Here is a 57,671-nt window from a genome sequence, read left to right on the forward strand (position 1 = left end):
GCATCCGAGCCCGCGCGGCGGCCGTTCCGGGTCCGGCCGGGCGCGGACGACGCGTCGCCGATCGCGCGCTTCGACGCGCGCGCGGTCTGGCTGACGTACATCCTCGTCTCGACCGCGATCTTGAACGCGCGGGGCTGGACCGCCATCGGCGCGTCCGCGGCGCTGGCGGCGGCGGCCATCTGTTTCGGCCGCATTCCGCTCCGGCGCTGGAAAGGCGCGATCAAGGCGATCGCGACGTTCACGGTCGCCGTGTCGCTGTTCGCCGGCTTCGGCGGCGCCGCCGGAACCGCCGGAGCCGGGACGGTCGCAAGCGCCGGCCCGTGGCAATCCGCCGCGGCGCTCGCGACGTTCCAGTCGCTTGTCCGGCCCTTGATCGTCATGCTGCTCGGCTTCGGCCTGCCGATCGCCGTGACGCCGCTCCGGCTTCGTCGCGCGCTGGAGCAGCTGTTCGCCCGCTTCGGCCGGATGCCGGCATGGGGGACGAAGCTGCTGCTGACGATCACGCTGCTGCTGCGTTTCGTGCCCGTGCTGCTCGCGGAATGGGAGCGGTTCGCGCGGATCGCCGCGGCGCGCGGCAAGCGGACGGGCGGCTTCCTGCGCGGCGGCGTGCGGCGGATCGTCGAGACGGCGCTGCCGTTCATGCTGTCGCTGTTCCGGCTGGGCGACGCCGTGACCGACGCGCTCAAGAGCCGCGGCGTCGGCGCGCAGGCGCATCCGACGCTGCTGGCCGCCGAGGCCTGGCGCCTGCGCGATACGGTTCTCGTGCTCGGCGGCGCGGCCGCTTGCGCGCTGATTTGGCTTTGAAAAATAGGAATTTCGCCCGGAATGGGCTATGATAGGCTAGAAGGTTTCGAAGGGAGGGTTCCGATTCGATGACGCAGCCGCTGCAACCGAATCTCGACCGCACTTATATGTTGGCATTACTTGAAAGGCTGCTGAACACCCCGAGCCCGAGCGGCTTCTGCGACGCGATCATGAAGCTGATCGAAGCGGAAGCGTCCAAGCTCGGTTATGCGATGACCCGCACGCCGAAAGGCAACGGCATCATCGCGATTCCCGGCGCGAATCCCGGCGGGGACGGCGCGGTCGCGCTGACCGCGCACGTCGATACGCTCGGCGCCATGGTCCGGTCGGTCAAACCGTCCGGGATGCTGCGGATGACGCCGGTCGGCGGCTACGCGATGGCGACGGTGGAAGGCGAATACTGCCTCGTGCACACGCGGGACGGCCGCGCTTACGAAGGCACCGTGCTGACGACGAAGCCCTCCGTCCACGTCTACGCCGATGCCCGCGATCTGAAGCGGGACGAAGCGAACATGGAGGTCCGCATCGACGAGCCGGTCAAGAACAAGGAAGACGTGCTGAAGCTCGGCATCGGCGTCGGCGACTTCATCTCGTGGGACCCGCGGGCGCGGCTGCTGCCGAACGGGCTCGTCAAGTCGCGCCATCTCGACGACAAGGCGAGCGTCGCGGCGCTGTTCGCGCTGCTGGAATGGATGAAGCGCGAAGGCCGGACGCCGGAGCGCGACGTGAAGATCATCATATCGACGTACGAGGAAGTCGGCCACGGCAGCTCGCATATCCCGGCGGACATTACGGAGATGATCGCCGTCGACATGGGCGCGCTCGGCGACGACCTGTCCGCGACGGAGTACGACGTGTCCATCTGCGCGAAGGATTCGTCCGGCCCGTACGACTACGCGATGACCTCGGCGCTGATCGCGCTCGCGAAGCGCGAAGGAATTCCGCACGCGGTCGACGTGTATCCGCACTACGGCTCCGACGCCTCCGCGGCGCTCCGGGGCGGCAGCGATATCCGGGCGGCGCTGATCGGCCCGGGCGTGCACGCGTCGCACGGCATGGAGCGGACGCACGCGGACGCCGTCGCGAACACGGCCGCGCTGCTGGCGGCGTATTTGTTCGAGCCCCGCGCCTGAGCGTTCGCCGTAAAATTACAAGTGGACAAGCGCGAAACCGACATTATATGATGAATAGTGGGTGATTCGACATGACGACAGAAAACAACGTATCCAATTCCAACGAAACGCAGGATACGCAGGAACAAGGTAACGTTTCGGAGGCCGAATTCCGGCAGGTCGTTCAAGCCCTGCACGAGAACGGCTTGAAAGCGCTCCGCTTCAAGTTCGAAGACGAACAAGTGGACGGGCAAGTGTTGAACCACGAGGTATACGGACCGATTTTCACCTTCAAAATCGAAACGAAGGACGGCGGCAAATACGCGACGGGCTTCTTCATGCGCGAGCTGCTGCACACCTTCCAAAACAACGAAGATCCGGCGCTGTGGATGTCTTCCTTCTTCTTCGAGCTGATGGACGGCAACGAAGGCAAGGACAAGCTGCTGCCGATGCCGCCGCAATCGGAAGACGAAGCCAAGGCGCTGATCGACAACGTCATCGTGCCGTACTGCGCCAAGACGCTTCGCGAAGAGTTCCCGGACGAGCAGGTCTACGTCGACCTGGATCTGCACGAGGAGCATGGGCCGGTGCTGGAAGCCGGGTTCACGGGCATCACGGACGGCAACAATATCTGCGCGCTTCCGCTGCACGTGCTGATCGCGCACTTCCTGCTGAACCGCGATCCGGCCGAGCCGATGATCCAAGGCTTGTACCGCATCCGCGAAGAGCACGGACTGGAAGCCTAATCGCGCCGCCGACAAGCGGACATAGAAAAAAGCCTGAGCGATCAGGCTTTTTTCGTTCCCGTTTTCGTTTTTTTTCGTCCCTTGTTCGTGCCTTCTATTGTCTCAAAGGGGCGAGTTCGGATTATCGTTCGGCCTACGCTTGCAATGGATCGGCCGGCGCGGCTACCGCGGCGGCTTCCTGCTTCTCCGCGCGCATGTACAGGACGAGGCCGACGATGATCAGCAGGCCGCCGAACAGCTGGAAGCCGGTGACCATTTCGCGGAACAGCAGCATGGCGAGCAGGCTGGCGCCGACGGGCTCGGCGAGCACCGTCATGGAGATGGTCGTCGGTTTTACATATTTGAGCAGCCAATTGAAAATCATATGCCCGAACACGGTCGGCACGACGGCCAGGAGCGCGAACACGAGCCATTCCTTGGCGGGATAGCCGGTCATGGGAATGCCCAGGGCGACGTTGTAGCCCGCGAAGCAGGCCGCGGTAATGCCGAACACGATGAGGCTGTACAGGTACGACGGGAGCCGGCGCATGATTTGTTTCGCGATCAGCATGTTGACGGCGACCGCCAGCGCGCCGAGGAACGAGAGCAGATCGCCGAAAAACGCGCGCTGCGACAGCCCGACGTCCCCGGAGCCGATGCTGATCGCCCCGACGAGCGCCACGAGCATGCCGGCGACGGCGAATTTGGACGGCCGGTCCTTAAACACGAAGAACGCGCCGACCATGACGAAGACCGGCTCCAGGGCGAGCAGAATGGTGGAGCTGGCGATCGACGTATAGGTGAGCGAAGCCATCCACAGCAGAAAATGAAGCGCCAGGAAGAAGCCGGCCGCAATCAGCAGCAGCCAGTCTTTCCGCCCGATCGCGGTCAGCGTCTTCAGCTGCTTGCCGCCGAACGGGAGCATGATCAGGAACGTAAAGAGCATCCGGTACATGCCCTGCACGGAGACGGGAGCGTCCGAGGCGCGGACGAGGATGGGCGCGAAAGAAATGGCGAGCATGCCGACGAGCAGCGGGATGGCCGGCGAGATCGCGGGTTGGGCGGATTGCGTAGATGACTGCACGATGATGGTCCTTTCTGCGGCTTTGCTTTAATAAGAATCGAACGGCGCTCGGCACCCTTCATTATGCACCTCCGGGCTTGTCCAGGCAAGAGAAGAAGCGCGTTTCGGCGGACCGCGCAAGGACGGGCCAAGGATTCGTCATAATGTTGTCATTTGTGCCGCATGGCGAAGTCTGTTATCATTTTTCTGAAAAGACGGACAGCTCCGGCAAGACGGGCTGTCGAAGGGGAGACTAGACAAAATGGGCGTTCCGACAGGGGTGTGGGTGTCCGCGGCCATCATCGCGGTGCTTGTGACGTGGATCACGATCTGGGTGACCAACAAAGCGTATTCCCGGCGATGGGAAGACCATGGCATGGACAAGGAAAAGGATAACGGAGATCGCACCAAGTAACGGCCGGTTCGCTTGTAACCGGGCCGAAGGTGTCCTATACTGAAAAGCGAAACCGAAAGGGTTCGCTTTTTTTCATAGCGGGCTTGGACCGCAAGCACGAACCCATCAGATACGAAAGCATCGGAGGAGGAATCAAGCATGGATACGCCAAACGCGCTTCCGGACGTGCGCGTGACGCAGGTCTTCAACGCGCCGATCGAGAAAGTATGGCGCGCCATATCCACGTCGGAAGGACTGGGCGCCTGGTTCATGCCGAACGATTTCGCGCCCGTCGTCGGCCATGAATTTCATATCGACGCCGGCCCGTTCGGCAGGCAGCGGTGCATCGTCAAGGAGATCGAGCCGCCGTCGCGCATCGCGTTCCAATGGGGAACGGAGTGGACGATCACGATTCTGCTCGAGGACCGGGGCAATGACCGGACCGCCTGCACGCTCGTCCATGCCGGCTGGCGCGAGGACGGCATGACCGAATTCAACCTGCCGCACGCGGCGGTGCGGGAACGCATGGGCCAAGGCTGGGTCGGCATCGTGGCCAAGCTCGGCGCCGTCGTCGAGGCTTGACATGCCGGCGCAGCCGTCCGGCAAGCACGACGTGTTCCAGGCCATCGCCGATCCGACGAGGCGCGAGGTGCTGAAGCTGCTCGTCGACCGGGAGATGCCGATCGCGGCGATCACGGGCCATTTTCCGATGACGCGCACGGCGGTGTCGAAGCATCTGCGCATTCTGTCCGAGGCCGGGCTCGTCAAGGAGCGGAAGGTCGGGCGCGAGACGCGCTACCGGCTGGAGCCGGAGCCGCTGCAGGAGCTCCGCAATTGGCTGCGGTATTACGAGCGGTATTGGGAAAACAAGCTGTCCGCGCTGCAGCGCCTGGTCGAGGCGGACGACGGGGCGGAGCCTCCGACGCCGGACGGACGTTGATCGGCCCGCGAAAACCCGTGGTTTCGGACCACGGGTTTTTCTGGTACCCTTTACATAGGACGAAAAGGAGGAATGTTCCATGTTATCCGCTGCCATTCAATACATCGGACAAGTCGGCGTCATCCTGAGCCGCAACGGCTTCAAGCTGGCCGTCGACCCGTTCCTGACGCCGGATGCGCCCGGCGGGCCGCCGACCGAGTGGGTCCGCGCTTATCCGCCGCCGGTCGATGCCCGCGACCTGACCGACTTGAACCTGGTGCTCGTCACCCACGAGCACGGCGATCATTTGGATGCGGTCACGCTGCGCGCCATCGCGGAGGCGTCGCCCGGCTGCACGTTCGCCGGTCCGGACGTCTGCGCCCGCATCCTGGTCGAGAAGGGCATTCCCGCGGAGCGCGTCGTCAGCCTTCGGCACGGCGAGGCGTTCCCGTGCGGGGGCGGCTTGACCGTGCATCCGATGCCGGCGTGGCACGAGAAGCGCATCGTGGACGCCGAAGGCCGGGACCGCTTCCTGGGGTACCTGTTCGACTGGGACGGCATTACGATCTACCACGCCGGCGACACGCTCGTCGACGAGGCGCTCGTCTCCGCCTTGAAGCCGTTCCGGATCGATATCGGCATGCTGCCGATCAACGGGAGGGACCTGTTCCGCAACCGGCGCAACATCGACGGCAACATGAACGCGCGCGAGGCGGCCGATCTCGCGGCCGACATCGGCATGGATTACGTCGTGCCGCTGCATTTCGACCTGTACATGAACAACAGCGAAGGCATCGTCGGCTTCGTCGGCGAGCTGTTCAACCGGTTTCGCGGGCAAAAATATCATATCTTCCAACCCGGGGAAGTGTGGGTCTACGTCAAGACGAACGAGATTTGAAGGCCGCGCGGTTGCCCGCCGGGACATCGGATACACTAGGAAGACATTGGAGGCGATCGCGAGATGAGCATCCTGTCTTTCACGGCCTTGACCAAGTCGCTCCCCGGCGGCCGCACGCTGTTCGCGGACGTCTCGGCCGACATCGAAGAGCCTCAATCGGTCGCGCTGCTGGCGCCGTCCGGCCAAGGCAAGAGCACGCTGCTTCGCCTGCTCGCGCTGCTGGACGAGCCGAGCGGCGGGGAAGTGCGGCTGGACGGGAAGCCGGCCGCCGTCTGGCATCCCCAGGCATGGCGGCGGCGGGCCGCGTACGTGGCCCAGCAGGCCGTCATGCTGCCCGGCACGATCGCGCATAACGTCGGCGCGTTCAGCCGGCTGCACGGCGCGCCGTTCGATCGGGACCGCGCGGCGAAGCTGATGGACGCGGCGGGCTTGGCGGCGACGGACTGGGAGAAGGACGCGGCCGAGCTGTCGGGCGGCGAGAAGCAGCGCGTCGCGCTCGTCCGGTCCTTGATGGCCCGCCCGGCCGTCCTGCTGCTCGACGAGGCGACGGCTTCGCTCGACGAACACAGCAAGCTGGCCGTGGAAGGGCTGCTCGCGGACGCGCTGGCGGCGGAGCGGACGACGCTGGTCTGGGTGACGCACGATCTGGAGCAGGCGCGCCGCGTCGGTTCGCGGGTCTGGTTCCTGGCCGGCGGCGGGCTGGCCGACTCGGAGGCGGAAGCCTTCTTCCGCGAGCCGCCGTCGGAAGCGGCGGAGCGGTTCCTCAAGCGGGGCGGGACGGAGGCGGTTCCGCCATGAGCCTGACGGCGCTCGCGTTCACGCTGCTCTTCGTCGGCATCACCGTCTTCGTCTCCATGCGGCAGAAGCTGGGCTTGGAGCGCGACATCCTGATCGGGACGGTCCGCGCCGCCGCGCAGCTGCTCGCGGTCGGACTCGTCCTGCAATATTTGTTCCGGACGCGGCAGCCGCTGCTGCTCGTCCTCGTCGTCGCCGTGATGATCGCGGTCGCGGCCTGGCACGCTTCCCGGCGCGGCCGGGGACTGCGCGGCATCCTGATGCGCGTCGCCGTCTCGATCGCGGCCACGGAGGCGATGATCATGCTGCTGCTGCTCGGGCTCGGCATCATCGACGATACGCCGCAGTACATCATCTCCATCAGCGGCATGACGATCGGCAACGCGATGGTCGTCGCGGGCTTGTATTTGAATCAGATGAAGCGCGACGTCGAGGCGTCGCGCGGCGAGATCGAGACGCTGCTCGCGCTCGGCGCCAGCGCGCGGCAGGCGATCCAGCTCAGCCTGCAGCGCGCGGTCAAGGCGAGCATGATTCCGACGATCGACGGCATGAAGACCGTCGGCATCGTCCAGCTGCCCGGCATGATGACGGGCATGATCATCGCCGGCGCCGATCCGCTTCAGGCGGTCCGGTACCAGATCCTGATCGTGTTCGCCTTCACGTCGTCGGCCGCCGTCACGAGCATCCTGCTCAGCCTGCTGAGCTATAAGCTGTGGTTTACGAAGGGCATGCGGCTCAGCCTGCCGGCGCGCGATTAGCGCGGCCGGCGCGGAGCTGCCGCCTCATAGGCGAAATCGCCTGCTTCACGCGAGACAAGCTGCTGCATAATCGAGAGGAGCGATACATGATGAACTATCGGAAATTGGGCCGGACGGAACTCGAGGTGTCCGTCATCGGCGTCGGCACGTGGCAGTTCGGCGGCGAATGGGGACAGCAGTTCGCGCAAGCCGAAGCCGACGCGATCCTGGACCGGGCCGCCGAGCTCGGCATCAACCTGATCGATACGGCGGAATGCTACGGCGACCATCTGTCGGAATCGCTGATCGGCGACTACTTGTCCCGCCGCAAGCGCGAGGACTGGATCGTGGCGACGAAGTTCGGCCATCATTTTCACGAGCGGTTCACGCGGACCGACGATTTCTCGGCCGCGGACGTCGTCCGCCAGCTGGACGCGTCGCTGAAGGCGCTCAAGACGGATTACGTCGACCTGTACCAGTTCCATTCCGGCCCGGACGCGGTCTTCGACAACGACGAGCTGTGGGCGGTGCTGAACGAACAGAAGCAAGCCGGCAAAATCCGTCATCTCGGCACGTCCATCGGCAGCAATGCCAATGTCCATCAGACGGACGCGTCGACGCGGGTCGGTTCCGAGGTCATCCAGGTCGTGTATAACCGGCTGGATCAAGTGCCGGAGGAGGCCGTGTTCCCGTCCTGCATCCGCCAAGACCTCGGCGTGCTGGCGCGCGTTCCGCTCGCGAGCGGGTATTTGAGCGGCAAGTACAAGCCGGACGCCGTCTTCGACAAGACCGACGTCCGCCATCGGCACGACCGCGAGAGCACCGTCAAGAAGCTGGAAGAAGTGCAGCGCATCGCGGCGGAAGAGGTGCCGCAGGGCGTCGGCATGGCGGCTTGGGCGCTCGCCTGGTGTCTGAAGCATCCGGCCGTCACGGCCGTCATTCCGGGCTGCAAGAGCCCGGAGCAGGTCAGCTCCAACGCCAGCGTGGTCGAACTGCTGGAGGACGGCCATCCGCAAGACGTGAATCGCTGATCCTATCGCAGCGCGAAGCGTCGGGCGCACCGTGTAGTTGCGTTGCGCGAATTCGCGCCGCTTGCAGCGCTTGCATCGCAAGGAATCGCCGGCGTTCACCGAGCCGCAACGCACGCTGCCAACGCCGGAAAACCGTTCCCCGAGGGGAACGGTTTTTTTGTTTTCGCGGCAACGGAGGCGGGATGGAGGCCGGATCTAGATCGTGCCGCGTCGCCCGAGCCGGGAACGAAAACCGGAAGCATCGCGCCTTGACCCGGAGCGGCCGGCGATTCGGGCTTGAACGGAGCCGCGGCGAAGCTGCGGAGCCGGCTCCGGCGCGCGGGAGCGGCAGGAAAATCCTTTCATTCGGCGGCCGCAAAATAATGTTTGCTGCCCCCCGTTCGCAGTGGTAGTTTAGTAGTTACCAGGCAATTTACGAGACGCGGGGAGGTTGGATGACGGTACATGAAGGCTCTTGTGTGGAAACGCCGGCTGGCGGCGCTCCTGGTTCTGGCTTCGTTCGGCTGGGCAAGTCCGGTCCGCGCGGAGACGGCGGACGACGCGCGGCCCGAGCTGGCTTCCGAAGCGGCCGTGCTGATCGACGCCAAGACGGGAACCGTCTTGTACGCGCGCAATCCGGACGAGCAAGAATATCCGGCCAGCATCACGAAGATCGTCACGGGCATAATCGCCATCGAGGATGTATCGGATTTGGCGGCGACCGTCACGGTGTCGAAGGAAGCGCGCGGCGAAGACGGAACGCGCGTTTATTTGGCGGAAGGCGAGAAGCTGCCGCTGCTGAATTTGCTGTACGGCATGCTCATGAACTCCGGCAACGACGCGGCGACGGCCATCGCCGAGTACGTCGACGGCTCGAAGGCGAAGTTCGCGGAGCGGATGAACGCGTTCGCGAAGGACAAGGCCGGCGCGGCGAACACGCATTTCGTCAATCCGAGCGGGCTGCCGGACCCGCGGCAGTACACCACGGCGATGGACATGGCGAAGATCGCGCGCTACGCGATGCAAAACGAGCTGTTCCGCACGATCGTCGGCACGAAGCGCATGCCCTGGAACGGTGAAGAATGGAAGTCGGAGCTGATCAACCATAACGAAATGCTCGGCCGGTACGAAGGGACGACGGGCGTCAAGAACGGCTACACGGGCGACGCCGGCTTCACGCTCGTCACGTCGGCGAAGCGAGGCGGCATGGAGCTGATCGGCGTGCTGCTGAAATCGCCGACGAAGTCGCTGTTGTACAAGGACATGACGAAGCTGCTCGATTACGGGTTCGACCGTTTCGCGCTGCAGCAAGTAACGGCGGCGAATCCCGCTTATCCGCTCGCGGCCGGCGCGGAATTCGTCCGGACCGGACCGCTGTACGCGGTGGTGCCGAGGGGCGAGACGCCGGCGGTATCCGTCTTGCCGGACGGCGAAGTGCGCGTGCGGACGTCGCTCGGCGTCGCCGCGGCCGGCCGGCTGCGGCCCGCGGTTCCGTCGCTCGCGGCGATCGCGGCGCGCTACCCCGCGGTCAAGGCGGCGGAGCTGCGCGAGGACGATGGCGGAAAGCGCGCGCGGGAGCCGGGATCGGCCAAAAAAGCGGAAATTTTCGTCGTATGGGTCGGCATGCTCGTCTATCTCGCCCTGATCGCCGCCATCCGCGCGAAACGTCACCGGCTGGAGCGCGAGCGCAGCTTCTAGCAACTGTCGAAAATGTTTCCAAGCAGAGGTAAAACGGGTGCAGACGGCGTATATATAGCATGTAACCGTATCCAAAACGAGGAGATGGTAGCGATGAAACTATCGGTGGAACAGTCGGCCGCACGTTGGTATATCAGGGAAATGGATTTGTCGGACGGCGATCATTTGCGCATTTTCGTCAGGCTTGGCGGCAGCGGCAGCGTTCAACCGGGCTATTCGCTCGGCGTGATGAAGGACATCCCCCGGGACCCGGGAATCAAGGACGTCGTGGAAGGCATCACGTTCTATATGGAGTCGGACAATCTGTGGTTTCTGGAGGAGCGCGAGCTGATCATCCGGTTCATGGAGCAGGAAGACGACATCTCGATGGATATCGAATGAAACGGAACGCGATGAAAGACGGAACTCGAAACTTGGGCTGCGCATCAAATGAACTCGAAAAAGACGGCTAACGCGTTGCCCGAATCGAATACTCGACCGGCGAATACTTAAATCGGCGCTAGAAGCTAAGCAGCCCCAGAAACGGAGCGACGGACGTGAAGCTGTACCATTTCAGCGAAAATCCCGACATTCAGCGTTTCGTCCCGCGGCAGCTGCCCTACCGGCTGCACGAGCCCGCCATGGTATGGGCGATCGACGAGCGCCGCGCGTGCAACTATTACTTCCCGAGGGACTGCCCTCGGGTTTGCTTTTGGACGGAGGCGGAGACGACCGCCGAGGACCGGGAGCGGTTCTTCGGCTTCTCCCGCGCGAGCCATATCGTCGCCGTGGAGGCCGGCTGGCTGGACCGGATCCGGGACGCGAAGCTGTACCGCTACGCGTTCGAGCCCGGTCCGTTCGAATCGTACGACGGGAACGCGGGCTATTACGTCGCGCGCCATGAGGTCGAGCCGGCGTCGGTGGAACGGCTGGACGACTGCCTCGGCCTGCTGGCGGCCGCGGGCGTCGAGGTCCGCGTCACGCCGTCGCTGCATCCGCTGAAGGAGGCGCTGCCGGCGTCGACGGTGAACTTCTCGATGATCCGCATGGCCAACGCGCGGCCCGAACCGTGAACCGGCGAGCGGCCGGCCGACCTTGCTCCGGGGGACGATGCCCTCTATAATGGTTCCATGAAGCCGGCAAGGACGTGAAGCAGCATGGATTTCAAGAAATACAAGACGTTTCAGGTCGTCGCGGACACGCTCAACCTGACGCGCGCCGCCGCCCGGCTCGGCTATTCGCAGCCGACGATCAGCCTCCAGCTGCAGTCGCTCGAGCAGGAACTCGGCGTGACGCTGCTCGGCCGCAGCGGCAAGAAGACGTTTTTGACCCCGGCCGGCAAGCTGGTCAAGCATTACGTGGACCAGACGTTCGCGCTGATGGAGGAGATGGAGGCCGAGCTTCGCAAGCTGGAGCATCCGCACGGACTCCTGACCGTGGCGGCGCCCGAATTTTACTGCACCCACTACTTATCGCTGATTCTGCACTCGTACATTGCCGAGAATCCGGAGGTCAAGCTGCAGCTGTTCTCCTGCGACAGCAACGACGCCATGAAGAAGGTCGCCGCGAACGAGGCGGACCTGGCCATTATCGCCGGGCCGTGCAAGTCGCCGCAGATGGAGACCGTGCCGCTCGGGCGGGAGGATCTCGTCCTCGTGACGACGCGGGAGCTCTTGGAGCGGCACGAGCTGTCCGACTTGCTGGAGACGTACCCCTTCATTACGTACAAGTCCGGCTCCAATATCCAGCGGCTCGTGAACGAATGCCTGAACGACTACGGCTTCGCGCCGGACAAATACATCGAATGCGTCTCGGACGAGACGATCAAGCGCACGGTGCTCTACAACACCGGCACGGCGCTGCTCGGCGCGGCGCTCGTCGAGGAGGAGCTGCGCAAGGGCGCGCTGGCGGAGATTCACCGGTTTCCGCGCAAGATCGAGACGAATATGGTCATTCTCAAGAAAAGGATCGCGGAACAAAACATTCGTTCCTTCGCGGAAATCGTCCAGCGGATATGGAAAGAATGGGACTGACGCGGATTTTTCGCGAGACGCTGCCCCCGTCGGCTTCGGCCGGCGGGGTTTTTCGGCGCCGCGCGGGGGATTTCCGCCATCATTGCGTTTTCTAATCGTAATCATTGGATTATTCAATTTTTTACGCAAAAATCGCTATGCTACAATTAAGGATACCGACAGGTTGGAGAAGGAGTGCTGCATATGAACGCGGTAAAGAAAACGGACATCACGGTAATCGGCGTACCGCTGCATTATGGCGCGGACCGCAAAGGCGTGGATTTGGGGCCGGACGCGATTCGGGGAGCTAACCTTCACGAACGGCTGCACGCGCTCGGCTACGCCGTCGAAGACGCGGGCGACCTGCGGGTCGACCGGACGCTGCAGCCTCCGGCGCCGGGCGAGAAGCTGAAATATTTGGCCGAGATCGCGCGGGTCAACAAGGAGCTGTACGCCGCCGTCGCGGACCACATGGGCAAGGGGCGGTTCCCGCTCGTCCTGGGGGGCGACCACAGCATCGCGATCGGCACGATCAAAGGCGTGCTGTCGCGCGTGAAGCGGCTCGGCGTCATCTGGTTCGACGCGCATACCGACGTGAACACGGAGGCGACGACGGCGTCGGGCAATATCCACGGGATGTCGCTCGCGGCCGTTCTCGGCTACGGCCATCCCGATCTCGTCTCCATCGGCGGAACGGACGCGAAGCTCCGGCCGGAGAACGTCGTCATCATCGGCGCGCGGTCCGTCGACCCCGGCGAACGGGCGTTCCTGAAGGAGAAGGGCGTGAAAGTGTTCACGATGCACGACATCGACAAGCACGGCATGAAGCAGGTCATGGAAGACGCCATGGCCATCGTCGCGGACGGCACGGACGGCGTGCATCTGAGCCTCGATCTCGACAGCATGGATCCGGGGGACGCGCCGGGGGTCGGCACGCCGGTCACCGGCGGCATGTCGTACCGCGAGTGCCATTTCGCGATGGAGCTGCTCTATGAGCGCCAGCTGCTCGTCTCGGCGGAAGTCGTGGAAGTGAATCCGATGCTGGACCACCATAACAAGACGGCCGTGGCGGCGGTGGAGCTGATCGGCTCGGCGTTCGGCGAACGCATCCTGTAAAGCCGGCCGGCGCCGGCCGGACGAAGAAAAAACCGACAGAGCCGGAAGGAGCGTGACGGCATGACGAACGCGACAACCCGCATCATCGATCAAACGGAACGATTCGGCGCGCGCAATTATCACCCGCTGCCGATCGTCATCGCGAAAGCGGAGGGCGTATGGGTCGAGGATCCCGAAGGCAACCGCTACATGGATATGCTGAGCGCCTACTCCGCGCTGAACCACGGCCATCGCCATCCGCGCATCGTCGCGGCGTTGAAGGAGCAGGCCGACAAGGTCACGCTGACGTCGCGCGCGTTCCACAACGAGCGGCTGGGCGAATTTTACGAGAAGCTGAGCCGCCTGACGGGCAAAGACATGATCCTGCCGATGAACACGGGCGCGGAGGCGGTCGAGACGGCGGTCAAGGCGGTTCGCCGCTGGGCGTACGACGTGAAGGGCGTGCCGGCGGGCGAAGCGGAAATCATCGTCTGCGACGGCAATTTCCACGGGCGGACGGTCACCGTGACGTCGTTCTCTTCCTCCGACGAGTATAAACGCGGCTTCGGGCCGTTCACGCCGGGCTTCCGGATCGTGCCCTACGGCGACCTCGAGGCGTTGAAGGCGGCGATCACGCCGAATACGGCGGCGTTCCTCGCGGAGCCGATCCAGGGCGAGGCCGGCATCGTCCTGCCGCCGGCCGGGTATTTGAAGGCGGCGAGCGAGCTGTGCCGCGCGAATCAGGTGCTGCTCGTCGCCGACGAGATCCAGACGGGCTTCGGCCGCACGGGCCGGCTTTTCGCGTGCGATTGGGAGGACGTCGTCCCGGACATGTACGTCCTGGGCAAAGCGCTCGGCGGCGGCGTGTTCCCGATCTCGGCGGTCGCGGCGGACGCGGCGGTGCTCGGCGTGTTCGAGCCGGGCTCGCACGGATCGACGTTCGGCGGCAATCCGCTCGGCTGCGCGGTCGCGATCGCGGCGCTGGACGTGCTGGAGGACGAGGCGCTGGTTAAGCGCTCGGGCGAGTTGGGTACGTATTTCTTAGACTTGCTGCGCGGCATCGCCAGCCCGGCGATCAAGGAGGTCCGCGGACGCGGGCTGTTCATCGGTCTCGAGCTGCATGGCGAGGCCCGGCCGTATTGCGAGCGGCTGAAGGCGCTGGGCCTCTTGTGCAAGGAAACGCACGAGACGACGATCCGGTTCGCGCCGCCGCTCACGATCTCGAAGGAGCAGCTCGACTGGGCGTTCGCGCGGATCGCGCGGCTGTTCGACTGAATGGCGCTGCGGAGGTAGAATAGCGGTAGGCGAGCCGCGAAGATACCGGTCGCGAAGGTACCGGCCACGAAGGTACCGGTCACAAAGATGCCGTTCGCGAAGGAAACGCGAGCGCAAGACGACTAAATTAGCGTGAGAGGTGGCGTAAGCGCAATGGCGGATACCAAGCAGGAGACGGATACGAAGCGCGAGACGGAATCGACGAAGAAGCTGAGCCTGATCCAAGTCCCGTTCGGCTTGGGCGCCGGCAGGCCGGGCAGCGAGGCGGCGCCGGAATCGATGCTGCAGGCCGGGCTGCTCCGGCAGCTGCGCAAGACCGCGTTCGCCGTGACGTCGGAGGCGAATATCGAGGGCGGCAACGACGCGGGCGCGTCCGCGGACGGAACCCGGAGCGGCGCGGCCAAGCACCTGCCCGAGGTGCTGGATACGGGCCGGCGGGTCGCGTCCGAAGTCGCGGGGGCCGCGGGCCGGGGCGAGCTGCCGCTCGTACTCGGCGGCGACCGCAGCGTGACGATCGGCGTGCTGGCGGGACTGGCCGCCGCCGGGAAACGCGCGGGCGTCATCTATTTCGACGCGCATGCCGGGCTGAACACGGAGGCGGCGAGCCCGACGGGCGGCGTCGGCGGCATGGCCTTGGCCTCGGCGCTCGGCCTCGCGAAGCCGGACGCGCGGGACTTCGCGGACGGGCTGGACGGCCCCGCCGCCGACAAGCGGCGCGTCGTGCTCATCGGCGTGCGGGACGTCGAGCCGGAGGAGCGGGCGCTCATCCGCGCCGAAGGCATCGCCGTCTTCACGATGCACGAAGTCGACCGGATGGGCATCGAGGAAGTCGTCCGCCGGGCGGTCGACATCGCCGGGGACGGCACCGACGGCATCCACGTCAGCTTCTCCGCGGATTGCCTCGACCCGCTCGAGGCGCCCGGCGTCGCGCTGCAGGTGCCCGGGGGCCTGACGTACCGGGAAGCGCACTTCGCCTGCGAGCTGCTGGCGGAGACGGGGCGCGTGGCGTCCATCGACGTGGTGGAGGTCAACCCGCTGCTCGACGAGAGCCGGCGCACGTCCCGGCTGGCGGTCGGCCTGATCGCTTCCCTGCTGGGCAAACGAATCCTTTAAACAACGACAGCCGCTGCGCCGTCGCGATCCGAGAATCGCGCGCGCAGCGGCTGTTGTCATGACGGCGGCTATTCGAGGCCGAGCTCCTTGAGCTTGTTGTACAGCGTGCCGCGGGAGATGCCGAGCCGCTTGGCGGCGGCGCTCTTGTTGCCGGCCGTCCGGGCGAGCGCGTCGCGGATGAGCCGCAGCTCCTCCGACGGTCCGGCGCTCGCCTTGAGCGGCTTGAGTTCCGCGTCGGCGATGCCGTCCGCGGCGTCGGCGGCGGCCCCGACGACAGGCGGCGGACCGGGATCCGCGACGGCGGCCGGCTCCGCCTCGAGGCTCGGCTGACGCGCCTGCAGCGCCGGAGGGAGCTGCTCCATCGCGATGAGGTCGCCGTCGCACAGGATGACGCAGCGCTCGACGACGTTGCGCAGCTCCAGAATATTGCCCGGCCAGTCGTAGTTCGCGAAGGCGAGCATGACTTCCGGCGACAGCGCCGGAAGCGGCTTTTGGTACTGCAGCGAGAATTGCTTCAAGTACATCTGCAGCATCGCGGGAATGTCTTCGCGCCGCTCGCGCAGCGGCGGCAGCGCGACGGACACGACGTTCAGCGCGTAATACAGGTCCGCGCGGAAGCCGCCTTCCCGCACCAACGCGTCCAGATCGGCCGTCGACGCGGCGACGATGCGCGCGCGGGCGGCGATCGGCCGGCTGTCGCCGAGGCGCCGGAACGTCTCCCGCGACAGATACCCGTACAGCTTCGCCTGCAGCTCGGGCGGCATCCGGTCGATTTCGTTGATGAACAGCGTGCCTTCCTTGGCCTGCTCCAGCAGGCCCGGCTGGCCGCCTTCGCTGCCGGTGAAGGCGCCGCCCCGGAAGCCGAACAGCTCGGTCTCCAGCAGGCCGGCGGGCACGATGCCGCAGCTCGCGGTGAGGAACGCCTCTTTCGCGCGCGGACTGTAGCCGTGGATGATTTGGGCCAGCTGCTCCTTGCCGGTTCCGCTTTCGCCGAGCAGCAGCACCGGCGTGTCCGCGGCGGCGACTTTCTTCGCCCATTGCATGACGCGGCCGAGCGCGAGTCCCCGTCCTTTCGCGAACGAGAACAAGCCGGGATCGGCGGCCTTATGCTGATGGGAGAAGGTATGCGCGGACGTGAGCTGCTCGTTCAGCTTGACGAGCTGCGTAATGTCCTGCTCGGCCGCGATGCCGCCGATGATCTCGCCTTCCGGGCCGCGGACCGGCGAGGCGCTGATCAGCACGTGCGTGCCTTCCCGCGGGCGGTGGTAGGCATTGCGGATGAGCCGCCCTTCGTCGAGGATTTTGAGCACCATGAGCGTTTCCGTCTCGAAATGCTCGCCGATGCGCCGTCCCACGATGTCCGCGCGGGGCAGGTCGTAGATATCCTCCGCCGCCGGATTCCAGCAGATGACCTCGCCGTTGCGGTCCACGACCGTGACCGCGTCCGTGACCGTATCGGACAGCGTCGCGAAGTAGGCCTGCCATCGCCGTCTCTCGGCCAGCGCGAAGGCGAGCAGCGCGTCCGGCTCGATATAGCCGGCCCAGCTGCCGTCCGGGCGTCGCACGAGCAGCGGCCGGCCGCCGCCGGTCGGTTCGGCCTCCAAGGCCGCGACGGCGTCGGCCGCCGATTGGCCGGGCTCGAGCCGTACGATGCGGGAGAGGTATGGCGAATCGGCCAGCAGCGAGGCCGCCGGCTCCGCCGGCCGTCCGGAGAAGGCCGTCTCCAGGAAAGCCGCGTCGCGCGGCAGCAGGAGGGCGGCGCGCGTCCCGCCGTCCGTCCCGTCCGGGACGACGACGGCTTCCCCGCGTTTCAAAAGCGGGAGCAGCTCGCCGAGCGTCGCGACGGGACCGGCAGCCGTCAAGGATTCCTGCAGGGAAAGTTGTTCAACGTTGAACATATTCGTTCGTCTCCGCATCTATGTAAGGTATGACTGTAATCTACCATGAACGGCGTGCGGATTCAACGAAGCGCGTTTTTCGCAATTGTGTATAATTGTTCACTTCCATGAATAAGTATTTATTTTAGACGGGTATATGTTCAATATCTCTGAACGAGTGTATAATCAGAGTCGGTAATTGAACAACTATGTACAAACCACTGGAGGTTTGCCGCATGGACCTGCTTCTGAGAAACCTGTTCCAAACGCTCGGCAAGAGCCGCTCCGTGAATCGCCTGGCCAAGAAATACGGCCTGCGCTTCGGCGCCGGCCGATTCGTCGCAGGCGAGACGATCCGGCAGGCGATCGACGCCGTGCGCAAGCTGAACGGCGAGGGAAGGATGGCGACGCTCGACCATCTCGGCGAGTTCGTGTACAGCGCGGAGGAAGCGGAGCAGTCCGCGGACATGTGCCTGCGGACGCTCGACGCGATCGCGGATTCCGGCGTCCGGTCGAACCTGTCGCTGAAGATGACGTCGCTCGGCCTCGACATCGACCGCGAGCTTTGCGTCGCCAACATGAAGCGCATCCTGAACCGCGCGCGGATGCACGGCAATTTCGTCCGCATCGACATGGAGGATTACGCGCACTGCCAAGCCACGCTCGATATTTACCGCGAGCTGCGGCGGGAATACGGCAACGTGGGCATCGTGCTTCAAGCGTATTTGTACCGGACGGAGCAGGACGTGCGGGAGTTGAACGCGCTTCGTGCGAACCTGCGGCTCGTGAAAGGGGCGTACAAGGAATCGCCGAGCGTCGCGTTTCCCGAGAAGAAGGACGTCGACGAGAACCTGAAGCGGATCATCCGGCAGCATCTCTTGAACGGCAACTACGCCGCCATAGCGAGCCACGACGAAGCGATCGTTTCCTACGCGAAAGCGTTCGTCGAAGAACGCGGCATCGGCCGGGACGCGTTCGAGTTCCAGATGCTGTACGGGATTCGGGAAGATCTGCAGAAGCGCCTCGCCGACGAAGGCTACCGCGTGCGCGTTTACGTGCCGTACGGCATCGACTGGTTCGGTTATTTCATGCGGCGGCTGGCGGAACGCCCCGCGAACGTCTGGTTCGTCCTGAAGAACATGCTGAAATAACAAGTTTCCCGGGCGGGAGAGGAGAATGGCTATGACGACAACCCCAATCAACGAGATCAAACCGTACGCGAACGAACCGTTCACGGATTTCGGCAAGCCGGAGAACGTCGAGGCGATGAAGGAAGCGATCGCGAAGGTCAAATCCGAGCTGGGGCGCAATTACCCGCTGAAGGTGGGCGGCCAGAAGATCGAGACGGAAGCGAAGATCACGTCGGTCAACCCGGGGAACGTCGACGAAGTCATCGGCTTCGTCAGCAAGGCGGACCGGGAAGTCGCCGAACGCGCGATGCAGGCCGCGCTCGCGACGTTCGAGACGTGGAAAAAGGTGCCGGCGCGCGAACGGGCCGAATACCTCTTCAAGGCGGCGCGTCTGATGCGCGAGCGGAAGCACGAATTCTCGGCGCTGATGCTGCTCGAATCCGGCAAGAACTACGTCGAGGCCGACGTGGACACGGCCGAGGCGATCGATTTCATGGAGTTTTACGCCCGCGAAATGATCCGCCTGAGCACGATCGACGAGACGATGCCGCTCGCCAAGATTCCGGGCGAGGACAACCGGCTGACGTATATTCCGCTCGGCGTCGGGGTCGTGATCCCGCCGTGGAACTTTCCGCTCGCGATCTGCGTCGGCATGACGACGGCCGCGATCGTCTCGGGCAACACCGTCCTGCTGAAGCCGGCCTCGACGACGCCGGTCATCGCCCATAAATTCGTCGAGATGATGGAGGAGGTCGGCCTACCCGCCGGCGTCATCAACTACATTCCGGGCAGCGGCGCCGAGGTCGGCGACTTCCTGACGACGCATCCGAAGACGCGATTCGTCAGCTTCACCGGCTCGAAGGAAGTCGGGCTGCGCATCAACAAGCTGGCGGCGGATACGGCGCCGGGCCAAATCTGGATCAAGCGCGTCGTGGCCGAGATGGGCGGCAAGGACGGCATCGTCGTCGACGAGACGGCCGATCTGGACGCGGCGGCCGCCGCGATCGCGGCGTCGGCGTTCGGCTTCCAGGGCCAGAAGTGCTCCGCCGGCTCCCGGGCCATCATCGTGGAATCCGTCTACGACGAGGTCGCGGAGCGGGTCGTCAAGCTGACGGAGCAGCTGCAGATCGGCCTGCCGGAGCTGAATTTCGCCTCGGGCCCCGTCATCGACAACGTCTCGTACGCCCGCATCCTCGATTACATCGAAATCGGCAAGAGCGAAGGGACGCTGCTGACGGGCGGTGCCAAAGCGCCGGGCAACGGCTATTACATCCAGCCGACCGTGTTCGGCGACGTCTCGCCGAAAGCCCGCATCATGCAGGAGGAGATTTTCGGGCCCGTGCTGGCGCTCGCCAAGGCGAAGGACTGGCGCGAAGCGATCGACATGTACAACGATACGGAATTCGGTCTCACCGGCTCGTATTTCTCCGCCGACGAGGACCGGATCGCCGAAGCGCTGGAGACCGTCCACTGCGGCAATCTGTACGTCAACCGCAAATGCACCGGCGCGCTGGTCGGCGTGCATCCGTTCGGCGGCTTCAACATGTCCGGCACGGATTCCAAAGCCGGCGGCTACGATTACCTGCTGCTCTTCACGCAGGCGAAGCTCACGTCCCGTAAAGCGTAAGGAAGCCGCGCGGCCCTTCGGACGAAGCACGGGGGCCGCTTTTCCGCGCCGGCTATGGAAGCGCTGACAATGTTAGGCGCCGACTAACGGGGCATCGCTTAGATCGAACGCGGACCGACGCGGACGGATCCAGCCAACGAACAAGACGACGATTCAGACAGAGATGACGATACGGACCAAGCACGGGACGAAGATCAAGCCGAATTCGAGTTCGAACCTACAAGGGGGATCACGGATATGTTGGTCAAGGAGAAGTTGGACGTGCTCGGCGGCACGCGGCAGGTCATCGGGGACGCGCTGGCGAGGCTCGGCTACGACGAGTCGTATTACGAGCTGCTGAAGGAGCCGCTGCGCCTGCTCACGGTGCGCATTCCGGTCAAGATGGACGACGGGAAGGTCAAGGTGTTCACCGGCTACCGCGCGCAGCATAACGACGCGGTCGGCCCGACGAAGGGCGGCGTCCGCTTCCATCCGGACGTCACGGCGGACGAAGTGAAGGCGCTGTCGATGTGGATGAGCATCAAGTGCGGCATTACGAACCTGCCGTACGGCGGCGGCAAGGGCGGCATCCGGTGCGATCCGCGCACGATGTCGTTCGGCGAGCTCGAGCGGCTGAGCCGCGGCTACGTGCGGGCGATCAGCCAAGTCGTCGGCCCGACCAAGGACATCCCGGCCCCCGACGTGTTCACCAACTCCCAGATCATGGCGTGGATGATGGACGAGTATTCCCGCATCCGCGAATTCGATTCCCCGGGCTTCATCACGGGCAAGCCGCTCGTCCTCGGCGGCTCGATCGGCCGCGAATCGTCGACCGCGCGCGGGGTCACGATCGTGCTGAAGGAAGCGGCCGGCGTGCTCGGCATTCCGCTCGCGAACGCGCGCATTATTATTCAAGGTTTCGGCAATGCTGGTAGCTATCTGGCTAAATTCCTGCACGACGCCGGCGCGGCGATCGTCGGCATCTCGGACGCGGTCGGCGCCCTGTACGATCCGAACGGGCTCGACGTCGATTCGCTGCTCGACCGGCGCGACTCTTTCGGCACGATCACCAATTTATTCCCGAACCGGATCACCAATCAGGAATTATTGGTGCAGGATTGCGATATCCTAATTCCGGCCGCCATCGAGAATCAAATCACGGAAGAGAACGCCCATCTGATCAAGGCGAAGCTGCTCGTGGAAGCGGCGAACGGACCGACGACCCCGGGCGCGACGGACATCCTGACGCAGCGCGGCGTCATGATCGTCCCGGACGTGCTGGCGAGCGCCGGCGGCGTGGTTGTGTCGTATTTCGAATGGGTACAAAATAATCAGGGCTATTATTGGACCGAAGACGAGGTGAACGACCGGCTGACCAAGATCCTCGTCGACGCGTTCCGCAGCGTGCACGACGCGTCGGTCGCGAAGAAAGCCGACATGCGCCTGTCGGCGTATATGGTCGGACTTAAACGGATGGCCGAGGCCGTCCGGTGGAGAGGCTGGGTGTAGGATGGCGCAAACGAGCATTATTTTCCGGCTGGAGCTGGATCACAGGAAGGTCAGCTTCGGCGACGTGGCGGCGACGATCAGCCGCGCCGGGGGGGACATCACGTCCATCGACGTCATTCGCCCGGGACACGACGCGTCGACCCGCGACATCACCGTGGACCTGCAGGACAACAAGGAGACGGCCGTCGTCGAGGCCCTGCGCAATTTGGACGGAATCAAGGTCGTGAACGTATCCGACCGGACGTTCCTCGTCCATCTCGGCGGCAAGATCACCGTGCAGCCGACGCTCCCGATCAAGAACCGGGACGATCTGTCGAAGGTATACACGCCGGGCGTCGCGAAGGTGTGCCGCGCGATCGCGGAGGACGTCGGCAAGGCGTATTCGCTCACGATCAAGCGCAACACGGTCGCCGTCGTCACGGACGGCACGGCGGTGCTGGGCCTCGGCGACATCGGGCCGCACGCGGCGGCGCCGGTCATGGAGGGCAAGGCGATGCTGTTCAAGCAGCTTGCGGGCGTGGACGCGTTCCCGATCTGCCTGGACACGAAGGACACGGAAGAGATCATCCGGACGATCAAGACGATCAGCCCGATCTTCGGCGGCATCAACCTCGAGGACATCGGCTCGCCGCGCTGCTTCGAGATCGAGACCCGGCTGAACGCGGAGCTGGACATTCCCGTGTTCCACGACGACCAGCACGGCACCGCGGTCGTGACGATCGCCGGGCTGATCAACGCGCTCAAGGTCGTGGGCAAGCGGATGGAGAACATCCGCGTCGTCGTGAACGGCATCGGCGCGGCCGGCGTCTCGATCTGCAAAATGCTGCTCGGGGCCGGCGTTCGCCACCTTGTCCCGATCGACCGGGAAGGCGCGATCGTGCGCGGCGGATCGTACCCTTATCCGATGTGGCAGTGGCTCGCGGACCAGCCGCAGGTCGAAGCGGTACCCGGCACGCTGAAGGAGCTGATCGCGGACGCGGACGTCTTCATCGGCGTCTCCCGCGCGCGGCTGCTGAACCAGGACGACGTGAAACGGATGAAGCCGGGCGCGATCGTCTTCGCGATGGCCAATCCCGAGCCGGAAATCTCGCCGGAAGAGGCGCTGCCCCACGTCGCGGTGTTTGCGACAGGCCGCAGCGATTTCCCGAACCAGATCAACAACGTGCTCGTGTTCCCGGGGTTGTTCCGCGGGGCGCTCGACTGCCGGGCGCGCGAGATCAACGAGCCGATGAAGCTCGCCGCGGCGCGGGCGATCGCCTCCGTCGTGACGGCGGACGAACTGAACGATCAATACATCATTCCGAGCATCTTCAACGAGAAAGTCGTGACGTATGTACGCAAGGCGGTCATCGAGGCCGCGATCTTGACCAACGTCGCGCGCCGGACGCCGCCGGATTTCAGGTAGGGCATCCGGTACCGCATCCCATGCGCCTTCGGCCGGACCGTCGTCTTCGCGGCGCCGCGGTTCGTGCCGGCTTAGCAAGCCGCCGTCCTTCCCCTGCGGGGAGGACGGCGGTTTTTTGCGTTGCCTTCGGATCGTGCGGGTCAGCCGGTGGACGGACTGTTCGGCACATGGCCTTTCTGGTTGCGGTTGCGGTCCGTGGATCCGGCGACGTCGTTCTCCGCTTGACGGTCGCGATCCCGCATGCCTCTCATTTTGCCGGGCAAGCCCGGAACTTGATGACGGCCCATGTCGTTCCCTCCTGACTCCTCGGACTAGCCGGCCTGCGCGACGGCTGCCGGCCCTTTCTAGAATGCCCCAAAGCGCGGAGCGCGCATTCAGCCGGGCGCGCGGCGCCGTCAAAACGGTCCGCATCGGAGAACGCATTGTCCCGATCCGCCATGAAACGCCGCGGAGGGACCGCTATGATGAGGGAAGAAAACGTTTTCTACCCGGACGGATGAGGCCCGCACGAGGCCGATCGCAGCGACGAACGCTTCATTCGCCCGCCACTACGCTACGGAGGTTGCCTATGAACGATACGATCGGCGTCGGCATTCTGGGCTTCGCCCACGGCCACGTCAACGCCTATTGCGAGGAATGGACGAAGCGTCCGGAGCTGGGCGTCCGCGTCGTCGCGGGCTGGGATCACGACGCGGCGCGCCTTCGGGCGGCGGCCGGCGCCTACGGCTCGCAGGCGCACGAGGACGCGCGGGCGCTGCTCGCGCGGGAAGACGTCCGCGCGGTGGTGATCGCCGCGGAGACGTCGCGGCACGCGGAGCTCGCCGAGCTCGCCGCCGCGGCCGGCAAAGCGATCGTCCTGCAGAAGCCGATCGCGCTGACGATGGCCGAAGCGGACCGGATCGTCGACGCCGTCCGGCGGCACGGCGTGCCGTTCACGCTCGCCTGGCAGATGCGGGTCGACCCGCAGAACGTCCAGATGAAGCAATGGCTGAAAGACGGCACCTTGGGCCAGGCGTTCATGGTCCGCCGCCGCCACGGCTTGAACGCGGGCTTGAACGCGGGCTTCGCGGATACGTGGCATGTCGATCCGGCCAGCAACCGCGATATTTGGGCGGACGACGCGTCGCATGCCGCCGACTTCATCCTGTGGCTGCTCGGCGAGCCGGAGAGCGTCACGGCGGAGATCGCCTCGCTGTACAATCCGCGCATCCCGAGCGACAACGGCATCGCGATCTTCCGTTATCCCGGCGGCCCCGTCGCCGAGATCTGCTGCTCGTTCACGTGCCATGCGGCGCAGAACACGACGGAGATCGTCGCCGAACGCGGCACCGTCGTGCAGAATTACGGCGACGCGCCGAGCGCCAACGCGCCAAGGCCGGACGGCGGCGCGGGGCTCCGCCGGTTCGACCCTGCGGCGAACGCCTGGGCGGACAGCGAGATCGCCTCGCCGCCGGGCCATTACGAGCGCATCCGCGGCCTCGCGGAGCCGCTGGCGGCCTTCCTGCGAGGCGAGCGCGGCCCGATCGCGACGGCGGAGGAAGGCCGGACGGTCCTGCGCATGGTGCTGGCGACGTACGTCTCGTCGCGGGAAGGCCGGCGGGTGCCGCTCGAAGACGCCGCCGTCTATGACGTGTAGCTTTGGGCCGAATCGAAGGCAAGGATCGAAGGTCTAGGATCGAAGGTCAGGGATCGAATCGACTCGCAATGCCTCGACTCGAAAAGGAACGAACTTCTTTTATCCAATTCCACGAATGGGAGTGACGATAATGCCGGTAAAAATCGGATTGGTCGGATTGAACGGAATCGGGAATTTGCATGCCGCCTGCTATCAAGAGGAGGAGCTGGCGGATCTGGTCGCGGTGTGCGACGTCGTGAAGGAGCGCGCCGACGCGGCCGCCGAGAAATACGGGGTCAAGGCGTACTACAGCCTGAAGGACATGATCGAGCACGAGCCGGACATCGAGGTCGTCGACATCACGACGGGCGGCATCGACAACGGGAGCTGGCATTTCGAGCCGGCGATGGAAGCGGTCGGCTACGGCAAGCACGTGCTCATCGAGAAGCCGATCTGCCATGACGTCCGCGAAGCGCGCGAGCTCGTCGCGTTCGCCGAGAAACAGAAGGTCTACATCGGCTGCAACCTGAACCATTACTTCACGGAGCCGGCGGCCAAGGCGAAGCAGTACGTCGACGGCGGCGACATCGGCGAGCTCGTGTACTGCATGGCCAAGATGGGCTTCAACGGCGGGGTGGACAATTACGGCCTGGCCGGCAGCCCGAAGGTGAAGGGCCATCCGTACTTCCACATGAAAGCGTTCCTGACGCATCCGTTCAGCGTCATCCGCCACTTCTGCGGCGACATCACGCACATCCAGACGTTCTCCGACCGGCCGGGCTTCCGCCGCAGCGCCGGGGACGTCATGGTCTCGATCAACAGCATCCACATGAAATTCGCGAACGGCGGCGTGGGCTACCTGCTCAGCCAGCGCGGCGACGCGGCGTACGGCCTCGGCGGCTGGTGGAGCCTCGAGATGGCCGGCTCCAAGGGAACGTTCTGCATCGAGAACTGCGTCGAGAAGGTGTCTTACTGGCGCGCCGAGAAGGGCATCCCGGCGATCAGCAAGCAGCCGGAGCCGGAAGTGACGGACTTCGGCACGACGAACTTCGACCGCACTTTCAACAACCGGCTGCGCGCGTTCCTCGAGGACGTGTCGGCGGGCGTGCCGCGCGACCAGCTTCGCGCCAACGGCCGCGACGCGCTGGCCGTGCTGGAATACACGTTCGCGGTCATCGAATCGTACGAACGGGGCGGCGAGCTCGTCCGTCCGCATCCGCTGCCGCCGCTGCACGGCGATCCGCTGTTCATGCGCTAAGCTTCGCCGGCCGGCAAGGGCGGGAGCGCTTCGCGGCGCCGCTCGCCCGGCTCGGCCCGCAAGGCGGCGTGCCAAGCAACCGGGGTATAGCCCCGAAACTTCATAGCAATTTTCATTTCGATTTCGATTTCGATCTCGATTTCGATCTCGATGTCCATCTCCATTTCCATTTCCATTCCCAATTCCAGGAGGTCATCCGTTCATGATTTCATTAGGCGTCAACTCCGTCCTGTTCAAGAACTACGATTTCGCCGAGGCGGCCCGCCTGATCGCGGCCTGCGGCTACGACGGCGTCGAAATCTCCGCCATCCAGGGCATGTGCGAGCATCTGGACCTGAGCCGCTGGGAGGAGCAGAAGGAGGAGCTGCAGGCGATCGTCCGCGAGCACGGGCTGAAATTCCTGTCCATGGAAGTCGCGTCGCTCGCCGACGAGCGCTTGATTCCGGCGTTCCAAGCGGCGGCCGCGATCGGCATCCCCGTCGTCAACGTCGGGCCGGGCGGCAAATCCGGCGTCGAGGCGGATCTCGACGCGTCCATCGCGAATCTGGCGCGCCTGTCCGACATCGCGGCGTCGCACGGCGTCGCGCTGTGCGTGAAAGCGCACGTGGGCAATGCGATCTACAACACGCCGACGACCCTCGCGGCCATGGAGCGGATCGCCTCACCGGCGTTCGGCATCGACATGGATCCGAGCCACGTGCACCGCTCCGGCGAGAACGCCGAAGAAGCGCTGCCGGCCGTCATCGAACGCGTGAAGCATATCCACATCCGCGACTGCAAGGGACGCGAGCAGGGTCCGGGCCCGATTCAGCTGCAGGCGTGCGGCCGGGGCGACATCGACCTGTACGGCTACTGCGCGGCGATGGTGCGGGCCGGCTACGACGGTCCGGTCGTGCTGGAAGTGATCGGCGCGACGCCGGAGCACGCGATCGAACAGGTGACGGCCGTCGCGGCCGAATCCTACGGTTACCTGAACGCTTGCCTCAAACAATTAGGAGCGCGCTAAGCGCCGCCAAGGAGGAACAATCATGTCCGCCAAAAAACCGAATCTGATTCTGTTCGGCATCGACAGCCTGCGCCGCGACCATATGAGCGGTTACGGCTACGGCAGGCTGACGACGCCGTACATCGATAAGCTCGCGTCCGAGGGCGCGCTGTTCGAGCAGCATTTCAGCCCCAGCATTCCGACGACGCCGGCCTACGCTTCCATGCTGACGGGGCGCGACGTCTTCGGCACGGACGTCGTGGCGCTGCGCCACGAGGGTCCGCTCGGCGGCCACGTGAAGACGCTCGCCGAGGTGCTGGAGGAGAACGGCTACAATACGACCTGCGTCGGCTTTACCGGCAACCCGTCGTCCCGCGGCTTCCAGACGTACTTGAACTACGAGTCGTGGGTGCCGGACGAGACGACCGGCCGCACGCCGAAGGCGGAGAACCTGAACGACGTCGCGATCCCGGAGCTGGAGCGCCTCGCGTCCGACGACAAGCCGTTCTTCCTGTTCCTGCGCCATATGGATCCGCATTCGCCGTACTTGCCGCCGCTGCCGTTCGACCGGATGTTCTACGGCAAGGACGAGAAGGATCCGGCGAACCCGTCGATGGAGCCGGTCTTCGGCTTCAAGCCGTTCGGCGATTTCCTGAAGTCGTGGATCGGCGAGGACGTCACCGACCATGAATACGTGACCGCGCAGTACGACGGCGCCGTGGCGTATATGGACGCCTGCATGCAGGCGCTGTTCACGAAGCTGCAGGACATGGGCATCGAGGACGAGACGCTGGTTGTCATCACGGCGGATCACGGCGAGACGCTGTACGAGCACGACTGCTTCTTCGACCACCACGGCCTGTACGATTGCACGCTCGTCGTGCCGCTGATCTTCAAATTTCCGGGCCGCGTGCCCGCCGGCAAGCGCGTCGGGAGCGTCAGCGTCATCGCGGACATCATGCCGACCGTGCTGAGCCTGCTCGGCGTGGAGAACGGCGAACCGTACGACGGCCAAAATCTCGTGCCGCTCATGAACGGCGAGACCGATCCCGCCGCGGAGCGGACCGAGCTGTACATCACGGAGTGCACCTGGATGCGCAAGCACGGCTGGCGGACGCCGGAATGGAAGCTCATCGTCGCGCTCGAGCCGGACTTCCACGGCAAGCCGGCGGTCGAGCTGTACAACCTGATCCGCGATCCGGAGGAGAACGCGAACGTGGCGGAGCAGGAGCCCGAGGTCGTGGAATTCCTGCGCGGCCGCATGCTGGACTACATCGGCAAGCGCGAGGGCGAAGTGAACCGGACGAACCCGATCTACACGAACACGAACTGGCACGGCCAGAACAAGCAGTTCGCATCCTCGGAAGAGGCCTATAATTCGCTCTACATCGGCTCCATCGTGAACGCCCGCTCGCTGCAGGCGAAAGACAAGGAGAAAGAGAAGGAGCAGGAGAAAGAGACGGTCGGCAATGATTAACGTCGCGGTCGTCGGCGTAAACCATATCGGCAAGATCCACTGCCAGGCGTACAAGAATCACCCCGGCACGACGCTGGCCGCGGTGTGCGACCTGATGCCGGAGCGGGCGGAGGCGGCGGGCCGCCTCCACGCCGTGCCGGCGTACACGGATTTGCGCGAGCTGCTGGCAAGGGAGCGCGTCGACGTCGTGATCGTCGCGACGGCCGGCGTCGAGAAGGGCAGCCATCACTACGAGCCGGCGATGATCGCGTTGGAAGCGGGCAAAGCCGTGTTCGTGGAGAAGCCGATTTCCAACGATATCGAGGAAGCGCGCCGGATGGTCGCGTTCGCCCGGGAGCGGAACCTCCCGCTCGCCTGCAACCTGAACCACCGCTTCACGCCCGCGGCGCACAAGGCCAAGGCGCTCGTGGACGCCGGCAAGCTCGGCTCCCTGCTGTTCCTCAACATGCGGCTGACCATCCAAAATCCGCAGGAGGACACCGAGTGGCTGCACATGCGCGCGCTGCATCCGCATTCCATCGACGTCATGCGGTATTTCGCGGGCGATATCAAGCGGGTGCAGGCGTTCATGACCAAGGCGCCGGGACGCAAGTCGTGGTCGACGGTGTCCGTCAACATGGAATTCGCCTCGGGCGCCGTCGGCCATCTGACCGGCAGCTACGACATGTCGATGCGGCATCCGATCGAATATTGCGAGGTGGCGGGCCATCAAGGCCGGATCGTCGTCGACAACGTTTACGAGAGCATGACGTATTACCCCCACGACAGCGACGAGCTGACGGTCGTGCGCAATCCGCTCTTCGGGGGCATGAAAGGGTTCGACGACACGTTCGAGCATCGCATCAACCGCTTCATCGAAGAGCTTCAGGCCGGCGTGAAGCCGGCGGACATCACGGCATCGGGCGCGGACGCGCTTGCGGCGCAAGAGGTCATCGAGGCCGCCATTCAATCGCAGCGGCTCGGCGGCGCTCCCGTTACAGTCCCTTCGTAGGGATGCTGCAGGAGAAGGAGAGAGTTCACATGAACAACAGTCAGGGCGCGGTATTATGGTTCACCGGCTTGTCGGGCGCCGGCAAGACGACGACGGCGGCCGCCGTCGAACGGCAATTGCGCGAGCGCGGGCGGCGGGTCGAGCTGCTGGACGGCGACGAGCTGCGGGCCGGGATCTGCAAGGGACTCGGCTTCAGCATGGAGGACCGGTTCGAGAACGTGACGCGCATCGCCTACGTCGCGAACCTGCTGGCGCGCAACGGCGTCGACGTGCTGGTATCGGCCATCAGCCCGTACCGGGCCATGCGGGATTACGCGAGAGAGCGCATACCGAGCTTCGTCGAGATCTACGTCGATTGTCCGCTGCACGTCTGCGAGCAGCGGGACGTGAAAGGGCTCTACGCCAAAGCCCGCGCCGGCGAAATCGGCCGCTTCACGGGCATATCCGATCCGTACGAGGCGCCGCAGGACCCGCAGCTTACGCTGAACACGGCGAGCGTGCCGCTCGAGGAGAACGTCCGCACCGTGCTGGCGTACCTCGACCGGAAGCACCGTTTCCAGCCTCCGGCCGGGAAGGAAGTGATCTAGGATGAAGATCATCCTCGTCTCCCTCGACACGCTGCGGGCATCGCGGCTAAGCGGGTACGGCTATGGCAAGCGGACCAGTCCGCATCTGGACGCGATCGCGCGGGACGGCGTCCTGTTCGAGCGTGCCTACGCGGCGGACATTCCGACGGAGGTGGCCCATACGGGCGTGTTCACGGGCAAGATCGGCCTGACGACCGGCGTGGTCTCGCACGGCTCCGACCTGACCCATCTGCCGAAGTCGGTGGAGTGGCTGCCGAACCTGCTGCGCGCCGCCGGCTTCACGACCGGGGCGGTCGACAACCTGTACCAGCTGAAGGAATGGTTCGCCCGCGGCTACAACCATTACATCAATTCGGTCGGCGGCAACCGCTGGATTGACGGAAAGAAAATCAACGAGCTCGCGATGCCGTGGCTGGAGCAGCACAAGGACGAATCCTTCTTCCTGTTCCTGCACTACTGGGACGCGCACACGCCGTATTTGCCGCCGGCGTCGTACGTGCCGGAATTTTACGAGGCCGGGCGGGATCCGTACGATCCGTCGAACGCGAGCATGGAGCCGGCCTACAACCATACGGCGTACCCGTTCTTCAAGCACCACCATTACGACCTGGTCGGCAACGTCACGGACACTGCGTACTACGACGCGCTGTACGACGCCGAAATCCGGTATTTGGACGATCGCTTGAAGGAACTCGACGACCATTTGGCGAAGCTAGGCATACGGGAAGACACGCTCCTCGTGCTGTTCGGCGACCACGGCGAAAGCTTGACGGAGCACGATATCTATTGGGACCACTGCGGCCTGTACGAGCCGACGGTCCACGTGCCGGTCATTCTGCGCTGGCCGGGGCGGATCGCGCCGGGCCGGCGGGTACCGGGCCTCGTGCAGCAGGCGGATCTGCTGCCGACCCTGCTCGAGGCGGTCCGCCGGGAGTCGCCGGCGGGCATCGACGCGGCGCGGCTCGCGGATCCCGAAGACCTCGACGGGCGCAGCCTGTGGCCGGCCATCGAGGGCCGCGCGGAGGGCACGCGCGAGACGATCTATCTCAGCGAATGCGCTTGGCAGGCGGCCCGCGGCATCCGCAACGACCGCTACAAATTCATCGCGACGTACGACGCGGGCCCCTTCCGCCGGCCGCCGCGCGAGCTGTACGACCTGCAGGAGGATCCGCACGAGACCGCGAACCTGGCGGACGCGCGGCCCGATATCGCGGACGCCCTGGAGAGCCAACTGAACGCGTTCGTCGCGAAGAAGCTCGCCGGGCGGCCCGATCCGATGACGGAGCAGCTCGAGCGCCGGGGACTTCCGTTCCGCCGGCGCATCGAGCAGATCTTGAACGGCGCCGGCATGACGTGGGACGCATGGCGGCGCAACCCGGACCGCGCGCTGTTCGACCGCGCGGCCGCCGGGAAGCAGCACCGGTAAACCGACCGTACGGGCAGACCGTGCAGGACAGACTGAGCGTAAGGGTGGGTCACGCATGAGAGAAGCGATCCTGAGCAGCAACCACTACATGAAGTCGGAGTTTCCGTTCTGGATCACGCGCACGGTCCAAGGCAGCATCGACGAGCACGGCCACGAGTTCGTCGAGCTGGTCTTCGTCGTGCGCGGCAACGGCCGGCATTTGTTCCAAGGCTCGCGGTACGACATCCAGGCCGGGGACGTGTTCATCATCAACCCCGGGGAGACGCACGCGTACGCGGTCGAGCCCGGGGAGCAGATGGAGATCATCAACTGCCTGTTCATGCCGTCCTTCATTCCGGACGCGCTCTTGACCGAGCTTGAAATTACGAATTCGATGGACTATTTCTACGTGCATCCGTTCCTGACGCACGACGTGCGGTTCAACCACCGCGTGAACCTGAACGGCCAGGAAGCGTCGCACGTGCTGGCACTGCTCGAAGGCATGATCCGCGAGATGAACGGCCGCCCGTCCGGTCACAAGACGATCATCCGGCTGCGGCTGATCGAGCTGCTCGTGCTGCTCTCCCGGTATTATTCGCTTCTGCAGCAGCAGCGCGCGCATCCGTCGCCCCGCCAGCTGGAGAGGGAGATGACCGCCAAGCGGATCTACGGCTACCTGGAACGCAATTACGAGAAGAAGATCACGCTCCAGTCGCTGGCCTCGCTGTTCAACGCGAGCATCCGGCAGCTGAACCGGCTCATGCGCGAGGAATACGACCGCAGCGTCTTCGAGGTGCTGCACGAGATCCGCATCGAGCGGGCGAAGCATCTCCTGCTCGAGACGGACGAGAAGGTGATCGTCGTGGCGACGATGGTCGGCTACGAGGACCAATCGTTCTTCAACCGGCTGTTCGCGCGCCACGTCGGCTGCTCGCCGAGCCATTACCGCTCGACGGGTTGAGAAGAAAGGAGCTGCTTCGCGTGAACGACCGCAAGCCGAATATTTTGCTGATCACGGCCGATCAGCTGCGTTACGATTGCCTCGGCAGCAGCGGCCGCTATCCCGTTCATACGCCCCATCTCGACCGGCTTGCCGAACAGAGCGTCCTGTTCGCGCAGGCCTATTCCCATATCCCGGTCTGCGGGCCGGCCAGGCAGTCGATGCTGCACGGCCGGCGGCCGGAGACGTTCGGCGCGCTGTGGAATTACGACGCGTTCCTGCCGGTCGGCTGCCTGCAGCCGGAGCAGTTCACGTGGACGAAGGCGCTTCGGGAGGCCGGGTACGCGACCGCGTTCCTCGGCAAATGGGGCGTCAATCCCGATCGCGATCCGACGGCGTTCGGCTACGATGCCTACGTGGGTGAGCACGAGTATGCCGATTTCCGCAAGGGCAAGTACCCGGACGTGACGTACGCCAACGGGTTCTTGGGCGAGGCGAATCCGATTCCGGTCGAGGACGCCGGGACGCATTGGTTCGCCGCGCGGGCGATCGAAACGATGGAGCGGCTCGGCGCGGAGGATAAGCCGTGGCATCTGGCGCTGCATTTCGCGGAGCCGCATCTGCCGTGCCGGCCGTCGGGCCGCTTCGTCGACCTGTACGATCCGGCGGAGGTGCCGGAATGGGACGGCTTCCGCGAGACGTTCGCCGGCAAGCCGTACATTCAGCGGCAGCAGCCGTACAGCTGGGGCTTGCAGGATTACGAATGGCGGGATTGGGCGCCGATCGTCGCCCGGTATTACGGGATCATCAGCCAGCTCGACGAGGCGGTCGGCCGGGTGCTGGACGCGCTCGAGCGGTCCGGCGCCGCGAACGACACGGTCGTGATCTTCACCGCGGATCACGGCGACATGTGCGGCTCGCACCGGATGATCGACAAGCACTACATTCTGTACGACGACGTCGTCCGCGTGCCGCTCATGATCCGGCTTCCGGGCGCGGAGCGGCCGGGGACGCGAACCGGCGCGTTCGCGTACAACCTGCTCGACCTGGCGCCGACGGTGCTCGGGCTGGCGGGCGTCGAGGCGGCGCCGGACCGCCCGTTCCAGGGGAGGTCGCTCGCGCCGCTGCTGGCATCGCCGGACGGCTCGCCGCCCGACGGTTGGCGCGACGCGGTCGTGGCGTCGTACAACGGGCAGCAGTTCGGCCTGTATACGCAGCGCATGATCCGCACGCCGTCCTGGAAATACGTCTGGAACTTGACCGACGTGGACGAACTGTACGACCTGGAGCGCGACGCGGCGGAGCTCGTCAACCTGATCGCGGAGGAGGCGCACCGCGGACTCGTCGCGGAGCTGCGCAAGCGGCTGTACGGGCAGCTGCGCGCCGACGAGGACCCGGCGGTCGCGAATATGTGGACCCGCCGGCAGCTGCTGGACGGGGCGATCGCGGACGGTCGGACGTGAAGCCCGAGCCGGGGACCGTTCCTTGCGGACGGTCTTTTTCGTTGGCGGCGCGGTTCGGCGTAGCTTTTTCCGGGCGTTGCTTATATAATGGACTCACACTACGCATGTCAGCTTAAGTGACATGAACGAGGAGGCCAATCATGTTCAAGCAGCTCTGGACAAGCCGCAAATCATGGTCCGGGTACGTCGCCGTCGTCCTGGCGTTGCACGCGCTGGGCCTTGCCGCTCTCGCGTACGCCGCGCGGGGAGACGCCGCGTTCTGGAGCCTCGGCCTGCTGGCGTACGCGCTCGGCATGCGCCACGCCTTCGACGCGGACCATATCGCCGCCATCGACAACACGGTGCGCAAGCTCGTGCAGGAGCGGCGAAGCCCGCTCGGCGTCGGCTTTTATTTCTCGCTCGGGCATTCGTCGGTCGTGTTCCTCATGGTGCTCGCCGTGGCGTGCTCGGTCAAATGGATCCAATCGAACCTGCCCGCGCTGCAGGACGCCGGCGGCCTCATCGGCACCTCGGTCTCCGGCATCTTCCTCCTGCTGATCGGCATTCTGAACTTCATGATACTGCTCAACCTGTACGGTATCTTCCGCCGCATGCGCGCCGGCGGCCAGAGCGGCGAGGAGCTGGAGCGGCTGCTGGAGTCGCGCGGCCTGTTCGCCCGGCTGTTCCGGCCGCTGTTCCGGCTGATCGGCCGCAGCTGGCACGTCTACCCGCTCGGCTTTCTGTTCGGCCTCGGCTTCGACACGGCGACGGAGGTCGGCCTGATGGCGCTCTCCGCCGGCGCCGCGAAAAGCTCGGCCTCGGTGCTCGGCATCCTGGCGCTGCCGGTGCTGTTCGCCGCGGGCATGAGCCTGCTCGACACGGCCGACGGCATGTTCATGGCGAAGGCCTACCGCTGGGCATTCAACACGCCGCTGCGCAAAATCTATTATAACGTCACGGTGACGGCCGTGTCGGTCGTATCCGCGCTGCTGATCGGCGGGGTGGAAATCCTGCAAATCCTGTCGGAGCGCCTGCGGCTCCAAGGACCGTTCGCGGCTTGGGTGAACGGCATCGATCTTGGCGATCTCGGCTACGTCCTCGTCGGCCTGTTCGCGCTGGCTTGGCTCGTGTCGGCCGCCGTCTGGAAGGCGAAGAAATTCGAGGAACGGACCGACTTCGCCGGCTGACGGCCTCCGCCGCTTGGCAGGCATCCGATGCGCCTGCTATAATGATGGGAAATAATCGAGGTGATCGCATGGCCAAGAAAGACAAATACCGCCCGGCTTCCGCGCAATCGAGCGCGCAGGCGAAGGAAGAGAAGGCGGCGACGCTGAAGGACCTGCTTCGTCCCGACGTGCTCGACAAGTTGAAGGCGACGGCGCAGGACTTGAAGTCCGCGGAAGAGAAGCGGCAGGAAGACCTCCGGAAACAGCAGGAGGAAGCCCGCAAAGCGGAGCAGAAACGGCTCGACAACGATTTCGAATACTTGCTGAACAACAGCAAAATGGACTGGCGGTCGAACAAAAGCTAAGCTCCGGCCGTCCGCGAAAAATCCCTCTCCGTTTAGCGGAAAGGGATTTTTTTGATTTTTTCGTGAAAGCGCCTTTCCGTATAATCCAATCATTGGAATAAAACTCGCATAATCTGGTAGCGTAAGGAGGTGATAACTATGCCTGCCAGACTGCTAGATTCCAAAACATCCCAGAATGCCAGCTACGCGAACTCGATCTCCATCCCGATCTCGGTCATCAATGCTCCGAACCTGGTCGCGCAGCAAACGCTGAATCTTTCGGGCGGCACGGCTACGCTGACGCGCGTCGAATTCTCGGGCGTGATCGCGATTCAGCTGCCGCTGCTCCCGGTCGCGACGAACGTAACGGTATTCGTGACGAGGGGACTGACCGCCGGCGATCTGAACGTGTTCTCGGCGGCGACCAACCTGAACCTCAGCCTGCTCGGCCCGCAGCTCATCTCGTTCTCCGGCTCCGACTTCAACGCGCCGAACATCGCCAACGTGGCGTACTCCGTTTTCGTTCAAGTCACGGCGCTCGGCACGTTCCGCGTCGGCCCGGAAAGCTTCAACTTTACGGGGTATTCCGACTGACGAAGCGGCTTTTTACGTGCCGGACTTGCAAATTCAATGCCGTATCGTGCTATAATAACCGTAACTTAACCGTATCGGAGGTATCCATTTAGCCATCATGTGGACCTAATTCCCTGTCGTTCATGATTTTCGAATAGAACGGTCAGAGAGGCTTTGCCCCGGCGAAGCGGAATGGGTTACGTGCGTCTAAGTGGAATGACTCCAGAAGGATGAACGCTTATTTCGGCGTTCCGCTGCATCAGCGGACGCCGCATGCCGGCTTTGGTTCGGCGCTGCGTTCCCGTACGGTCATTCTTATTCGAACGTATCCGATTTCGACGACAGCAGCCGCGGGCATGAGCCCGCGGCTTTTTTTGCGCCGCCGCCCCGCTCGGCCGCGACTTCGAAACTCATCGCCCACGCCAGCAATTCGACTAACCAAACGGAGCGGTGATGCGCAATGACATTGATGACGATACGCGAATTACGAAAGCATTTCGGCGACAAGGCCGTTCTGGACCGCGTGAACGCGGATATCGCGAAAGGAGAACGGATCGGCCTCGTCGGGATGAACGGGGCCGGGAAGACGACGCTCGCGAACCTGATCTTCGGCGCGCTGCAGCCGGACGGCGGCAAGCTGACCCATCTCGCGCCCGGTCTGCGCATCGGGTATTTGCGCCAGTCGACCTCGTTCACGGTTCACGCGTTCGGCGGATTGACGGACGAGACGGAAGAAGCCCCGGAGAGCCGGCGGTTTCTGGAGGTATCGAGCAGGCTCGGCTTGAAGAACGTGAAGGAATGGGACGCCGGCCGGCTCGAAGGCTTGAGCGGCGGCGAGAAGACGAAGCTCGCGCTCGCGCGAATCTGGTCGACGAAGCCGGATATCCTGCTGCTCGACGAGCCGACGAACCATTTGGATTTCCAAGGCGTCGATTGGCTGATCGGCGAGCTGCGGACGTTCGCTGGAGCGACGATCGTCATCTCGCACGACCGGTATTTCCTCGATGCGACGGTCGACCGGATCATCGAGCTGCAGGACGGCGAGTCCGCCGAATATGCCGGCAATTATACGTTTTACCGGGAGGAGAAGGCGCGCCGCGCGGCGAGCCGGCTGCACCGCTACGAGGAGCAGCGGAAGCACGAGCGCAAGATCGAAGCGGAAATCGCGCGGCTGAAGGACTGGTCCGCCAAGGCGCACCGGGATTCCGCCAAGACGGCCGCGGCCCGGGGCGGCTTCAAGGAGTTCTACCGCAGCAAGGCGAAGCGCATGGACCGGCAGATCAAGTCGCGGCTGCACCGGCTGGAGAAGATCGAGCACAAAGGCATCAAGAAGCCGAAGGAAGAAGCGACGGTCGCCTTCGGCTGGGAAGATCCCGCCAAGCGCGGACGCCGGATTATCGAGGCTTCCCGCATCGGCAAGCGGTTCGGCGAGCGGCGGCTGTTCGCGGACAGCTCCTTCTGCGTCCGGCGCGGCGAGAAGATCGGCCTCATCGGGCCGAACGGCGCGGGCAAGACGACGCTGATCGACATGCTGCACGGCCGCGCGTCCGTCGACGAAGGCCGATTGTGGGTCACGCCCACGGCCCGGATCGCCTACCTGACCCAGGACGTGAACGACCTCGATGGCAGCCGCACGGTGCTCGAGCTGCTCGGAGATGCCTTCGCGCTTCGGACCGAGGTCGGCAGAGCGAGAACGCTGCTTGCCAACATGGGCTTCGACGAAGCGATGCTGACCAAGCCGATGCGCCAGCTGAGCCTGGGCGAGCGGACGCGGATCAAGCTGGCGCAGCTCATCCTGCGGGAGCATGACGTGCTTGTGCTCGACGAGCCGACGAACCATCTGGACCTGGCGAGCCGCGAGCGGCTCGAGGACACGCTCGCCACTTACGCGGGCACGCTGATTATCGTATCCCACGACCGTTACTTGATCGAGAAGCTTTGCGACAAGCTGCTGGTCATCGAGGACGGCGCCGTCCGGCGTTGGGAGAGCGGGTACCGGGCGTATGCGGACCGCCGGGCGCACAGGGACGAGGAAGCCCGGCAGGCGTCCAAGCAGGCGGAGGAGCGGCGTCGGGAGGAGGAGCTGCTGCTGGTTACGACGCGCATTTCGTATTTGCTGGGGGAGATCGGCAAGCTGAAGCCGACGGACGCCGACTATGCCCGGCTGGACGCGGAGCTAGCCGGGCAGATCGCCAAGAAGCGGGAGCTGGGCCGGACCTGAATCTGAACCTGAACCTGAACCTTTCGGACCTGAAACTTTCCCGCGGCGGCCAGCGTATGGAGCCATAGAGGAGGCGGTGCGTTTGAAACTGTATTTTCGCGATAACTTCTTCAACGCCGGCGTGACGGAAATCGTGAACGGCGCGGGCGAGCGGGCGGGGGAGGTCGACCTGCGCAGCCTGCTCGGCTCCGGGCTCGACGTCTACGGCGCGGACGGGTCGTTGGCGTGCAGCGGCGGATTCCCGTTGCTGTCGGGCAAGTGGGGCGTATCGGGCCCTTCGGGCGAGAGCGTCGGCCAGCTGCGGGCGCGCATGTCGTTCCTGACGAAGCGCTTCGAATACGAGGCATACGGCAGGGGGGTATACGAGATCGAAGCGGGCGCGTTCTCGCAGGAATACCGGATCGCGGACGAGAGCGGGAATCCGGCCGCGGAATTCGCCAGGGCGAGCGGCTTCTTCGAAGCGTCGGCCTATGCCCTCGAAACGTACGACGACGCCGTCGGCGCGTACGAATGGATCGCGGTCATCCTCGGCATGCACGAAATCCAGAAACGCAGAAGGAACGCGCAGAATACGATGTAGGAACCGTTTGCAACCGTGCATGTGACCGTATTCATCGCCGCATACTAAGGGGCATGAAACGCCGAACCGGCCAGCATTCGGCGATCCAACGGGACGGTGATGGGCATGCAGGCTGAAGCGATGTTCGAATGGGATATTTATTTCATGGCCGGCGTCGGTTCGTCGCGGACGATCTTCGCGGAATGCGTGAAGGACTTGCAGCGGCGTTACGCGGAATCCGGGAAAATCCCGCGCATCCGCGAGCTGTATCCGTACGGCGACCATACGCAAAATTTTTACCGCCAGCTGCTGAAGGTCCGCGGCGATCTGTCGCGGCTGGGCAAGTCGGTGCAGATCGGAGCCAGGGCGGTGGCGGATCAGGTGCGCCAGCTGTCCGCCGGACGTCCCGTCCTGTTCATCGGGCACAGCGGCGGCGGGGTCGCCGCCTACCAGACGGCGGTGCTGCTCAGCCGGGACGGCACGATCCCGGATTGGCGCGTCGTGCAAGTCGGCTCGCCCCGGCTGCCGATCCGGGAGGAGCATGCCGGCAAGGTGCATTACGTCGTGGCGGTCAACGAGAAGGGCGAATGCGCCGATTACATTACGCGCATCGGCAGCTGGGGCGGCTTTAGCCGCAGCCGGTACGGCTTTCCGTACTGGAACCGCCGCAAATACGCGCCGATGCATATCCTGCCGATCGCGACGATCGGCGGCCATCAGCATTACTTTCGCAAGGAAGCGCCGTTCGTGCATCCGGAGCGGGGCTCGAATCTGCGCATGATTACCGACATGATCTGGGAGCGCGTCGCGCGCGAGCTGGAATTCTCGGCGAACCTGCTGTGAGCGGATGCGGCCGTCTTGGCAGACCTTAGCGGGGCGGCGCGGGAAGGGAAGAGAACGGCATGTGGATCGCGCAGCCATTGTACGGCCGGTACGCGGCCGCCATCGCGGCCTTGCCGCCGCGCGAAAGGTACGCGCCCGGCGAGCTGCTCGTGCCGGAGCTCCTCGTCGCCCGGGCCGGACCGATCGAGATGTACTACGCGCCTCATAACGAGATCGTCAATCCGCGGGCGCGCGTTATGATCGTCGGCATCACGCCGGGCTGGAGACAAATGGAAGTCGCGATCAGGACGGCGAGACGGGCGATCGCGGAAGGCGATTCGCCGGAAGCGGCATGCGGGAAAGCGAAGCAAGCGGCACGGTTCGCCGGCCCGATTCGCGACAACCTGCTGGGCATGCTGGACGAGCTGAAGCTGTCCGCGCATGCCGGGCTCCCCGACGTCCGAAGCCTGTTCGAGGAAGACGACTCGCTGCTGCATACGACGTCGCTGCTGCGGTATCCGGCATTCGTCGACGGCCGCAATTACGACGGCCACCGGCCCGGCTTGTCCGGGCGCGAGACGCTTCGGCGGATGGCGGAAGAAGCGATGTCGAGCGAGCTCGGGCTGTTCGACGGTCCGCCGTTGATCGTCCCGCTAGGCCGGACCGTGGAAGGCCTGTTCAGGCGGCTGGCGGACGAACGCCGGATCGACGAACGCCGCGTGCTGTGGGGGTTCCCGCATCCATCCGGCGCGAACGGGCACCGGCGGAAGCAATTCGAACGCGGAAGAGAAGAGATGGAGCGGCGGATCGCGGCCTTCTTCGAAAGCCGCGGGTAGTAGACGCGAGGCTCGGCTTCGAAACGGGAAGCCGGGCCGCTCCGCGTCCGCGCGCCGCGAAAAAAATGTTCATCGCCCTCTTGATATACTCTAGGGGGGTATTGTATGATAAAAGCAAAGGAGGCGGAACGATGGAACAAAGCGATCCAATCGGCCATGAGGAACACTGCCATACGGGCGGCGCGGAGCGCAAGAGCCATCATTCCGACAAGGCCAAGAGCAATTTGACTTCCCGCCTGAACCGCATCGAAGGCCAAATCCGCGGGCTGAAGGGCATGATCGAGCGGGACACCTATTGCGACGACGTGCTGAACCAGATCGCGGCGGTCCAGTCGGCCTTGAACAGCGTCGGGAAATTGCTGCTGGAGCATCACTTGAACAGCTGCGTCATCGAGCGCATTCAGGAAGGCGATCACGACGTCGTCAAGGAACTCATGAGCACGATGAATAAATTAATCAAATAAGCGAGGAGCGATTATCCATGCAATCCGTAACGTTGAAAGTCGAAGGCATGTCCTGCAATCACTGCGTGCAAGCCGTGGAAGGCGCGGTAACGAAAGCCGGCGCCGCCGGGAAGGTCAATCTGGCAACCGGTTCCGTCGCCGTCGAGTACGACGACGCCAAAGTGTCGCTGGCCGCGATCAAGGAAGCGATCGAAGACCAAGGCTATGACGTCGCGAAGTAACGGGGCTGCCGGGCGGCTCCTTCCCGCGCCGGTTCCGGCGCCCCTTTTTTTGGCTTCAAATATACCCCCTGAGGGTATAAAAGCGTCGAAAGGCCGCAAGGCGGACTCCTAGATGCAGATGCAATAAACGATGGATTCGCAAAATAGATTAGAAGTCGCAATCGCGAGGTGAATGATTATGGAAGAACAGTCGGCCGAGCAGCGGCAGACTACGCTGCAGATCGCGGGCATGACGTGCGCTGCCTGCGCGAACCGGATCGAGAAGGGCCTCGGCAAGCTCGAGGGCGTGGACCGCGCGAACGTGAATTTCGCGCTGGAGCAGGCTTCGGTGACCTTCGATCCGAGCAAGGTGGCCGTAGCCGATATGGAGAAGCGCATCGCGAGCCTAGGATACGGCACCGTGAAGGAAGAAGCCGATTTCCGGCTGGAGGGCATGACGTGCGCGGCCTGCGCGAACCGGATCGAGAAGGGGCTGAGCCGGCTTCCGGGCGTCTCCGGCGCCTCGGTCAACCTCGCGCTGGAAACGGCGCACGTGACGTACAACGGCGCCGAAATATCGGTGCCGGACATGATCCGCAAAGTGGAACAGCTCGGCTATCGGGCGGTCCGCAAGGAAGAAGCCGGGAACGGCGACGATCGCAAGCGGCGCGAGCTTCGAAGCAAACAGGCGCGGCTGATCGTATCGGCGGCCCTGTCGCTTCCGCTGTTGTGGGCCATGGTCGGCCATTTCTCGTTTGCGTCGTGGATCTACCTGCCCGCGTTCCTCATGAATCCGTGGGTGCAGCTCGGGCTGGCAACGCCCGTGCAGCTCGCGATCGGAGCGCCGTTCTATGCCGGGGCGTACAAGGCGCTCCGCAACCGAAGCGCCAATATGGACGTACTCGTCGCGCTCGGCACGTCCGCCGCGTACTTCTATAGCCTGTATCTCACGCTGGAATGGGCCGCCTCGCCGCATGCCATGCATGCGCCGGAGCTGTATTTCGAGACGAGCGCCATTCTGATCACGCTGATCCTGCTCGGCAAATGGTTCGAGACGCTCGCCAAAGGACGGACGTCCGAAGCCATCAAGAAGCTGATGGGCCTGCAGGCCAAGACCGCGCTCGTCGTCCGGGAAGGCCGGGAAATGGCTGTTCCTTTGGAAGACGTCGTCGCCGGCGACGTCGTGCTCGTCAAGCCGGGCGAGAAAATTCCGGTCGACGGCGTGGTGCTTGAAGGCCGGTCCGCGGTCGACGAATCGATGCTGACCGGCGAGAGCCTGCCCGTGGAGAAGGAGCCGGGCGACGGCGTCTTCGGCGCGACGGTGAACCGCTACGGCGCGCTGCGAATGAAGGCGTTGAAGGTCGGAAAAGATACCGCGCTCGCCCGCATCATCAAGGCGGTCGAAGACGCGCAAGGCTCGAAAGCGCCGATCCAGCGCGTCGCGGACGCGATCTCCGGCATCTTCGTGCCCATCGTCGTCGGCCTTGCCGCGCTGACCTTTTTGATCTGGGAATTCCTCGTCGCCCCGGGCGATTTCGCTTCGGCGCTGGAGAAGGCGATCGCGGTGCTGGTCATCGCCTGCCCGTGCGCCCTCGGCCTCGCCACCCCGACGTCCATCATGGCCGGATCGGGACGGGCGGCCGAGTTCGGCATCCTGTTCAAGGGCGGCGAGCATTTGGAGGCGATGCAGGGCGTGCAGGTCATCGTGCTCGACAAGACGGGCACGGTGACGAAAGGAAAGCCGGAGCTGACCGACGTCCTGATCGAGGGAATGGCGGAAGCCGAAGCGCTCGGGTACGTCGGCGCGGCCGAACGCGCTTCGGAGCATCCGCTCGCGGAGGCGATCGTGGCGGGCATCGAAGCGAGAGGCGTCGCGCTGCCCGCGGCGGAGCAATTCGAGGCCGTCCCGGGATACGGCGTCCGCGCCGTCGTCGAAGGCAAGCCGGTGCTCGTCGGTACCCGCAAGCTGCTCGAGCGCGAAGGCGTCGGCTACGCCCAGGCCGTACCGGCCATGGAGCGGTACGAGACGGAAGGCAAGACGGCGATGCTCGTCGCGATCGGAGGCGAGTACGCCGGCCTCGTCGCCGTCGCCGACACGATCAAGGCGTCGTCGGCCGCGGCGGTCGCGAGGCTGAAGGATATGGGGCTCGACGTAATCATGATGACCGGCGACAACCGGCGGACGGCGGAAGCGATCGCGCGGCAGGCCGGGATCGGCGAAGTGCTTGCCGAAGTCTTGCCGGAAGGCAAAGCCGAGGCGGTCAAGCGGCTGCAGGCGCAGGGCAGGAAGGTCGCCATGGCGGGAGACGGGGTCAACGACGCCCCCGCGCTCGCGACCGCGGACGTGGGGATCGCCATCGGCACGGGGGCGGACATCGCCATCGAAGCCGCGGACGTGACGTTGATGCGCGGCGAGCTGACGAGCATCGCGGACGCGATCGCGATGAGCCGCAGGACGATGGCCAACATTCGGCAAAACCTGTTCTGGGCGCTCGGCTACAACGCGCTCGGCATTCCGATCGCCGCGATCGGGCTGCTGGCCCCGTGGGTCGCGGGCGCGGCGATGGCGCTGAGCTCCGTGTCGGTCGTGCTGAACGCTCTGCGGCTGCAGCGGGCGAATCCGTGAACGGATGCGCCGCATACCGGAGCGCGAGGCAGCTTGCAGCCGATTCTAGCCGAACGAAGCGTCCCGAGCAAACGAACGTCAATACGCCTGCGGCATGTAAAGGAGCTGTAACCGATGAAAAAGAGTATGATCCTGCTGTCCGCCGCCGCCGCGTTGATGCTAGCCTTGAGCGCCTGCGGGAACGATTCGGCGAGCAAGAACGCGGATATGAACGCGCATGACGGCATGACCGACGCGGAGATGGGAGCCATGAATCATGCAAGCCCGGGCGAGATTCCGGCAGGTCTGAAGCCGGCGGGCCATCCGGCCTTCAAGGTCGGGGACAAGGCGACGCTGCTCGCCGATCATATGCCCGGCATGAAAGGTGCGGCGGCCACGATCGCCGGCGCTTACGAGACGACGGCGTATGCCGTGTCGTATACGCCGACGACGGGCGGCGCGAAAGTAAGCGGCCATAAGTGGGTCGTCCAGGAGGAAATCAAAGACGCCGGGGACAAGCCGTACAAGCCCGGGGACGGGGTCGTCCTGATGGCCGGCCATATGAAGGGCATGAAAGGCGCGGCGGCCACGATCGACACGGCCGAGCAGACGACGGTCTATAGCGTCGATTATGATCCGATGACCGGCGGAGCCCGAGTGACCGATCATCGCTGGGTGACGGAGAGCGAGCTCGAAGCGCCGAAATAAGCCCGAAGCCTGAAATGAAGATGAAATGGAATCGTGAAGGAGCCGCTGACAGAAATCCTGCATGAAGTCGCGAACGAAAACGTAATCGATTTCGTGAATGAAATCGTGAGTGAAATCGTGAGTGAAATCGCGAACGAAATTATGCAATAAATCGTGAATTTAATTCAATGCCAAAACGACCTGATAAACCTATACAGACGGCAGCGGGAAATCCGATCGCGGATTTCCCGCTGCCGTTTTTTTGTCCCGTCGGAAAGCAACGCGCTCGCGAACGCCGCCGCGCAAGTTAAAATTCGTTAAAGCTTGCATGACATTTTCGTAACGGCAAAGGGAAAAGGGCGGCGCGAATCGAAACACGAGAAGGGAGAATCCGGCGAGCGGCGGGTTCGCGACGTATCCGCATCGAAGCCGGCGGCTGCGCGGATCCCGACTAACGCAAAACGCCGCGACCGAACAAATGAGCGCGCCGGGTGAACATTTGGATCATATGAAAGCGCTGTCACTAATGCTAGGATAAGAACGAGGCAAAGGTTGCCAAATCACGACGATACAGGGAGGATTCCAAGGATGAGAAAGACGTGGATAACCGCGGTCGCGGTCCTGCTGATCATCTCGGCCGTGCTCGCGGGCTGCTCGCAGCGCTCCGGCAGCGGCAACGGCGCGAACGGCGCGAACGATTCGGGCGCCGGCACGAACGACTCCGGCACCGCCGCGAACGGCGGCGGCAACGCGCCGAAGACCGACGACTCGGCCGAGCCGGCCAAGACGGACGGCGGGGAGAAAGTCCGCCTGACGGTGTACAGCACGATCGGCGAGCTGAAGAACCAGGACATGATGAAGTCGATCGCCGCCGATTTCACCAAGGAAAACCCGAATATCCAGGTCGAGTTCCAATTTCCCGGCGCGGAGTACGAGAACATCCTGAAGGTCAAAATGGCGGCGAACGACCTGCCGGACGTCTTCGACACGCACGGCTGGGCGGTCATCCGTTACGGCAACTACCTGGCGGATATGAAAGACGAGCCGTGGGCGGCCAACCTGACGGATACGATCAAGCCGGTCGTCACCGACAAGAACGGCAAAGTCGAAGCGCTGGTGCTGAGCGAGGCGAAGGACGGCATCTCCTACAACGCCGGCCTGCTCGAGCAGTACGGCATCCAGCCGCCGACGACGTTCGCGGAGCTGATGGACGCCGCCGAGAAGCTGAAGACGGAGAGCAAGGGCGCGGTGACGCCGTTCTTCATGTCCGGCATCGACAACGGCATGATCGGCGGGTTCCTCGACCTGTACGCGACCTCCCAGTACATCAGCCCGTCGACGAACGACGCGGCGACGCTGCTCGACGGCTCGTTCGACTGGAAGAAGTGGACGCCGCTCGCGCAGAAGCTGCTCGACATGCAGAAGAAGGGCTACATCAACAAGGACGTGCTCACCGCGAAATACACGGACATGCCGCAGCGCTTCGCGCAGGGCAAGGTGGCGTTCGTGTTCGGCGCGCCGTCGTTCGCGGACGAAGTGTACAAAGTGAACAAGGACGTCAAGATCGGCATCATGCCGCTCACGACGATGGTGGACGGCGATTCGCCGACGTTCTCCGGCGGCGAGCGTTATACGATGGGCGCATGGAAGGACGGCAAGCACCTGGCGGAATCGAAGAAGCTGATCGAGTTCTTCGCGAGACCGGAGAACATGTCCAAGATCGCCAACGCGACGAAGCTGCCGCCGGGGCTGAAGGACATCCCGTCGGAGCACGAATTCACGACTTATTACGAGCAGTTCAAGGACGTGCGCGTCTTCCCGTATTTCGACCGCGTCTATCTCCCGAACGGCATGTGGGACGTCATGTGCAAGACCGGCACGGCGCTCGTCGCCGGGGACGTCTCGCCGGCGCAGTTCGCCGACAAGATGAAGCAGGAATACGACCGGCTGCGCAATCAATAACGGCAACCCGGGGCAGGGCGCGGAGAATCGCGTCCTGCCCGCAATCACGAATCCGGCTGGAGGGGAGCGCATGGCAAACCAAACACCGGCGGCGCAAGCCGTCCGCCCGTCCGCGCCGCCGCTGCGGTCATCCGGCAAACGGAGACGCAGCAGCGCATGGCTGAACCTGCTTTACGTGCCCGCGTTGATTCTGTTCGCGGTGTTCATCTTCTATCCGTTCATTAAAGGCGTGCAGATCTCGTTCACGAACTGGGACGGCTACAATCAGGACTACAAATGGATCGGCGGCTCCAACTACAAGCGGATCTTCAGCGATCCCGACATGGGCCGGGTCATCCGGAACACGGTCATCTACGGCGTCGGCAGCGCCTTCCTGCAGAACGTCATCGGGCTCGCGTACGCGCTCTTCCTTAACATGAACATCCGGACGCGCGGCGTCGTGCGGACCGTCATTTACCTGCCGGTCATCATCAGCTCGCTCATCATGGGCTACATCTGGTATTTCTTCTTCCAATACGACGGCGGGGCGATCAACGACATCCTGCTGCTGTTCCAGGACGAGCCGTCGAATCTGCTCGGCGACAAGGACGTCAACAGCTGGATCATCACGTTCGTCAACACCTACCAATACCTGGGCATCGCGATGGTGCTCTTCCTGGCCGGCCTGCAAACCATTCCGAAGGATTATTACGAGGCGGCGACGATCGACGGCGCCACGGCCGTCAGCCGGTTCCGCCACGTGACGTGGCCCCTGATCGCGCCGTCCCTGACGGTCAGCATGGTGCTGAACCTGATCGGCGGCCTGAAGCTGTTCGACGTCATCGTCGCGATGACGAACAGCGGTCCGGGTTACGCGTCCGCGTCGATGTCCTCGATCATGTATCTGCTCTACTTCGGCCGCGAAGACGCCGGCTACGCCGCCACGATCGGCATCCTGATGTTCGTCATGATCTCGATCGTCAGCATCGTCGCCTTGTTCCTGCTCCGGAGAAGGGAGGTTCACGCCTGATGCGACGCAAACGCAACCCATGGCCGACGGCGCTGTCGCTCCTGATCTGCCTCGTGCATATCCTGCCGTTCTATATTTTGCTGACGACCTCGTTCAAGGCGGCCGACGACTTAAGCTCCAAGTGGGTCATGCCCGGCTACATGTACGCGGACAACTTCAAGAACGCCTGGCAGGAAGCGAACATGCCGTCGGCGTTCCGCAGCAACCTGATCGTGACGATCGTGTCCGTCGCGTTGATCATCGTCGTCGGCTCCGTCGCCGCGTATCCGCTCGCGCGGTTCCAGACGCGCTGGAACAAATTCGTCTATGCCGTGTTCGTCTCGGCGCTCATCGTCCCGCCGCTCACCATCCTCGTGCCGCTCTATAAGTTCATGGTCGACATCGGCGGCATGAACCAGTATTGGGGCATCATCCTGCTGTTCGTCACGTTCAACCTGCCGATGACGATCTTCCTGTACACCGGCTTCATCGGCACGATTCCCCGCGAGCTGGACGAGGCGGCGATGATCGACGGCGCGGGGCGGCTCGGCCTGTTCTACCGGATCCTGCTGCCGCTCCTCAAGCCGATCACGGCGACGGTCGTCATCCTGACCGGCGTCGCCGTGTGGAACGATTACCAGTTCTCGGTCTTCTTCCTGCAGCATCCGCACACGCGGACGATCACGGTCGCGCTGGCCGCCTTCTTCGGCCAATACAACAGCAACATCGGCTGGGTCGCCGCCGGCTCGCTCATGGGGGCGCTGCCCATGATCGTGCTGTACCTGTTCCTGCAGCGGTACTTCATCTCGGGTTTGGCTTCCGGCGCGATCAAAGGGTAGGAGGCGAACGCGCGGCCCATGAGACGATCCATCCGGCTCAAATTGACGCTGTTGTTCCTCCTCACGATCATCCTGCCGATCGTCGTCATCGTCGTGGAGCTTCCCGCTTATTACGTCAAGTCCATCAAAGAGCAGCAGTCCTCGCTAATGGCGGGGACTTTAGCTGCTCTTACGTCGCATATCGAGACGTACCTCGACGACCTCGACCGGATGACGGTCACCCCGTATTTCTACGACGACGTCATGCGCGCGCTGAAGCTGAAATCGACCTACGGCTGGAACCTGCTCACCCCGTTCGAGCAGTACGAGGCCGGACAGACGCTGTCCACGACCCTGCCGAACGCGCTCAAAAACACCCGCAAAGACATTCTCGGCACGATCCTCCTGCCGATGGACGGCTCGGTCTACGCCTCGTATGCCGGCAATCCCAACGGCGCCGCGGCGCGCTTCCCGTTCAGCGAGCAGGACTGGTATATCCAAGCGCTGCGGGCGGACGGCAACGTGGCGTTCATCAGCGTGCACGACCAGGATTACCTGAGCGGCGCGCGCGCCACCGTGTTCTCGGTCGCCCGGCTGATCAAGGATCCCGATTCCCGGCGTCCGCTCGGCGTTATCATGGCGGACGCGGACACGGTCGCGATCGAGCGGATGATCACGGGCGTCGGACTCAAGAACGGCGCGCTCGCCGCCATTCTCGACGACAAGGGCAAGCTGATCTATGCCAGCGGGCCCGTCGACGACGGCGCGCGGCGTCAGCTGGCGCGCGGGCTCGGCGTCGTGCACGCGGCGTCCGGCGATTACGGCGTCGTCAGCAAGACGGTCTCGCGTTCCCAGTGGGGACTCTACGTGCTGTTCCCCGAATCGGCCGTCCGGCACAAGCTGCAGCGCGTCTACGCGGTCGGCGCCGGCTTCGCGGCCGGCGGCCTCGTCGTCGCCGTCATTCTGTACACGGCGGTGTCGCGCTGGATGGTGACGCCGTTCAAGCGGATGATTCAGACGATGAAGCGCGTGCAGCGCGGCGATCTCGGAGCGTGCTATCCGGTGAAGGGCAACGACGAGGTGGCGCAGCTTGGCGCGAGCCTGAACACGATGATCAGCCGGCTCGGCGAGCTGATCGACCGCGAATTCCGCGCCGTCCTCGGCCGGCGCGACGCGGAGTACCGGGCGCTGCAGTCGCAAATCCAGCCGCATTTTCTGTACAACACGCTGAACGGGTTCATCGGCTTGAACCGCGCGGGGCAGAGCGCGCTGCTCGAGCGGGCGATTTTGTCGCTGAGCGGCTTGCTTCGCTATACGCTGGAGACGGGCGACCGCGCGCGCCTGCAGGACGAGCTGGCGTTCGTCGAGCAGTACGGCGAGCTGCAGCGGATGCGGTTCGCGGACAAGATGGCGCTGGACGTCGACGCCGCGCCGGAGGTCTATCCGATGCTGCTGCCGAAGCTGCTGCTCCAGCCGCTCGTCGAGAACGCGGTCCTTCACGGCATCGAGCCGAGCAAGCATCCCTGCGCGCTGCGCATCGTCGCCGGGCTGGAGGCGGCGGGACTATCCGGCGAGCCCGAGCTCGTCATCGCCGTGACGGACGACGGCGTCGGGTTCGATCCGCGGCAGAGCCGGGAAGGCGTCGGCTTGTCGAACGTGCGCGAGCGGCTGCGGCTCGCGTACGAGCGGGCGACCTTGGAGGTCGTCTCCGCGCCCGGGGAAGGCACGCGCATCACCATTCGAATTCCGGCAAAGGATGTGGCGATCGGATGAAGCTGGTCATAGCCGACGACGAATATCCCGTACGTTACGCGATCAAGAGCATGATCGTAGAAATGGACGCCGCCTGGACGGTCGCCGGCGAGGCGACGAACGGCGGGGAGCTGCTGCGGCTGCTCGCCGAGCATCGGCCGAACGTCGCCATCGTGGACGTCCGCATGCCGGAGATGAGCGGCCTGGACGCGATCCGCGAAGGCAGGAAGGCGTCGCCGCTGACGAAATGGATCATCCTGAGCGGCTATTCGGATTTCCGTTACGCGCAGGAAGCGCTCAAGCTCGGCGCCTCGGAATACATGCTGAAGCCGGTGCGCTCGGAGGAGCTGGAGCGGGCGCTCTACGCCACGTACAAGGACGGCCGGGACATGCTGCTGCTGCATAACGAACGGTTCGGCAGCAACCTGTCCGCGCTGATCAACGGGCTGCTGTCCGTGCAGGCGGAGGAACGGGACGGGATCTTCTATACGGGGCGGTTCCGGGGCGCCGTCTTCGAGCCGGACCGCCCGGCGGGCGGTCCGGACCGCGCCGCGGCGCACGGGGCGTTTTACCGCGCCTTGACGGAATGCGTGCGGGCGCATGCCCATTGCGGCGTCCGGCTCGCGGTCGTGCCTTTGCCCGGCGGGGAGCTGGCCGCGGTCGGCGCGTGGGAACAGGCGGGCGGGCAGGAGGAAGGGGAGCGGCAGGTCGCGGATTTCTTCGGCGCCGTCCTTGAGCTTGCCGCCCGCGCGAGCGGGGCGGAGGAAGCGGTCACCGTGCTGACGACGGGCGAATGCCGCGGCTTCAAGGAGCTGAGCGCGCGGCTGGCACGGCTGCAGCAGCTGCGCGACTTGCGCATCTTCCGCGGGTTCGGCGGAACGGTCGATTACGCGGAGCTGAACGGCCTGGCGGAAAAGCGGGGGCTGGAGCCGCTCGGCCGGCAGCTGGCCGCGGCGCTGGAATTGCTGCGCGACGGGAGGTATCTGAACGCGCAGAACGCGCTCGGGGAGCTGGAGCCGTCTTGGGCGGCGTGGGAACGCGAGGGCGGCGAGGCGGAGAAACGGTCGCTGCTGCGGTACATGCGGCATGTCCTGCCGGGGCTCGGCTTGGCGGACGGCGGCGAAACCGGCGGCGTGCCGCGGGCGCTCAAGGCGTACGGGGAACGCGCGCTGCGCGAGCGCCAATCCAAGGAAGCCGAGCGGGTCGATCCCGTGGCGCAGGTGCTGCGCTACGTCGAGCAGCATTACGCGGAGGAGGTCGGCATCGGCCAGATCGCCGACCTGCTGAACGTGTCGCCCAGCTACCTCAGCACGCTGTTCCATAAGCGGACGGGCGTGACGTTCATGAAGTTCTTGACCCGGCTGCGCATGGGGAAGGCGGAGGAGCTGCTGCTCGGCACCCGGCTGCAGGTGAAGCAGATCGCCGAAGCGGTCGGGTATTTCAGCACGCGGCACTTCACGAAGCTGTTCACGGAGACGTACGGCAAATATCCGTCGGATTACCGGAAGCCGTCGTAACGGCGGTACGGGCATCCCACGGATCGTTGCCGGATCGCTGACGCGGCTTGAATGAAGCGCGAGATGCAAGCGGCGCGGGCCGGTCAGGCGTCCGGTTAACCGCCGGCGCCGCCTAGCCCTTTAGGACTCGGCGCCGGCGTCTTCCGGCCGGCTCGCCGGCGTCTCGGCCGCGGCCGGCGCTTCGGCCGCAGCCGGCGCTTCGGCCGCAGCCGGACGGGGCTTGCGCTTCGGCTTGGCGAGCTCGGCTTCGAACACCGCCTCGAGCTCCGCCATTTTGCGCGCGTCCTCGATGTCGACCTTCCCCTTCAGCACGTGCTCGACGACGAGCGGCCATGTCGCCGCGAGCTTCTGCGCCGCCAGAATCCGGGTCGCGTTCTTGACCAGCTTGCGTTCCTTGGCGTTGGAATAGACGTCCACGTACCGCTGGGTCCGCGAGAAGTCGAGATGCGGGAACACCGCCCGGAAAATTTCCGCCGTCATGCGGGCGTCGTCGAGCGCGCGATGCGCCTGATTGTCGTCGCCGCTGATGCCGAGGTCGGCCAGCGCGTTCTCCACGCTGACGTCGTTGGTGACGCCTTTATGCCGAATGTAGCCTTTGAGCAAGTCGAAATAATCGACCCCGAGCCAGTACGCGTCGTCCAAGCCGTGCATCCGCGTGTCGAAGACGATCCGCTTCATGTCCTCGCCGCCCCACGTAATGATCCGAAACCGCTCGCTCGGCCCGAGCCAGGCCAAAAAATCCTTGACGACGGCCGGGAATCCCTCCGCGGCGTCGATGCCCTCCTGCGGAATGCCGGTTTTCTTCTGAATGAAGTCGTTCAGCTTGGCGAAATAAACCGGTTTGACCAGCGCCGAGAATCGGCCGGTCTGCCGGAGCTCCGCGTCCAGCCGGACCGCGCCGATCTCGATGACCTCCATCGGCAGGTCGCTGGCGAATTTTCGCCCGTTGAATTCGATGTCGAGTACGATGTAGTCCACGTCCGTAACCTCCGCTGCAAATGTCGCTTCCATTCTAACAGAATACCGCAGCCGCTGTCGCGGTGCAAAATCCGCCTGCGCACATCCGCCGTCCTTGCCGTCCAGAAAGCGTCATTGGCTTTTGCCGGGCGAATGATAGATAATGGAGCAAGTAGATAGAGTAGGGGACTTACGTGCCGGAGGGAAGACGTGGTTACATTTTTGCAACTGAATACGATTTTTCTGAGCATGATCATGGAAGCGATTCCGTTCATTCTGCTCGGCGTCATCGTGTCGGGACTCATCCAGACGTTCCTGTCGGAGCGGTGGATCGCGCGCGTCATGCCGCGCAACCGGTTCGCGGCTTCGCTGCTCGGCTGCGGCGTCGGCCTGCTGTTCCCGGCCTGCGAATGCGGCATCGTGCCGATTACGCGCAGGCTGCTGCGCAAGGGCGTCCCGCTGCACGCGGGCATCGCGTTCATGCTGACGGGCCCGATCATCAATCCCGTCGTGCTGTTCGCGACGTATATCGCCTTCGGCAACGACTGGCGGATGGTGCTCGTCCGCGGCGGCTCCGCGATCGTCGTGGCCTACGTTACGGCGATCGCGCTGTCGTTTCTCTACCCGAAGCTGCCGATGCGCTTGCGCGAGGACGTCGCCGCGCTGGAGACGGCAGCCGGCCTCGAGACGCCGATAACCGGTCCGCGGCCGGTTCCCGCGCCGCTGCTTCGCCGTCTGTACGACGTCATGCTGCACGCGGTCGACGAGTTCTTCTCCGTCGGCAAATATCTGGTGCTCGGGGCGTTCATCGCGGCCTCCATGCAGACGTTCATCCCGACCGCTTCGCTCCTGAAGCTCGGAGGCAATCCGGTGACGGCGTCGCTTGTCATGATCGGTCTCGCGTTCGTCATGTCGCTGTGCTCGGAGGCGGACGCGTTCATCGCGTCGTCGTTCCGCAGCACGTTCCCGATCGGAGCGCTGTCGGCGTTTCTCGTCTTCGGCCCGATGATCGACATCAAAAATACGCTGATGCTGCTCGGCGTGTTCCGCGGCCGGTTCGTGCTCGTCCTGATCGGGCTCGTCGCCGCCAGCACGCTCGGCGTGTCGCTGCTCGTGGGGAGGCTGCTGGGATGATCCGACTCTACCTGCTCGCCGGGTTCGCCTGCTTGTTCCTGATGATGCATATGAACGGCAACCTGAACAAATACATTAACACCAAGTACGCGTACTTGTCGGAGAGCGCCATCGCGCTGCTCGGCGTGCTGTTCGTCTTCGAGTTCGTCCGGCTCTACGTCAAAGAACGCGAGGCGGCCAAACGGAAAGCCGCGGCCGCGGCGGCGATCTCCGCGGAGCCGGCCGACGGTCGGCCGGCTTCGCTTGACGGCAGCGCGGGGCATGTCCATGACCACTCTCATGGCCACGCGCATGACGGGCACGATCATCACGGCCACGCGCATGACGCCCGACACGACCATCGCGGCCATGATCATCACGGTCACGCGCATGACGGTCACGATCATCACGGCCACGCGCATGACGGTCACGACCATCACGGCCACGCGCATGACGCCCGACACGGCATTCACGGTCACGACCATGACGGGCACGGTCACGATCATTTCGGCCACACGCATGAATCGCCGATCCGGTGGAAGCGGTACTTGGGCTACGGCATCTTGATCTTCCCGCTGCTGACCGGGTTCTGCCTGCCCGTGCAGACGCTCGATTCCAGCTTCGTGAAGGCGAAGGGGTTCTCGTTCCCGGATTTCAACGTCTCCGCCGACAATCCCGGCTTCCATCAGTTTCTCAAGCCGGACACGAGCGTCTTCTACGGCAAGACGGGGTACGCCAAAGTGTCGAAGAAGGAATTGGACGATTTCCTGGGGACGAAAGACGTTCATCTGACCGACGCGAACTTCCTGAAGGGGCTGGAGGCGCTCTACAATTACCCCGACGCGTTCATCGGGCGGACGGTCAGCTTCGACGGATTTATTTACAAAGGCGATCAGACCCAAGGCAACCAATACTTCGTCTTCCGCTTCGGCTTCATCCACTGCGTGGCCGATTCCGGCGTGTTCGGCATGCTGGTCCGTTTCCCGGAAGGCGCGCCGTTCTCGAACGATCAGTGGGTCCACGTCGAAGGAAAGCTGGGAGCGGAATTTTACCAGCCGTTCAAGCAGACGCTGCCCGTGCTCGACGTCAAGACCTGGCAAGGGATCGACAAGCCGAAGGATCCTTACGTGTACCGGGCTTAACGTACAAGCGGCATAAGCAGCACTAGCAAAAAAGCATAATAATAGCCAAACAGCAAAGCAGCCAAACAGAAAAGCAGCCAAACAGAAAAGCAGCCAAACAGCAAACAGCAAAGCAGCAAAACGAAGCGCGGCGCTCCCATTCGGGATGCGCCGCGCTTCGTTGGCGTGCGTTCATTCTTCGTCCGCCTCGACGCGGACCTCCGTTTCGTTGGAGAAGGCCGCGGAATCGCGGCTTCGTTCGTTCACGTAATAGTCGTACGCGGCGCGGACGCGGAAGCGAATCCGGCTTTGCAGCGGATGGCGCGCGACGCGAAGCACGTACGTGACCGAGGCGGCGCCGCCCGCGGCGACCGTGCCGACCGGGATGCCGTCGGACGTCGCGCCGGAAACGGGCCGGCCGTCGACGAGCACGCTGCCCGGCACGAGCTCCGTCTCGCGCGGCACGAAATCCCGCAGGGTGACGGAAGCGGGGTAATTGCCCGCGTTCGTGACGCGAACGCTGGCCAGGAAGCTTCCGCCGGCTTCGACGAGATGCGGGTCGGCATCCAGCGTCACGCCGATGTAAGGATAGACGAGCTCCGTCACCGCGGCGTTGGAGAGCATCGTGTCCGTAACGGCGAGGCCGTTTGGCAGCCCGAACGCGTAATCGACGATCGCGCGGTTGGCGATCTGGGACAGCGCCGGCTGCAGCACCTCGCGGGTGACGGCGACGGCGAACGTCAGGACGAACGTCTGGCCGGGCACCAGCAGGCCGAGCGCGATGCCCGTCGACGGATCCGCGTTCGGCAGCGAACGGCCGTTCAAGGCGGCGGTGCCCGAGAGGAAGGAGGTCCCCGCCGGAATCAAATCCTTCACCGTGACGCTCGTCTCCAGCGTCCCCGCGTTCGCGATCGTTAACGTATAGGCGAGCTTGTCGCCGATCGTCGCCAGTACCGGGGAGACGGCGAGGACGGCCGTCAGCGACGGGCCCGAGACGATGACCGTGACGGCGCCGGATTCCACGGATTGCTCGTATTGGCCGTATCGGAACGCCAGCCGCGCCCGGTTGGTCAGCCGCGTCTGCACCGGCACGTCGAGCACGACGGCGTTGAACGTGACGAGCTTGGAGGTGCCGGGCTCGATCGTGCCGAGCACGATCCCGGCCGCCGGGGACGACGACGGGCTTCGGACGCCGCCTATGGTCACGCTGCCGGGCACGAACGCCGTTCCGTCCGGAAGCGGGTCGTACAGCACGGCCTGCGCGATGCCGTCGGAGCCATCGTTGGCCGCGAGAACGGAATACCCGATCATGTCCCCGACGAACGTCACGGCATTGGAAACGCTCTTGCTCAGCGTGACGGCAAGGCCGGTCACGGGCACCGACGCGACGTTCGAGAGCGCCGAGCCGGTAATCGTCCGGTGGTCCAAGGTCACGAACGAATAATCGGCGCGCGCCTGGTTCTCGATTCGGCCCGATGCGGGCACCGAGGTCACGATCAATTGAAACACGATCGTATAAAGACTGCCCGGACCGACTTCGCCTAGCGGAATGCCCGTTCCCGGCGTAATGCCGGGAACGGGCGCTCCGTTGACGAGGATGCTGTTGGCGACGAAGACGGTGCCGGACGGGGGCGTGTCGTACACGGTCACGTTCGCGGAACGGTTGCCCGTGTTCGTGACCGCGAGGCGGAACGTCAGCGGAAGCGACAGTCCCGCCTGCGCCGTATCGGACGTCTTCGCGACGCCGATCACGGGGCCGTTCACGATGGTATGGACGACGTTGGAATAGGCGAAGCCGGCAGCCGAGCCGGAGTCGAAGGAAACGACCGACTGGTTGCGGATCGTCATCGGCAGGCTGTCGTTCTCGATCATTGCACGAGCACCTGGAACGTGACGGTGGAGGTGGCGCCTGCCGCGATGACGCCGACCTGAATGCCGGTGTTCGGATTCGCGTTCGGCTGCGTCACGCCGTTCACGGTCACGCTGCCCGCAACGAACGTGACGCCTGCCGGCACGGGGTCGACGACGACGACGTTATCGACCGGCGAGATGCCGTTGTTCGTGACGACGATCGTATAGGTGATCGTGTCGCCGCTGACGGCGTCGATGGCATTGGTCGATTTGACGGCGGATACGTTCGGCGAGGAGACCGGGATGACGACCGTGTTCGATTGGACCGAGCCGAACAGCGTCCGTCCGTCCGGCGGCGAGAAGGAATAGTTCGCGGTCGCCGTGTTGGACAGCTGCTGCGGCGACGGCAGGGCGTCGACCGTGACCTGCAGCGTGATGATGACGTGCACCGTCGCGCCCGGCTGCACGGGACCGATCGGGATGCCGGTCGTGGGATCGGCGCCCGGCACCGGCACGCCGCCGACGGTGACGCTGTTCGGCACGAAGACCGCGCCGGTCGGAATCGGCTCCACGACGGTGACGTCGGCCACGATATTGCCGGTGTTGGTGACGTCGAGCGAGTACGTGATCGTGTCGCCGACGGTTGCGTTGGCGGTGTTGGCGCTCTTCAGCACGCCGATGATCGGATTGAAGATCGGCGTCGTGAGCGTATTCGATTGGCTCGTGCCGGAGAAGGCGCCGGACGTGAAGCTGATCGTCGCGACGTTGCTGATCAGGCCGTTCGCGGGCAGCGAGTTGACGACGATGTTGAAGGTGACCGTCACGGACGTGTTCGGCGCGATGGCGCCGATCGGGAAGCCGACGCCCGGATCCGCCCCCGGCTGCGGCACGCCGCCGACGGTGACGCTGTTCGGCACGAACGACGTGCCCGCCGGCACCATGTCGCTCAGCACGGCGCTGTTCACGGCGGCGATGCCCACGTTCGTGACCAGGATGGAATACGGGACGATGTCGCCGATGACGGCATCCGTCGCGGTCGTGCTCTTCACGACCGTCAGGTTCGGCGAGCTGACCGGAATTTGCAGGATGTTGGACAGCGACGTCTGCGAGAACGAGCGCGTATCCGGCAAGGTGTAGAGATAGTTGCCCGTCGCCTGGTCGATCAGCTGCTGCGTGGCCGGCAGCGATTCGATCAGGAAGTTGAACGTCGTGGTCGTGCTGGTGCCCGGCGCCACGACGCCGATGCTGAAGCCGACCGA

Annotated in this window: 55 protein-coding genes (1 of these 55 running past the window's edge); 48 read left to right on the plus strand and 7 right to left on the minus strand. The window is 64.4% G+C overall.

Annotated elements, in window-relative coordinates; genetic code table 11:
• The 3 genes from I8J29_RS00005 to I8J29_RS00015 all read left to right on the plus strand — a co-directional run.
• On the plus strand, positions 1-804 hold an 804-nt coding region (locus tag I8J29_RS00005; protein WP_240545795.1), incomplete at its 5' end, for an energy-coupling factor transporter transmembrane component T family protein.
• Between the two features lie 68 nt (positions 805-872).
• Positions 873-1,937, plus strand: coding sequence for a M42 family metallopeptidase (locus I8J29_RS00010; protein ID WP_208845549.1), 1,065 nt, complete (start codon positions 873-875; stop codon positions 1,935-1,937).
• 71 nt (positions 1,938-2,008) lie between these two features.
• Positions 2,009-2,662, plus strand: coding sequence for a hypothetical protein (locus I8J29_RS00015; protein WP_208845550.1), 654 nt, complete (start codon positions 2,009-2,011; stop codon positions 2,660-2,662).
• 133 nt (positions 2,663-2,795) lie between these two features.
• On the opposite strand, the gene I8J29_RS00020 is transcribed toward I8J29_RS00015, so the two are convergent.
• A complete protein-coding gene (locus I8J29_RS00020) occupies positions 2,796-3,725 on the minus strand; it encodes a DMT family transporter (protein WP_338112997.1) in 930 nt (309 codons plus the stop codon).
• A 241-nt stretch (positions 3,726-3,966) separates the two neighbouring features.
• Between I8J29_RS00020 and I8J29_RS00025 the strand changes: the two genes are divergently transcribed.
• The 14 genes from I8J29_RS00025 (at position 3,967) to rocF (I8J29_RS00090) (ending at position 15,629) form a co-directional block, all read left to right on the plus strand.
• Complete coding sequence (locus tag I8J29_RS00025) at positions 3,967-4,119, plus strand: hypothetical protein (RefSeq protein ID WP_208845551.1); 153 nt, start codon at positions 3,967-3,969, stop codon at positions 4,117-4,119.
• A gap of 138 nt (positions 4,120-4,257) precedes the next feature.
• Positions 4,258-4,680, plus strand: coding sequence for an SRPBCC family protein (locus I8J29_RS00030; RefSeq protein WP_208845552.1), 423 nt, complete (start codon positions 4,258-4,260; stop codon positions 4,678-4,680).
• A 1-nt stretch (position 4,681) separates the two neighbouring features.
• On the plus strand, positions 4,682-5,038 hold the full coding sequence (locus I8J29_RS00035; RefSeq protein WP_208845553.1) for an ArsR/SmtB family transcription factor: 357 nt from the start codon (positions 4,682-4,684) through the stop codon (positions 5,036-5,038).
• Between the two features lie 79 nt (positions 5,039-5,117).
• The gene (locus I8J29_RS00040; protein WP_208845554.1) at positions 5,118-5,915 is read left to right on the plus strand and encodes an MBL fold metallo-hydrolase; all 798 of its coding nucleotides are present in this window, start codon (positions 5,118-5,120) and stop codon (positions 5,913-5,915) included.
• Positions 5,916-5,978: 63 nt separating this feature from the next.
• On the plus strand, positions 5,979-6,713 hold the full coding sequence (locus I8J29_RS00045) for an ABC transporter ATP-binding protein (RefSeq protein ID WP_208845555.1): 735 nt from the start codon (positions 5,979-5,981) through the stop codon (positions 6,711-6,713).
• The gene (locus tag I8J29_RS00050) at positions 6,710-7,468 is read left to right on the plus strand and encodes an ABC transporter permease (RefSeq protein WP_208845556.1); all 759 of its coding nucleotides are present in this window, start codon (positions 6,710-6,712) and stop codon (positions 7,466-7,468) included. The genes I8J29_RS00045 and I8J29_RS00050 overlap by 4 nt, the downstream gene beginning before the upstream one ends.
• Positions 7,469-7,557: 89 nt before the next feature.
• Entirely contained in the window at positions 7,558-8,478 is a 921-nt protein-coding gene (locus I8J29_RS00055; RefSeq protein ID WP_208846218.1) for an aldo/keto reductase, read from the plus strand.
• 444 nt (positions 8,479-8,922) lie between these two features.
• Positions 8,923-10,155 carry a D-alanyl-D-alanine carboxypeptidase family protein gene (locus tag I8J29_RS00060; protein ID WP_208845557.1) on the plus strand — a complete coding sequence of 411 codons (1,233 nt, stop codon included), beginning with the start codon at positions 8,923-8,925 and terminating at the stop codon, positions 10,153-10,155.
• Positions 10,156-10,248: 93 nt separating this feature from the next.
• Positions 10,249-10,536, plus strand: coding sequence for a HesB/YadR/YfhF family protein (locus I8J29_RS00065; protein WP_090636189.1), 288 nt, complete (start codon positions 10,249-10,251; stop codon positions 10,534-10,536).
• A 155-nt stretch (positions 10,537-10,691) separates the two neighbouring features.
• Positions 10,692-11,207: a DUF6886 family protein gene (locus I8J29_RS00070; protein ID WP_338112998.1), complete on the plus strand. Its 516-nt coding sequence runs from the start codon at positions 10,692-10,694 to the stop codon at positions 11,205-11,207.
• An 84-nt stretch (positions 11,208-11,291) separates the two neighbouring features.
• Positions 11,292-12,167 (plus strand): LysR family transcriptional regulator, encoded by an 876-nt coding sequence (locus tag I8J29_RS00075; RefSeq protein WP_208845558.1) that lies wholly within the window; start codon positions 11,292-11,294, stop codon positions 12,165-12,167.
• 183 nt (positions 12,168-12,350) lie between these two features.
• On the plus strand, positions 12,351-13,262 hold the full coding sequence (gene rocF, locus I8J29_RS00080) for an arginase (protein WP_208845559.1): 912 nt from the start codon (positions 12,351-12,353) through the stop codon (positions 13,260-13,262).
• A gap of 60 nt (positions 13,263-13,322) precedes the next feature.
• On the plus strand, positions 13,323-14,516 hold the full coding sequence (locus I8J29_RS00085; protein WP_208845560.1) for an ornithine--oxo-acid transaminase: 1,194 nt from the start codon (positions 13,323-13,325) through the stop codon (positions 14,514-14,516).
• A 153-nt stretch (positions 14,517-14,669) separates the two neighbouring features.
• The gene (rocF, locus tag I8J29_RS00090) at positions 14,670-15,629 is read left to right on the plus strand and encodes an arginase (protein WP_208845561.1); all 960 of its coding nucleotides are present in this window, start codon (positions 14,670-14,672) and stop codon (positions 15,627-15,629) included.
• A 68-nt stretch (positions 15,630-15,697) separates the two neighbouring features.
• Here the strand turns inward: rocF (I8J29_RS00090) and I8J29_RS00095 are convergent, their stop codons facing one another.
• A complete protein-coding gene (locus I8J29_RS00095; protein WP_208845562.1) occupies positions 15,698-17,527 on the minus strand; it encodes a sigma-54 interaction domain-containing protein in 1,830 nt (609 codons plus the stop codon).
• A gap of 215 nt (positions 17,528-17,742) precedes the next feature.
• Between I8J29_RS00095 and I8J29_RS00100 the strand changes: the two genes are divergently transcribed.
• The 4 genes from I8J29_RS00100 (at position 17,743) to I8J29_RS00115 (ending at position 23,156) form a co-directional block, all read left to right on the plus strand.
• Entirely contained in the window at positions 17,743-18,657 is a 915-nt protein-coding gene (locus I8J29_RS00100; RefSeq protein WP_208845563.1) for a proline dehydrogenase family protein, read from the plus strand.
• Between the two features lie 31 nt (positions 18,658-18,688).
• Positions 18,689-20,263, plus strand: coding sequence for an L-glutamate gamma-semialdehyde dehydrogenase (gene pruA, locus I8J29_RS00105; protein ID WP_208845564.1), 1,575 nt, complete (start codon positions 18,689-18,691; stop codon positions 20,261-20,263).
• A 237-nt stretch (positions 20,264-20,500) separates the two neighbouring features.
• Positions 20,501-21,751: a Glu/Leu/Phe/Val family dehydrogenase gene (locus tag I8J29_RS00110; RefSeq protein ID WP_208845565.1), complete on the plus strand. Its 1,251-nt coding sequence runs from the start codon at positions 20,501-20,503 to the stop codon at positions 21,749-21,751.
• Position 21,752: 1 nt separating this feature from the next.
• Complete coding sequence (locus I8J29_RS00115; protein ID WP_208845566.1) at positions 21,753-23,156, plus strand: NAD-dependent malic enzyme; 1,404 nt, start codon at positions 21,753-21,755, stop codon at positions 23,154-23,156.
• A 140-nt stretch (positions 23,157-23,296) separates the two neighbouring features.
• Here the strand turns inward: I8J29_RS00115 and I8J29_RS00120 are convergent, their stop codons facing one another.
• A complete protein-coding gene (locus I8J29_RS00120; protein WP_177221967.1) occupies positions 23,297-23,443 on the minus strand; it encodes a hypothetical protein in 147 nt (48 codons plus the stop codon).
• Between the two features lie 281 nt (positions 23,444-23,724).
• Between I8J29_RS00120 and I8J29_RS00125 the strand changes: the two genes are divergently transcribed.
• Together I8J29_RS00125 and I8J29_RS00130 are read left to right on the plus strand one after the other, a co-directional pair.
• Positions 23,725-24,792 (plus strand): Gfo/Idh/MocA family protein, encoded by a 1,068-nt coding sequence (locus I8J29_RS00125; protein ID WP_208845567.1) that lies wholly within the window; start codon positions 23,725-23,727, stop codon positions 24,790-24,792.
• 130 nt (positions 24,793-24,922) lie between these two features.
• Positions 24,923-26,029, plus strand: coding sequence for a Gfo/Idh/MocA family protein (locus tag I8J29_RS00130; RefSeq protein ID WP_208845568.1), 1,107 nt, complete (start codon positions 24,923-24,925; stop codon positions 26,027-26,029).
• Here the strand turns inward: I8J29_RS00130 and I8J29_RS00135 are convergent.
• Positions 26,026-26,193 (minus strand): hypothetical protein, encoded by a 168-nt coding sequence (locus tag I8J29_RS00135; protein WP_208845569.1) that lies wholly within the window; start codon positions 26,191-26,193, stop codon positions 26,026-26,028. The two genes, I8J29_RS00130 and I8J29_RS00135, sit on opposite strands and share 4 nt — an antisense overlap.
• A gap of 38 nt (positions 26,194-26,231) precedes the next feature.
• Between I8J29_RS00135 and I8J29_RS00140 the strand changes: the two genes are divergently transcribed.
• The 23 genes from I8J29_RS00140 (at position 26,232) to I8J29_RS00250 (ending at position 51,370) form a co-directional block, all read left to right on the plus strand.
• Positions 26,232-27,035 (plus strand): sugar phosphate isomerase/epimerase family protein, encoded by an 804-nt coding sequence (locus I8J29_RS00140; protein ID WP_208845570.1) that lies wholly within the window; start codon positions 26,232-26,234, stop codon positions 27,033-27,035.
• Between the two features lie 22 nt (positions 27,036-27,057).
• On the plus strand, positions 27,058-28,491 hold the full coding sequence (locus tag I8J29_RS00145) for a sulfatase family protein (protein WP_208845571.1): 1,434 nt from the start codon (positions 27,058-27,060) through the stop codon (positions 28,489-28,491).
• The gene (locus I8J29_RS00150) at positions 28,484-29,482 is read left to right on the plus strand and encodes a Gfo/Idh/MocA family protein (RefSeq protein WP_208845572.1); all 999 of its coding nucleotides are present in this window, start codon (positions 28,484-28,486) and stop codon (positions 29,480-29,482) included. The genes I8J29_RS00145 and I8J29_RS00150 overlap by 8 nt, the downstream gene beginning before the upstream one ends.
• Before the next feature lie 2 nt (positions 29,483-29,484).
• Positions 29,485-30,069, plus strand: coding sequence for an adenylyl-sulfate kinase (gene cysC, locus I8J29_RS00155; RefSeq protein ID WP_208845573.1), 585 nt, complete (start codon positions 29,485-29,487; stop codon positions 30,067-30,069).
• A gap of 1 nt (position 30,070) precedes the next feature.
• Complete coding sequence (locus I8J29_RS00160) at positions 30,071-31,495, plus strand: sulfatase family protein (RefSeq protein WP_208845574.1); 1,425 nt, start codon at positions 30,071-30,073, stop codon at positions 31,493-31,495.
• Between the two features lie 55 nt (positions 31,496-31,550).
• Positions 31,551-32,435 carry an AraC family transcriptional regulator gene (locus tag I8J29_RS00165; protein WP_208845575.1) on the plus strand — a complete coding sequence of 295 codons (885 nt, stop codon included), beginning with the start codon at positions 31,551-31,553 and terminating at the stop codon, positions 32,433-32,435.
• 20 nt (positions 32,436-32,455) lie between these two features.
• A complete protein-coding gene (locus tag I8J29_RS00170; RefSeq protein ID WP_208845576.1) occupies positions 32,456-33,877 on the plus strand; it encodes a sulfatase family protein in 1,422 nt (473 codons plus the stop codon).
• A 140-nt stretch (positions 33,878-34,017) separates the two neighbouring features.
• Positions 34,018-35,043, plus strand: coding sequence for a HoxN/HupN/NixA family nickel/cobalt transporter (locus tag I8J29_RS00175; RefSeq protein WP_208845577.1), 1,026 nt, complete (start codon positions 34,018-34,020; stop codon positions 35,041-35,043).
• A gap of 68 nt (positions 35,044-35,111) precedes the next feature.
• Positions 35,112-35,387 carry a YqkE family protein gene (locus I8J29_RS00180; RefSeq protein WP_208845578.1) on the plus strand — a complete coding sequence of 92 codons (276 nt, stop codon included), beginning with the start codon at positions 35,112-35,114 and terminating at the stop codon, positions 35,385-35,387.
• A 138-nt stretch (positions 35,388-35,525) separates the two neighbouring features.
• A complete protein-coding gene (locus I8J29_RS00185; RefSeq protein ID WP_208845579.1) occupies positions 35,526-35,960 on the plus strand; it encodes a hypothetical protein in 435 nt (144 codons plus the stop codon).
• 439 nt (positions 35,961-36,399) lie between these two features.
• Positions 36,400-38,160, plus strand: a complete 1,761-nt coding sequence (gene abc-f, locus I8J29_RS00190; protein WP_208845580.1) for a ribosomal protection-like ABC-F family protein — start codon at positions 36,400-36,402, stop codon at positions 38,158-38,160.
• Positions 38,161-38,242: 82 nt separating this feature from the next.
• The gene (locus I8J29_RS00195) at positions 38,243-38,740 is read left to right on the plus strand and encodes a hypothetical protein (protein ID WP_208845581.1); all 498 of its coding nucleotides are present in this window, start codon (positions 38,243-38,245) and stop codon (positions 38,738-38,740) included.
• 105 nt (positions 38,741-38,845) lie between these two features.
• Complete coding sequence (locus I8J29_RS00200) at positions 38,846-39,562, plus strand: alpha/beta hydrolase family protein (protein ID WP_208845582.1); 717 nt, start codon at positions 38,846-38,848, stop codon at positions 39,560-39,562.
• 59 nt (positions 39,563-39,621) lie between these two features.
• Positions 39,622-40,377, plus strand: coding sequence for a hypothetical protein (locus I8J29_RS00205; RefSeq protein WP_240545797.1), 756 nt, complete (start codon positions 39,622-39,624; stop codon positions 40,375-40,377).
• A 131-nt stretch (positions 40,378-40,508) separates the two neighbouring features.
• Positions 40,509-40,841, plus strand: coding sequence for a metal-sensitive transcriptional regulator (locus I8J29_RS00210; RefSeq protein WP_208845583.1), 333 nt, complete (start codon positions 40,509-40,511; stop codon positions 40,839-40,841).
• Positions 40,842-40,858: 17 nt separating this feature from the next.
• On the plus strand, positions 40,859-41,062 hold the full coding sequence (locus I8J29_RS00215) for a copper ion binding protein (protein WP_208845584.1): 204 nt from the start codon (positions 40,859-40,861) through the stop codon (positions 41,060-41,062).
• A gap of 178 nt (positions 41,063-41,240) precedes the next feature.
• Positions 41,241-43,667: a heavy metal translocating P-type ATPase gene (locus tag I8J29_RS00220; protein WP_208845585.1), complete on the plus strand. Its 2,427-nt coding sequence runs from the start codon at positions 41,241-41,243 to the stop codon at positions 43,665-43,667.
• 114 nt (positions 43,668-43,781) lie between these two features.
• The gene (locus I8J29_RS00225; RefSeq protein WP_208845586.1) at positions 43,782-44,354 is read left to right on the plus strand and encodes a YdhK family protein; all 573 of its coding nucleotides are present in this window, start codon (positions 43,782-43,784) and stop codon (positions 44,352-44,354) included.
• Positions 44,355-44,921: 567 nt separating this feature from the next.
• Entirely contained in the window at positions 44,922-46,295 is a 1,374-nt protein-coding gene (locus I8J29_RS00230; RefSeq protein ID WP_208845587.1) for an ABC transporter substrate-binding protein, read from the plus strand.
• Positions 46,296-46,365: 70 nt separating this feature from the next.
• Positions 46,366-47,304, plus strand: coding sequence for a carbohydrate ABC transporter permease (locus I8J29_RS00235; protein ID WP_208845588.1), 939 nt, complete (start codon positions 46,366-46,368; stop codon positions 47,302-47,304).
• Entirely contained in the window at positions 47,304-48,122 is an 819-nt protein-coding gene (locus I8J29_RS00240) for a carbohydrate ABC transporter permease (RefSeq protein WP_208845589.1), read from the plus strand. The genes I8J29_RS00235 and I8J29_RS00240 overlap by 1 nt, the downstream gene beginning before the upstream one ends.
• A gap of 18 nt (positions 48,123-48,140) precedes the next feature.
• On the plus strand, positions 48,141-49,874 hold the full coding sequence (locus I8J29_RS00245) for a cache domain-containing sensor histidine kinase (protein WP_208845590.1): 1,734 nt from the start codon (positions 48,141-48,143) through the stop codon (positions 49,872-49,874).
• A complete protein-coding gene (locus I8J29_RS00250) occupies positions 49,871-51,370 on the plus strand; it encodes a response regulator transcription factor (RefSeq protein ID WP_208845591.1) in 1,500 nt (499 codons plus the stop codon). The genes I8J29_RS00245 and I8J29_RS00250 overlap by 4 nt, the downstream gene beginning before the upstream one ends.
• A gap of 120 nt (positions 51,371-51,490) precedes the next feature.
• On the opposite strand, the gene I8J29_RS00255 is transcribed toward I8J29_RS00250, so the two are convergent.
• Positions 51,491-52,348, minus strand: a complete 858-nt coding sequence (locus I8J29_RS00255; RefSeq protein WP_208845592.1) for a 3'-5' exonuclease — start codon at positions 52,346-52,348, stop codon at positions 51,491-51,493.
• A gap of 189 nt (positions 52,349-52,537) precedes the next feature.
• Here I8J29_RS00255 and I8J29_RS00260 point away from each other — a divergent pair, with 189 nt between their 5' ends.
• Positions 52,538-53,461 carry a permease gene (locus I8J29_RS00260; protein WP_208845593.1) on the plus strand — a complete coding sequence of 308 codons (924 nt, stop codon included), beginning with the start codon at positions 52,538-52,540 and terminating at the stop codon, positions 53,459-53,461.
• Positions 53,458-54,582, plus strand: a complete 1,125-nt coding sequence (locus tag I8J29_RS00265) for a TIGR03943 family putative permease subunit (RefSeq protein WP_208845594.1) — start codon at positions 53,458-53,460, stop codon at positions 54,580-54,582. Before I8J29_RS00260 ends, I8J29_RS00265 begins: the two co-directional genes overlap by 4 nt.
• Positions 54,583-54,753: 171 nt before the next feature.
• Here the strand turns inward: I8J29_RS00265 and I8J29_RS00270 are convergent, their stop codons facing one another.
• Entirely contained in the window at positions 54,754-56,433 is a 1,680-nt protein-coding gene (locus tag I8J29_RS00270) for a DUF11 domain-containing protein (protein WP_208845595.1), read from the minus strand.
• A protein-coding gene (locus I8J29_RS00275; RefSeq protein WP_240545798.1) for a DUF7507 domain-containing protein crosses the window boundary here: on the minus strand, positions 56,430-57,671 show its final stretch. Its footprint extends 5,433 nt past the window's final position; 1,242 of the gene's 6,675 nt are visible here — the last part of the coding sequence; the start codon falls outside the window, past its right edge; it ends in the stop codon at positions 56,430-56,432. The genes I8J29_RS00270 and I8J29_RS00275 overlap by 4 nt, the downstream gene beginning before the upstream one ends.

This window comes from Paenibacillus artemisiicola (assembly GCF_017652985.1).
GTDB classification, from domain to species: Bacteria; Bacillota; Bacilli; order Paenibacillales; family Paenibacillaceae; genus Paenibacillus_Z; species Paenibacillus_Z artemisiicola.

Coding starts and splice junctions, on each gene's coding strand:
- I8J29_RS00010 (WP_208845549.1), top strand. CDS start 873: ATGACGCAGCCGCTGCAACCGAATCTCGACCGCACTTATATGTTGGCA.
- I8J29_RS00015 (WP_208845550.1), top strand. CDS start 2,009: ATGACGACAGAAAACAACGTATCCAATTCCAACGAAACGCAGGATACG.
- I8J29_RS00025 (WP_208845551.1), top strand. CDS start 3,967: ATGGGCGTTCCGACAGGGGTGTGGGTGTCCGCGGCCATCATCGCGGTG.
- I8J29_RS00030 (WP_208845552.1), top strand. CDS start 4,258: ATGGATACGCCAAACGCGCTTCCGGACGTGCGCGTGACGCAGGTCTTC.
- I8J29_RS00035 (WP_208845553.1), top strand. CDS start 4,682: ATGCCGGCGCAGCCGTCCGGCAAGCACGACGTGTTCCAGGCCATCGCC.
- I8J29_RS00040 (WP_208845554.1), top strand. CDS start 5,118: ATGTTATCCGCTGCCATTCAATACATCGGACAAGTCGGCGTCATCCTG.
- I8J29_RS00045 (WP_208845555.1), top strand. CDS start 5,979: ATGAGCATCCTGTCTTTCACGGCCTTGACCAAGTCGCTCCCCGGCGGC.
- I8J29_RS00050 (WP_208845556.1), top strand. CDS start 6,710: ATGAGCCTGACGGCGCTCGCGTTCACGCTGCTCTTCGTCGGCATCACC.
- I8J29_RS00055 (WP_208846218.1), top strand. CDS start 7,558: ATGAACTATCGGAAATTGGGCCGGACGGAACTCGAGGTGTCCGTCATC.
- I8J29_RS00060 (WP_208845557.1), top strand. CDS start 8,923: ATGAAGGCTCTTGTGTGGAAACGCCGGCTGGCGGCGCTCCTGGTTCTG.
- I8J29_RS00065 (WP_090636189.1), top strand. CDS start 10,249: ATGAAACTATCGGTGGAACAGTCGGCCGCACGTTGGTATATCAGGGAA.
- I8J29_RS00075 (WP_208845558.1), top strand. CDS start 11,292: ATGGATTTCAAGAAATACAAGACGTTTCAGGTCGTCGCGGACACGCTC.
- rocF (WP_208845559.1), top strand. CDS start 12,351: ATGAACGCGGTAAAGAAAACGGACATCACGGTAATCGGCGTACCGCTG.
- I8J29_RS00085 (WP_208845560.1), top strand. CDS start 13,323: ATGACGAACGCGACAACCCGCATCATCGATCAAACGGAACGATTCGGC.
- rocF (WP_208845561.1), top strand. CDS start 14,670: ATGGCGGATACCAAGCAGGAGACGGATACGAAGCGCGAGACGGAATCG.
- I8J29_RS00095 (WP_208845562.1), bottom strand. CDS start 17,527: ATGTTCAACGTTGAACAACTTTCCCTGCAGGAATCCTTGACGGCTGCC.
- I8J29_RS00100 (WP_208845563.1), top strand. CDS start 17,743: ATGGACCTGCTTCTGAGAAACCTGTTCCAAACGCTCGGCAAGAGCCGC.
- pruA (WP_208845564.1), top strand. CDS start 18,689: ATGACGACAACCCCAATCAACGAGATCAAACCGTACGCGAACGAACCG.
- I8J29_RS00110 (WP_208845565.1), top strand. CDS start 20,501: ATGTTGGTCAAGGAGAAGTTGGACGTGCTCGGCGGCACGCGGCAGGTC.
- I8J29_RS00115 (WP_208845566.1), top strand. CDS start 21,753: ATGGCGCAAACGAGCATTATTTTCCGGCTGGAGCTGGATCACAGGAAG.
- I8J29_RS00120 (WP_177221967.1), bottom strand. CDS start 23,443: ATGGGCCGTCATCAAGTTCCGGGCTTGCCCGGCAAAATGAGAGGCATG.
- I8J29_RS00125 (WP_208845567.1), top strand. CDS start 23,725: ATGAACGATACGATCGGCGTCGGCATTCTGGGCTTCGCCCACGGCCAC.
- I8J29_RS00130 (WP_208845568.1), top strand. CDS start 24,923: ATGCCGGTAAAAATCGGATTGGTCGGATTGAACGGAATCGGGAATTTG.
- I8J29_RS00135 (WP_208845569.1), bottom strand. CDS start 26,193: ATGGAGATGGACATCGAGATCGAAATCGAGATCGAAATCGAAATCGAA.
- I8J29_RS00140 (WP_208845570.1), top strand. CDS start 26,232: ATGATTTCATTAGGCGTCAACTCCGTCCTGTTCAAGAACTACGATTTC.
- I8J29_RS00145 (WP_208845571.1), top strand. CDS start 27,058: ATGTCCGCCAAAAAACCGAATCTGATTCTGTTCGGCATCGACAGCCTG.
- I8J29_RS00150 (WP_208845572.1), top strand. CDS start 28,484: ATGATTAACGTCGCGGTCGTCGGCGTAAACCATATCGGCAAGATCCAC.
- cysC (WP_208845573.1), top strand. CDS start 29,485: ATGCTGCAGGAGAAGGAGAGAGTTCACATGAACAACAGTCAGGGCGCG.
- I8J29_RS00160 (WP_208845574.1), top strand. CDS start 30,071: ATGAAGATCATCCTCGTCTCCCTCGACACGCTGCGGGCATCGCGGCTA.
- I8J29_RS00165 (WP_208845575.1), top strand. CDS start 31,551: ATGAGAGAAGCGATCCTGAGCAGCAACCACTACATGAAGTCGGAGTTT.
- I8J29_RS00175 (WP_208845577.1), top strand. CDS start 34,018: ATGTTCAAGCAGCTCTGGACAAGCCGCAAATCATGGTCCGGGTACGTC.
- I8J29_RS00180 (WP_208845578.1), top strand. CDS start 35,112: ATGGCCAAGAAAGACAAATACCGCCCGGCTTCCGCGCAATCGAGCGCG.
- I8J29_RS00185 (WP_208845579.1), top strand. CDS start 35,526: ATGCCTGCCAGACTGCTAGATTCCAAAACATCCCAGAATGCCAGCTAC.
- abc-f (WP_208845580.1), top strand. CDS start 36,400: ATGACATTGATGACGATACGCGAATTACGAAAGCATTTCGGCGACAAG.
- I8J29_RS00200 (WP_208845582.1), top strand. CDS start 38,846: ATGCAGGCTGAAGCGATGTTCGAATGGGATATTTATTTCATGGCCGGC.
- I8J29_RS00205 (WP_240545797.1), top strand. CDS start 39,622: ATGTGGATCGCGCAGCCATTGTACGGCCGGTACGCGGCCGCCATCGCG.
- I8J29_RS00210 (WP_208845583.1), top strand. CDS start 40,509: ATGGAACAAAGCGATCCAATCGGCCATGAGGAACACTGCCATACGGGC.
- I8J29_RS00215 (WP_208845584.1), top strand. CDS start 40,859: ATGCAATCCGTAACGTTGAAAGTCGAAGGCATGTCCTGCAATCACTGC.
- I8J29_RS00220 (WP_208845585.1), top strand. CDS start 41,241: ATGGAAGAACAGTCGGCCGAGCAGCGGCAGACTACGCTGCAGATCGCG.
- I8J29_RS00225 (WP_208845586.1), top strand. CDS start 43,782: ATGAAAAAGAGTATGATCCTGCTGTCCGCCGCCGCCGCGTTGATGCTA.
- I8J29_RS00230 (WP_208845587.1), top strand. CDS start 44,922: ATGAGAAAGACGTGGATAACCGCGGTCGCGGTCCTGCTGATCATCTCG.
- I8J29_RS00235 (WP_208845588.1), top strand. CDS start 46,366: ATGGCAAACCAAACACCGGCGGCGCAAGCCGTCCGCCCGTCCGCGCCG.
- I8J29_RS00240 (WP_208845589.1), top strand. CDS start 47,304: ATGCGACGCAAACGCAACCCATGGCCGACGGCGCTGTCGCTCCTGATC.
- I8J29_RS00245 (WP_208845590.1), top strand. CDS start 48,141: ATGAGACGATCCATCCGGCTCAAATTGACGCTGTTGTTCCTCCTCACG.
- I8J29_RS00250 (WP_208845591.1), top strand. CDS start 49,871: ATGAAGCTGGTCATAGCCGACGACGAATATCCCGTACGTTACGCGATC.
- I8J29_RS00265 (WP_208845594.1), top strand. CDS start 53,458: ATGATCCGACTCTACCTGCTCGCCGGGTTCGCCTGCTTGTTCCTGATG.
- I8J29_RS00270 (WP_208845595.1), bottom strand. CDS start 56,433: ATGATCGAGAACGACAGCCTGCCGATGACGATCCGCAACCAGTCGGTC.